Origin of the sequence: Acinetobacter sp. YH12140, assembly GCF_013418475.1 — a bacterium.
In the GTDB taxonomy this organism is placed as follows: domain Bacteria; phylum Pseudomonadota; class Gammaproteobacteria; order Pseudomonadales; family Moraxellaceae; genus Acinetobacter; species Acinetobacter amyesii.
In genome coordinates this window covers 57672-115342 of the sequence record NZ_VPBZ01000011.1, presented here as the reverse complement: position 1 = coordinate 115342, position 57671 = coordinate 57672, and the positions used below count along the sequence as shown (strand labels likewise).

General features: G+C 40.2%; 48 protein-coding genes and 1 tRNA gene (1 of these 49 only partly in view). 29 read left to right on the top strand and 20 right to left on the bottom strand.

The features are described from left to right. Nucleotides 1-280: 280 nt before the first annotated feature. From FTU75_RS16040 to FTU75_RS16030, 3 genes are all read left to right on the top strand, one after another. Nucleotides 281-1696 carry a methylenetetrahydrofolate reductase C-terminal domain-containing protein gene (locus tag FTU75_RS16040; protein WP_180116421.1) on the top strand — a complete coding sequence of 472 codons (1416 nt, stop codon included), beginning with the start codon at nucleotides 281-283 and terminating at the stop codon, nucleotides 1694-1696. 187 nt (nucleotides 1697-1883) lie between these two features. Continuing rightward, complete coding sequence (locus FTU75_RS16035; RefSeq protein ID WP_180009025.1) at nucleotides 1884-2294, top strand: hypothetical protein; 411 nt, start codon at nucleotides 1884-1886, stop codon at nucleotides 2292-2294. A 97-nt stretch (nucleotides 2295-2391) separates the two neighbouring features. Further along, nucleotides 2392-3036, top strand: a complete 645-nt coding sequence (locus FTU75_RS16030; RefSeq protein ID WP_180024572.1) for a HEPN domain-containing protein — start codon at nucleotides 2392-2394, stop codon at nucleotides 3034-3036. A 55-nt stretch (nucleotides 3037-3091) separates the two neighbouring features. Here the strand turns inward: FTU75_RS16030 and FTU75_RS16025 are convergent, their stop codons facing one another. Both FTU75_RS16025 and FTU75_RS16020 read right to left on the bottom strand, forming a co-directional pair. Continuing rightward, nucleotides 3092-4288 carry an MFS transporter gene (locus FTU75_RS16025; protein WP_180116420.1) on the bottom strand — a complete coding sequence of 399 codons (1197 nt, stop codon included), beginning with the start codon at nucleotides 4286-4288 and terminating at the stop codon, nucleotides 3092-3094. A 123-nt stretch (nucleotides 4289-4411) separates the two neighbouring features. Continuing rightward, the gene (locus FTU75_RS16020; protein WP_180116419.1) at nucleotides 4412-5329 is read right to left on the bottom strand and encodes a DMT family transporter; all 918 of its coding nucleotides are present in this window, start codon (nucleotides 5327-5329) and stop codon (nucleotides 4412-4414) included. A 940-nt stretch (nucleotides 5330-6269) separates the two neighbouring features. On the opposite strand from FTU75_RS16020, the gene FTU75_RS16015 reads away from it, so the two are divergent. From FTU75_RS16015 to FTU75_RS15995, 5 genes are all read left to right on the top strand, one after another. Next, nucleotides 6270-7397: a Re/Si-specific NAD(P)(+) transhydrogenase subunit alpha gene (locus FTU75_RS16015; RefSeq protein ID WP_078191288.1), complete on the top strand. Its 1128-nt coding sequence runs from the start codon at nucleotides 6270-6272 to the stop codon at nucleotides 7395-7397. 11 nt (nucleotides 7398-7408) lie between these two features. Further along, the gene (locus FTU75_RS16010; RefSeq protein ID WP_078191287.1) at nucleotides 7409-7729 is read left to right on the top strand and encodes a proton-translocating transhydrogenase family protein; all 321 of its coding nucleotides are present in this window, start codon (nucleotides 7409-7411) and stop codon (nucleotides 7727-7729) included. A gap of 3 nt (nucleotides 7730-7732) precedes the next feature. Next, nucleotides 7733-9187, top strand: coding sequence for an NAD(P)(+) transhydrogenase (Re/Si-specific) subunit beta (locus FTU75_RS16005; protein ID WP_078191286.1), 1455 nt, complete (start codon nucleotides 7733-7735; stop codon nucleotides 9185-9187). 346 nt (nucleotides 9188-9533) lie between these two features. Next, nucleotides 9534-10865, top strand: a complete 1332-nt coding sequence (locus FTU75_RS16000) for an ammonium transporter (RefSeq protein WP_180116418.1) — start codon at nucleotides 9534-9536, stop codon at nucleotides 10863-10865. A 13-nt stretch (nucleotides 10866-10878) separates the two neighbouring features. After that, nucleotides 10879-11496, top strand: a complete 618-nt coding sequence (locus FTU75_RS15995; RefSeq protein WP_180116417.1) for a hypothetical protein — start codon at nucleotides 10879-10881, stop codon at nucleotides 11494-11496. A 92-nt stretch (nucleotides 11497-11588) separates the two neighbouring features. Here FTU75_RS15995 and rsfS read toward each other — a convergent pair whose 3' ends face one another. The 5 genes from rsfS to FTU75_RS15970 form a co-directional block, all read right to left on the bottom strand. Then, nucleotides 11589-11981 (bottom strand): ribosome silencing factor, encoded by a 393-nt coding sequence (gene rsfS, locus FTU75_RS15990; RefSeq protein WP_086178424.1) that lies wholly within the window; start codon nucleotides 11979-11981, stop codon nucleotides 11589-11591. A gap of 73 nt (nucleotides 11982-12054) precedes the next feature. Then, nucleotides 12055-12852, bottom strand: a complete 798-nt coding sequence (locus tag FTU75_RS15985) for a hydroxypyruvate isomerase family protein (RefSeq protein ID WP_180116416.1) — start codon at nucleotides 12850-12852, stop codon at nucleotides 12055-12057. A 42-nt stretch (nucleotides 12853-12894) separates the two neighbouring features. Then, complete coding sequence (locus FTU75_RS15980) at nucleotides 12895-13764, bottom strand: NAD(P)-dependent oxidoreductase (RefSeq protein WP_180116415.1); 870 nt, start codon at nucleotides 13762-13764, stop codon at nucleotides 12895-12897. Nucleotides 13765-13796: 32 nt separating this feature from the next. Then, nucleotides 13797-14585 (bottom strand): crotonase/enoyl-CoA hydratase family protein, encoded by a 789-nt coding sequence (locus tag FTU75_RS15975; RefSeq protein ID WP_180116414.1) that lies wholly within the window; start codon nucleotides 14583-14585, stop codon nucleotides 13797-13799. A 111-nt stretch (nucleotides 14586-14696) separates the two neighbouring features. Continuing rightward, entirely contained in the window at nucleotides 14697-17504 is a 2808-nt protein-coding gene (locus FTU75_RS15970) for an ATP-binding protein (RefSeq protein ID WP_180116413.1), read from the bottom strand. 153 nt (nucleotides 17505-17657) lie between these two features. On the opposite strand from FTU75_RS15970, the gene cysM reads away from it, so the two are divergent. The 5 genes from cysM to FTU75_RS15945 all read left to right on the top strand — a co-directional run bounded on the left by cysM (nucleotide 17658) and on the right by FTU75_RS15945 (nucleotide 23894). Beyond that, nucleotides 17658-18578 (top strand): cysteine synthase CysM, encoded by a 921-nt coding sequence (gene cysM, locus FTU75_RS15965; protein WP_180055878.1) that lies wholly within the window; start codon nucleotides 17658-17660, stop codon nucleotides 18576-18578. Between the two features lie 32 nt (nucleotides 18579-18610). Next, on the top strand, nucleotides 18611-19429 hold the full coding sequence (locus FTU75_RS15960) for a 3'-5' exonuclease (RefSeq protein WP_180009011.1): 819 nt from the start codon (nucleotides 18611-18613) through the stop codon (nucleotides 19427-19429). Nucleotides 19430-19435: 6 nt separating this feature from the next. Continuing rightward, nucleotides 19436-20824, top strand: a complete 1389-nt coding sequence (rlmD, locus tag FTU75_RS15955; RefSeq protein WP_180116412.1) for a 23S rRNA (uracil(1939)-C(5))-methyltransferase RlmD — start codon at nucleotides 19436-19438, stop codon at nucleotides 20822-20824. 33 nt (nucleotides 20825-20857) lie between these two features. Continuing rightward, nucleotides 20858-23164 carry a bifunctional (p)ppGpp synthetase/guanosine-3',5'-bis(diphosphate) 3'-pyrophosphohydrolase gene (locus tag FTU75_RS15950; protein ID WP_078191275.1) on the top strand — a complete coding sequence of 769 codons (2307 nt, stop codon included), beginning with the start codon at nucleotides 20858-20860 and terminating at the stop codon, nucleotides 23162-23164. Between the two features lie 79 nt (nucleotides 23165-23243). Continuing rightward, entirely contained in the window at nucleotides 23244-23894 is a 651-nt protein-coding gene (locus FTU75_RS15945; RefSeq protein WP_180116411.1) for a hypothetical protein, read from the top strand. A 62-nt stretch (nucleotides 23895-23956) separates the two neighbouring features. Here FTU75_RS15945 and secF read toward each other — a convergent pair whose 3' ends face one another. The 8 genes from secF to queA all read right to left on the bottom strand — a co-directional run bounded on the left by secF (nucleotide 23957) and on the right by queA (nucleotide 32218). Continuing rightward, a complete protein-coding gene (gene secF, locus FTU75_RS15940) occupies nucleotides 23957-24919 on the bottom strand; it encodes a protein translocase subunit SecF (RefSeq protein ID WP_180065629.1) in 963 nt (320 codons plus the stop codon). A 10-nt stretch (nucleotides 24920-24929) separates the two neighbouring features. Further along, nucleotides 24930-26828: a protein translocase subunit SecD gene (gene secD / locus FTU75_RS15935; RefSeq protein WP_111885819.1), complete on the bottom strand. Its 1899-nt coding sequence runs from the start codon at nucleotides 26826-26828 to the stop codon at nucleotides 24930-24932. Between the two features lie 54 nt (nucleotides 26829-26882). Next, entirely contained in the window at nucleotides 26883-27212 is a 330-nt protein-coding gene (yajC, locus tag FTU75_RS15930) for a preprotein translocase subunit YajC (protein ID WP_078191271.1), read from the bottom strand. A gap of 106 nt (nucleotides 27213-27318) precedes the next feature. Next, nucleotides 27319-28449 carry a tRNA guanosine(34) transglycosylase Tgt gene (gene tgt / locus FTU75_RS15925; RefSeq protein ID WP_180116410.1) on the bottom strand — a complete coding sequence of 377 codons (1131 nt, stop codon included), beginning with the start codon at nucleotides 28447-28449 and terminating at the stop codon, nucleotides 27319-27321. An 80-nt stretch (nucleotides 28450-28529) separates the two neighbouring features. Next, nucleotides 28530-29426 carry a DUF4303 domain-containing protein gene (locus FTU75_RS15920; protein WP_180116409.1) on the bottom strand — a complete coding sequence of 299 codons (897 nt, stop codon included), beginning with the start codon at nucleotides 29424-29426 and terminating at the stop codon, nucleotides 28530-28532. 80 nt (nucleotides 29427-29506) lie between these two features. Beyond that, nucleotides 29507-30073 (bottom strand): LemA family protein, encoded by a 567-nt coding sequence (locus FTU75_RS15915; RefSeq protein ID WP_078191268.1) that lies wholly within the window; start codon nucleotides 30071-30073, stop codon nucleotides 29507-29509. A gap of 54 nt (nucleotides 30074-30127) precedes the next feature. Next, entirely contained in the window at nucleotides 30128-31156 is a 1029-nt protein-coding gene (locus tag FTU75_RS15910) for a hypothetical protein (protein WP_180116408.1), read from the bottom strand. A gap of 21 nt (nucleotides 31157-31177) precedes the next feature. Further along, complete coding sequence (gene queA / locus FTU75_RS15905; RefSeq protein ID WP_180108091.1) at nucleotides 31178-32218, bottom strand: tRNA preQ1(34) S-adenosylmethionine ribosyltransferase-isomerase QueA; 1041 nt, start codon at nucleotides 32216-32218, stop codon at nucleotides 31178-31180. 178 nt (nucleotides 32219-32396) lie between these two features. Between queA and FTU75_RS15900 the strand changes: the two genes are divergently transcribed. Continuing rightward, nucleotides 32397-32483 (top strand) — tRNA-Leu (locus tag FTU75_RS15900). Nucleotides 32484-32629: 146 nt separating this feature from the next. Beyond that, nucleotides 32630-33313 (top strand): hypothetical protein, encoded by a 684-nt coding sequence (locus tag FTU75_RS15895; protein ID WP_180116407.1) that lies wholly within the window; start codon nucleotides 32630-32632, stop codon nucleotides 33311-33313. Nucleotides 33314-33394: 81 nt separating this feature from the next. Here the strand turns inward: FTU75_RS15895 and FTU75_RS15890 are convergent, their stop codons facing one another. Next, complete coding sequence (locus FTU75_RS15890; protein ID WP_180116406.1) at nucleotides 33395-35629, bottom strand: NADP-dependent isocitrate dehydrogenase; 2235 nt, start codon at nucleotides 35627-35629, stop codon at nucleotides 33395-33397. A 1122-nt stretch (nucleotides 35630-36751) separates the two neighbouring features. Here FTU75_RS15890 and FTU75_RS15885 point away from each other — a divergent pair. The 14 genes from FTU75_RS15885 to FTU75_RS15820 all read left to right on the top strand — a co-directional run bounded on the left by FTU75_RS15885 (nucleotide 36752) and on the right by FTU75_RS15820 (nucleotide 53255). Continuing rightward, nucleotides 36752-38029 (top strand): sensor histidine kinase KdpD, encoded by a 1278-nt coding sequence (locus tag FTU75_RS15885; protein WP_180066678.1) that lies wholly within the window; start codon nucleotides 36752-36754, stop codon nucleotides 38027-38029. A 117-nt stretch (nucleotides 38030-38146) separates the two neighbouring features. Continuing rightward, on the top strand, nucleotides 38147-40906 hold the full coding sequence (glnE, locus tag FTU75_RS15880; RefSeq protein WP_180116405.1) for a bifunctional [glutamate--ammonia ligase]-adenylyl-L-tyrosine phosphorylase/[glutamate--ammonia-ligase] adenylyltransferase: 2760 nt from the start codon (nucleotides 38147-38149) through the stop codon (nucleotides 40904-40906). Nucleotides 40907-40924: 18 nt separating this feature from the next. Next, nucleotides 40925-41851 (top strand): branched-chain amino acid transaminase, encoded by a 927-nt coding sequence (locus FTU75_RS15875; RefSeq protein WP_078191262.1) that lies wholly within the window; start codon nucleotides 40925-40927, stop codon nucleotides 41849-41851. Between the two features lie 83 nt (nucleotides 41852-41934). Further along, entirely contained in the window at nucleotides 41935-42822 is an 888-nt protein-coding gene (locus tag FTU75_RS15870) for a mitochondrial fission ELM1 family protein (RefSeq protein ID WP_180116404.1), read from the top strand. Between the two features lie 199 nt (nucleotides 42823-43021). Continuing rightward, entirely contained in the window at nucleotides 43022-44641 is a 1620-nt protein-coding gene (locus FTU75_RS15865) for a sulfatase-like hydrolase/transferase (protein ID WP_180116403.1), read from the top strand. A gap of 172 nt (nucleotides 44642-44813) precedes the next feature. Further along, complete coding sequence (locus FTU75_RS15860) at nucleotides 44814-45620, top strand: polysaccharide deacetylase family protein (RefSeq protein ID WP_180116436.1); 807 nt, start codon at nucleotides 44814-44816, stop codon at nucleotides 45618-45620. Nucleotide 45621: 1 nt separating this feature from the next. After that, nucleotides 45622-46617: a glycosyltransferase gene (locus FTU75_RS15855; protein WP_180010953.1), complete on the top strand. Its 996-nt coding sequence runs from the start codon at nucleotides 45622-45624 to the stop codon at nucleotides 46615-46617. A 3-nt stretch (nucleotides 46618-46620) separates the two neighbouring features. Then, a complete protein-coding gene (locus FTU75_RS15850) occupies nucleotides 46621-47637 on the top strand; it encodes an ELM1/GtrOC1 family putative glycosyltransferase (RefSeq protein WP_180116402.1) in 1017 nt (338 codons plus the stop codon). Continuing rightward, nucleotides 47634-48698, top strand: a complete 1065-nt coding sequence (locus tag FTU75_RS15845; RefSeq protein WP_180116401.1) for a glycosyltransferase family 4 protein — start codon at nucleotides 47634-47636, stop codon at nucleotides 48696-48698. The genes FTU75_RS15850 and FTU75_RS15845 overlap by 4 nt, the downstream gene beginning before the upstream one ends. Before the next feature lie 30 nt (nucleotides 48699-48728). Then, nucleotides 48729-49787, top strand: a complete 1059-nt coding sequence (gene rfbB / locus FTU75_RS15840) for a dTDP-glucose 4,6-dehydratase (RefSeq protein WP_180116400.1) — start codon at nucleotides 48729-48731, stop codon at nucleotides 49785-49787. After that, nucleotides 49787-50668 carry a glucose-1-phosphate thymidylyltransferase RfbA gene (gene rfbA, locus FTU75_RS15835; protein WP_180116399.1) on the top strand — a complete coding sequence of 294 codons (882 nt, stop codon included), beginning with the start codon at nucleotides 49787-49789 and terminating at the stop codon, nucleotides 50666-50668. Before rfbB ends, rfbA begins: the two co-directional genes overlap by 1 nt. Next, nucleotides 50665-51765: a DegT/DnrJ/EryC1/StrS aminotransferase family protein gene (locus tag FTU75_RS15830; RefSeq protein WP_180116398.1), complete on the top strand. Its 1101-nt coding sequence runs from the start codon at nucleotides 50665-50667 to the stop codon at nucleotides 51763-51765. Before rfbA ends, FTU75_RS15830 begins: the two co-directional genes overlap by 4 nt. 1 nt (nucleotide 51766) lies before the next feature. Next, complete coding sequence (locus tag FTU75_RS15825; RefSeq protein WP_180116397.1) at nucleotides 51767-52336, top strand: acyltransferase; 570 nt, start codon at nucleotides 51767-51769, stop codon at nucleotides 52334-52336. 1 nt (nucleotide 52337) lies between these two features. Next, nucleotides 52338-53255, top strand: a complete 918-nt coding sequence (locus tag FTU75_RS15820; RefSeq protein ID WP_131261831.1) for a glycosyltransferase — start codon at nucleotides 52338-52340, stop codon at nucleotides 53253-53255. Nucleotides 53256-53260: 5 nt separating this feature from the next. Here the strand turns inward: FTU75_RS15820 and FTU75_RS15815 are convergent, their stop codons facing one another. The 4 genes from FTU75_RS15815 to aspS form a co-directional block, all read right to left on the bottom strand. Next, on the bottom strand, nucleotides 53261-54349 hold the full coding sequence (locus FTU75_RS15815; RefSeq protein ID WP_180116396.1) for a glycosyltransferase: 1089 nt from the start codon (nucleotides 54347-54349) through the stop codon (nucleotides 53261-53263). Nucleotides 54350-54426: 77 nt separating this feature from the next. Then, on the bottom strand, nucleotides 54427-54645 hold the full coding sequence (locus FTU75_RS15810) for a hypothetical protein (protein WP_111885360.1): 219 nt from the start codon (nucleotides 54643-54645) through the stop codon (nucleotides 54427-54429). A 125-nt stretch (nucleotides 54646-54770) separates the two neighbouring features. Continuing rightward, entirely contained in the window at nucleotides 54771-55637 is an 867-nt protein-coding gene (locus FTU75_RS15805) for a lysophospholipid acyltransferase family protein (protein WP_180116395.1), read from the bottom strand. Nucleotides 55638-55937: 300 nt separating this feature from the next. Further along, a protein-coding gene (gene aspS, locus FTU75_RS15800; protein WP_180116394.1) for an aspartate--tRNA ligase crosses the window boundary here: on the bottom strand, nucleotides 55938-57671 show its 3' portion. The gene runs 51 nt beyond the window's last position; only the last 1734 of its 1785 coding nucleotides appear in the window; the start codon falls outside the window, past its right edge — the gene reads right to left on this strand; its stop codon occupies nucleotides 55938-55940.

Genomic DNA, 57671 nt, shown 5'->3' with positions numbered 1-57671 from the left:
AAAACACGCCTTAAAAGAACAAGATGGAAGAACGAAATGGAAAATGGTGAAAAAATTACAAAAGCAGTCCGAAATACGATGAAAAAAACCGCATTTCAAGACGCGCGCAATATTAGCATAAATTGTGGTTTGGGGCATGGTCTTGCTAGCGTGTCATATTCAAGGTCAGGCCAGAAAGAGTCGGAAGTATGGCTTAAGTAATTTAAATTTTTATGTGATTAATCTATAATTTTATAAACTTTATTGTATGGTTTCTCAGCAGATTTAACTGCCTGCCTTTATGTCTTTATTTTCCCAATATCTATTGCAACGCCAGTTTTGTATCTCGTTTGAATATCTAACGACGCAAAAACCGCATTGTGTCCCAACGACATTTGCAGGCTTTCCTGTGTGCATGACATTGGCTGACCGAGTACAAAGTGACACGGATATTGCTCCTTTAGAAGCAATGCAAGACTACCCTCAAAGCATTGAAAAAATTCTGCATTATTCGGGGAAAGGCCGAGATATCTCAGATTTTCAAGCTTTTCTGAAAGATGTTCAGCAGCACGGGGTAGAGAATTTACTCTTGCTCAGTGGCGATAAACTCAAGCAGCATCAGGATGGGGCAAATGATCCTAGCTTACGGAGCCGCTATTTAGAGTCGGTCAATCAAGTCATGGCAGCCAAAGACTTTGGCGGGTTTTATTTAGGGGTAGCATTTAATCCTTTTAAATATGCAGAAGCAGAAAAGGATGCGCAGTATTTTAAACTGAATAAAAAAATTCAAGCTGGCGCTGACTATGTGATTACACAGTTGGGCTTTGACATGGATGTGTTGAGCAGTTACCAACACTATATGCAGCAATACTATCCACATGTACCTGTATTGGCTTGTGTCATGCCGCTGACCTTTACCCGTGCCCGCTTTATGGCCAAGCAAAAAGTCGCAGGCATCGTGCTTTCAGCAGATGTATTAAATTTTTTGCAACAAGAACAGCAAACTGATGCCATACAAGCTGAACAAAATGTCTATGCTCGCTGTGCCTTACAAATTTTAATGTGTCAGCAATTGGGCTATGCAGGGGTTCATTTATCGGCCTGTCATAAAGCGGAAGAACAAGAGAAGTTGCAAAAAGCAATTTTGCAATTTGCCACATTAACGTTTGAACAGTGTTTAGCAAAATGGAAAATGCTTTGGCGCTCTAGTGTTGAGGTGAACTTCCAACCAACGGGCGCAAATAACCATAAGGCTCCAGTTGAACAAGTTTTGAAATATAAAAGTATGCATATCATGCATGAGTTATTTTTTAGTTCAAAACTGGCCAAAGGAGCGGGATCTTATATTTTTGCGGCCAAATTATGGCAAAAACCGAAAGCTGATGCAGCCTTGCTGAAAACAGAATTTATCAGTAAACATGGCATCGTGGGCTGTGAAAGTTGCGGACAATGTCGTTTAGGTGAAACCTTATATATTTGTCCTGAAACATGCCCAAAAGGATTAGCCAATGGACCCTGTGGTGGCTCAAGCCTTGACCGCTGTGAGTTTGAAGACCGTGAGTGTATACACTCGGTCAAAGCGCGGTTGGCGAAAGCCGTCGGTCAAGAAAAAATGCTGAAGCAAGAGCTCATCCCTACAGTTGCAATTGAAACTCGCCACAGTAGCTCTTGGAAAAACTGGTTTGTTCCACCGAATTCGTCACCAACAGAACAATAATTAACTTAAAGCATTATTCAGTCTAAAACCTTCATAAAGGTGATTCTTTCAAGCGCTAATCATTCTAAAAATCAGACGAATAGTCGTATAAAAAAATGAAAAAGATGAAAGAAACAATTAAGATCAACAGCAGATGAAAATCAAAAATTAAAAATAGAAATGTGAAGAATTTGGGGAATACCACATGATGAAAAAGACCTGCTTAGGAATAGCGTTGGTTTTCACATTGTCAGGCACAACAGGCTGTTCAGTTGTCATGGCAAGCAAGCAGCCAAACAAGAAAAATACCGAAATGATTCAACAAGGGCTATCTCGTAACTTGGTGATTGCTGAATTTGGCGCACCGATCACCTCTGAATATAAAAATGGCAAACGCTATGAAATTTATACTTTTACCCAAGGTTATTCGACTGCCAGTAAAGTCGGACGTGCGTTTTGGCATGGTGCTGCAGATGTGGCGACCGTGGGGTTATGGGAACTTTTAGGAACACCTGCCGAATCCGTTTTTAATGGAAAGAAAATGTCTTATGAATTGATTTTTGATGAAAATGATCTGTTAGAACGTTATACCTATCTCACACAAGATGAAACCAAATAATTGAATACAGAGATATTTTGATTGCATGCTGGTAAACAATTGCGCTAAGTTCAAATGGTAGAAAAATAAACGAATTATCCATTGGAATTTAGCAGGCATGATGCTACTTGAAGAAATATTCAAAAGTAAAAAGTCGGAACATACCGACCAATTTAATTTACGCATTCATCGAGGGTTAAGTTGGCTGAAAAAGTCGATTGATCTTCAAGATGATCTCGATTTGCAATTTATCAGTTTGTGGGTGTCCTTCAACGCAATATATGCGCAAGACTTACAGATTGCGCAGGACAAGCAAAGCTTAAGACAGTTTTTATATGTGATTTGCCAAAAGGATGCAGAGCATAAAATCTATAATATTTTATGGGAGCGTTTTAGCCAGCCGATACGGTTATTTTTAGATAATCCCTATGTTTATCAAGGTTTTTGGGATTATCAAAATCAAAAAATTAGCCATGACGCATGCAAAGAGGGCTTGGCGCATGAAAAACAAAAAGTACTGCACGCGCTTAAAGAAAAAGATTCCGTTGATATTTTAATGGTGCTGTTCAATCGCATGTATACGCTACGCAATCAAATGGTTCATGGCGGCGCGACCTATAAAAGTTCAGTCAATCGGAAACAGCTTCAAGACGGCTGCACAATACTGTCGGCACTTTTACCGGTATTTATAGTGGTTCTTTTGGAAAATGCAGAAACCTTGGATTTAGGCAAACCCTTTTATCCCGTAGTGCAGGTTAGTTAATTTTAAAAAAACTAAAGCCACAGTAATGTGGCTTTAGAGTAATGATCCATACATTTCATTGTGGATATTTTAGTTGACGCGCAGTATAGAGTTGATCGATCAATACAAAAAATCCAGCAGCAATGACTAAAGCAATCCCTGTCATGCAGGTGGTGGTCCAGCCGCCATGATGCCATGCAAATACGCCCAAAGCTGAACCACATGCACCACCGACAAAATAAAAAGTCATGTAAATTGAATTGATTCGAGAGCGTGCAATCGGGTTGAGTTGGAAAATAATATTTTGATTACAGCTATGCACCATTGCCAAACCTAGATTGATTAAACCATAGCCCAAAATATAAAAAGCAAGAGATGATCCACCCAAGTACAGCAGTCCCCAACTGAGGGCTAAGATGCTGCAACCGAGCCAAGTTAATTTTCGGTTAAAGCCAAAATCTGCCCAACGCCCAATCCATTGTGTCGATAGCGCACCAAACACACCAACTAAAGTCACAACACCAACCCAAACATCGGCTAATTGAAAAGGTGGCTCAGTCAGTAACATGGCAATGGTGGAAAACAGCATACTCATCGCGGCAAAGACACAGCCCCCAATCAGAGAACGGAAAATTAACCGTGGCTCATGTTTGAGTAATGCGCCCATGGACTGGAAAACTTGGCTATAGGGCATCCGTGTGATGCTGACCACGGGCAAACGTTTTTTGAGTAAGAGTGCTAACACCAACATCAAGAGAGCACTGAGGATGTAAATCGATTTCCAATGAAACAGATAGGACAATAAGCCAGAGAGACTGGTCGATAACAGAATACCGACCAATAACCCACTCATTAAAAAGCCAACAACAGCCCCAATTTTTTCAGGTCGTATTGCAACCGTGACCAAAGGGATGAGGACCTGAGCAGCCACTGAAAATAGCCCCGTGATAATGGTTCCTGCCCAAAGCATGTATAGATTGGTCGAAAAAGCACAGAGGGCTAAACCCACAGTCGCACCAAGCATGAGTAATGGAATAAATTTGGCTTTATTCACAATATCGCCAATCGGCACAATAAACAGTAGACCCAAAGCATAAGAAATTTGCGCAAAGGTGACGGTTAGCGCCACCTCTGATTGTGGAATTTGAAAGCTTTGTTGGATAGAGGCCACTAAAGGTTGGCAATAATAATTGGCACCCGCACATAAACCACATGCAGCAGCCATAAGCCACAACAGGGTTTTATCATGGCTAATGTCGATCGAGGCTTTCATAAATTGTCCAGATATTGGGCGGAAGCGTATGCAAAGAATTTGCTGCCACGCTGTTGTGGTCACTATAAGGAAAATCAAACAGGTCTTAAAGTGTTTCTCTGTGAATAGTATCCAAGTACGGGTTTAGGATTTCTTACTGAGACTGATCATCAAGACATCCAGCATATTCAGACCGCAACCGACCCATTGCCATAGGTTTAAATGTTCATTCAACAACGCGACGGCCAGTAAAATCGTTAAAATGGGCCCGATAGAGGCAATCATGGCCGATTGTGCTGCCCCGAGTCGGACGATACTTTGCATCATTAAAATGGTTGGAAGTACGGTAACCAATAGTCCGAGCGCTAAACCATACAGCCAGACTTGACTCGGGAGTTGTTGAAGCAAGGCAATGGGCTGCGGTGTTGCAAATAGAAAATGAATAATCGTCCCAACGCAGGCTATGCTCAGGGCTAGACCAGTAAAGTGTAAAGAACCAAACTTTTGCATGAGGCCTGGCGTGAGTAATAAATAAATCGCAAATAACACGGCACTGGCAAAAACCAAACTACATCCGAGCCAAAAGTACTGATCATGTGGTGTGGCACTTTGTTCTTGTAGCATCACTAAAACTGTCCCGCCATAACTTAAAATCAGGGCAAGGATGGTTTTAAAACTCAGTGGCTTTTTGAATAAAACAGCGGAAGCCAGCACGGTTAATGTGGGGTACAGAAAAAGAATAATTCGTTCAAGCGAAGCACTGATATACATCAAGCCACGGAAGTCGAGCCAACTCGAAAAGTAATAGCCGATTAAACCGGAAATGAGCAAGAGCACCCAATCTTTTCGTTGAATCGTTTGATAGGAACATCGACTCAGCCATGCAATGACCAAGAAAAACGGCAATGCACTCATCATGCGTAAAGCCATGAGGACTGTAGCATCGACAAGAGGAGAAAGTGCATAGGCTTGCTTAATAAAAATCGCTTTGGTACTAAACAAGAAGGCAGCAATCAGCGCAAAAATTGCACCGATGAAGTGCGGACTAAGGTTTCTTGACATAAGTTAAGATGTGCCTCATGACGACTGAACGAATTCGACAGCATTGTTCCGATAAATTTGAACTGTCATTTTGATTATAAAAAATGCATCGTGTGAGTAAAAATGCAAAAAAAGAATAGTACTTATTCCTTTATGCATAAGGGATTGCTAGATCAAACATGAAAAACAGCGGAAGAAATGACCAATTTGGTTTTGACTTTTTTAATATCAACATGACTCGGGAGGTCAAATATATCAGGCTGAAACATTTAAGGTGAAAATTGCACATAAATGGTGCAATAGTGTTTTTTTGGGATAGAAAGTCAGTAGCGATATCATGATGCTAAATATTCAAAAAATTATTTTTTTAGCTAAAAACGTCAATTCTAAGTTAAGGCGAAGCATCAGGTGGGGGAGAGCAAGATCTCAATAAACCCGAAACGTGCGCAAAAATCCATCGGATATTCAAGCTGACCGATTTGACGAGACTGTGGCAGAAAAAAGTCAGTTTTCAATGCAGGTCAGCACGTCAAAACTGTCAAATGAGTCAACGAGCTGATGCAGTCTGCATGAAAGAGTGGCTTTACCTGACTTAAGTCGATTTTTCACGACACGTTCAGGTCATTAGTTGTCGAATGAAAATGTCACAATGATCAACGCACTGAAACAATCTGCACTAAAACCAGCGAAATTATTTATGTTTTTAGTCTTAAGTAATATTAAAAAGTTATAAATAGGATAAAAATGAGTAATAAATCGACAAATAAAACTGAATAAATGAAATATCGCACCATTCTTTTCATGAATCATGAGTTCAAAATATGGGTATTTATTAAATAAATATTGGGTAGTATTTTAAAAAAGTTCAATTAGAATCCAAAAATTGTACAAAAACACATCCTGAGGGGAGACATCGCGGATTGCGATGTTTACTTAAGAAAAATTAGCTTGAGGAACGCTCATGCAGATCGGAATTCCAGCCGAAACTGTTGTCGGTGAAAATCGCGTCGCTGCGACGCCTGAAACAGTAAAGAAGTTGATCAGCGCTGGTCATAGCGTCGTTATTGAACGTGGAGCAGGGGTAAACGCTGCTTACATCGATAGTGCCTATGAACAAGTTGGTGCCAAAATTACGGATGATGCCTATACCGGTAGTCAAATGATTTTGAAAGTTCGTGCGCCTAAAGGTGACGAAATTCAAAAACTCACAGCGGGTACCACCGTTGTGGGGATGTTTGACCCTTACCGCAACACCGAACTTGACCAATTTGCGTCACAAAACGTGTCTGCATTTGCATTGGAACTTTTGCCACGAACCCTATCTCGTGCGCAAAACATGGACGTACTTTCATCTCAAGCCAACCTTTCAGGTTATAAATCTGTGCTTTTGGCTGCGGCAGAATATCAACGTATGTTCCCAATGTTGATGACAGCAGCAGGTACAGTGAAACCTGCACGTGTTGTGATCATGGGCGTAGGTGTTGCAGGCTTACAAGCTATTGCAACAGCAAAACGTTTAGGTGCCGTAGTTGAAGCAACTGACTTACGTCCTACAGCACGTGACCAAGTTGAATCTTTGGGTGGTAAATGGTTAGACGTACCAATGTCACCAGAAGAGCAACAAAAAGCAGCTGATGCTGCAAAAAATGGTTATGGCTGGATGCCAGGTGAAGACTACATTCGTGACCAAGCGATTATTGTTGATAAAGCCGTATCGAATGCTGACATCGTGATTACGACTGCATTATTGCCGGGCCGTGACGCACCACGTTTAATCAAAGCAGAAACTGTTGCCAAAATGAAACCGGGCTCAATCATTTTAGATATGGCGGTTGAAACTGGCGGTAACGTTGAAGGTTCTGTCTGCGGCGAAAATGTCGTGACTGCAAATGGTGTGAAAATTCTCGGTATCCCAAATATTCCTTCAACAGTTTCGACTGAAGCGTCGGCACTGTATGCACGTAACGTTTTGAATTTCATTGAAACCATGTTTGATAGCGAAAAGAACTTCGCGATTAACCCTGAAGAAGAAATTCAAAAAGCACTACTTGTCACTCATGGCGGCCAAGTGCTGCTGAAACGTGGTTAAGGAGAATCATCATGGTTGAAACGATTACTATTTTTGTCTTGGCAATCTTTGTTGGTTACTACGTGGTTTGGGGGGTAACACCTGCACTACACACACCATTAATGGCTGTAACCAATGCTTTGTCATCGATCATTATCGTTGGTGCGATGATTCAAACCGTTGGTATCCCAGGTATTGTGGATGCAAGCGTACAGTTCCAAAGCATTAACGTGGTGAGTATTTTAGGTGCGATTGCTGTTTTCCTTGCAAGTATCAATATTTTTGGTGGCTTTGCGGTGACTGCACGTATGCTTGAAATGTTCAAACCTAAGCAAAAGAAAAAAGAGGGTTAATCCATGGAATTCATTAAAGAATATGCGGATTGGTTCTACCTGATTGGTGCCGTTCTTTTTATCTTAACGTTGCGTGGTTTGTCTGGTCCGAAAACTGCGATTCAAGGTAACCGTTACGGCATGATCGCAATGGCGATTGCTGTAATTACTACATTCTTTGTTGCAGATCATCCCGTGATTTGGATGATTGTGGGTGCAATGGTGTTGGGTGCAGTCGTAGGTATTGCACGTGCAAAAACAGTTCCGATGACGCAAATGCCTGAAACTGTGGCACTGATGCACTCATTGGTCGGTTTGGCTGCGGTACTGATTGCGATCGCTGCAATTCTACATAACAACCAATTGACTGCGGCATTCGCGGAGAATGAAGCGGTATTAACAGCTGCGGGTGTAGAACATGCCCACATGAGCAAAGTTCATTTATTTGAATTGTTTGTAGGCTGTTTCGTTGGTGCGATTACTTTCACAGCGTCTGTATTTGCTTATGGTAAATTGGCTGCGAAGAAATGGGCAAAAACCATTTCGGGTGGATGGGTAAAACCTGTTCAAGCTTTAATTTTCCTTGCAATGTTAGCGTGTGGTATCTACTTCTTCACTACAGGCAACATGAATGCTTTCTGGGCAATGACTGTTCTTGCACTTGCATTTGGTTGGGTATGGATTGCACCTGTAGGCGGTGGTGATATGCCAGTGGTGGTATCGCTACTGAACTCATTCTCAGGCTGGGCTGCAGCAGGGATTGGTTTCACGCTTGAAAACAACATGCTGATTGTTGCAGGTTCACTGGTTGGTTCATCGGGTGCAATTCTGTCTTACATCATGTGTAAAGCCATGAACCGTTCAATCATCAACGTTTTGTTTGGTGGTGCAATGGGTGGTACAGCAGTAGCGGCGGCAGATAATGGTGAAAAAGCACAGCGTAATCACCGTTCAGGTTCTGCAGACGATGCTGGCTTCTTGATGTCAAATGCGGACAGCGTGGTGATCGTACCGGGTTATGGTATGGCGCAAGGTCGTGCACAAAATGCCGTGAAGGAATTGTGTGAAATCTTAAAAGAGCAAGGTGTAAAAGTTCGTTTTGCGATTCACCCTGTGGCAGGTCGTATGCCGGGCCATATGAACGTACTTTTAGCTGAAGCTGACGTTGCATATGAAGACATTCTTGAAATGGACGAGATCAACTCAGACTTCCCAGCAACAGATGTAGTACTGGTGATTGGTGCGAATGACGTTGTGAACCCAGCGGCAAAAGACGATCCAAGTTCTCCAATTTACGGCATGCCAATCCTTGAAGCACATAAAGCACGTACCATTATGGTGATCAAACGCTCTATGGCTACAGGTTACGCAGGTCTAGATAATGACTTGTTCTATAACGATAAAACGATGATGATCTTCGGTGATGCGAAGAAAGTTGTGGAAGATATGACAAAAGCCATTAATGGCGGTGGTCATTAATCCATATTGCCAAAGTCCCGCTGTGATAAAGCGGGATTGAGGAAGATTTAAACCACCTTCGGGTGGTTTTTTGTTTTCTTCGCTTTTATTTTCTTGGCTTTTGATTAATGAATGCTTCACACTAAAAGTGCACAAATATTTAGCGCATCAGGTGCTTGAATCAAATTGATGCGTGTTTTGAAACCAAGGTACAGATCGATGAGCTGTTTTGTTCCATTAAATTCGATCTCAGTGATTCAAAATATTGTCGCGAACTGGTTTTGTGACGCAATGCATTGAAAAATAATTAATTGTCTGAAATTTGGTATTCTTTTTGCACAGCATGGTTATTCTTGGGGGAATAATCATGAAAAAAACATACTTGATGGCACTGTTTCTGAGTGTCCTGACATCGACTGCATGGGCAGTTGACCCGCAAATCGCCAGTAATATTCAAGACATTCGTATTTCGCTCGACAGTATTTGGGTGGTACTGGGCGGCATCTTGGTGTTCTTTATGCAAGCTGGATTTGCCATGATCGAAAGTGGTTCAGTTCGCAGTAAAAACACTATGAACGTACTCATGAAAAACTACATGGATGCCTGCTTGGGTGGTCTGGTGTTTTGGTTGGTGGGTTTTGGTCTGATGTTTGGGGTAAATACGACGGGCTGGTTTGGCTTAAGTCATTTTGCACCCGATCAACTGGATGATTGGCACTGGAACCTCCTATTTTTCCAAATGATGTTTGCTGCAACGGCAACCACTATTGCCAGTGGTGCAATGGCAGAGCGGATTCATTTTGTCGCTTATGTGGTGAGTGCGGCCGTTGTATCCGGTTTGATTTATCCTCTCTTTGGTAGTTGGGCATGGGGCAGTTTATTTGGCGGAGACGGTTGGTTAAAAGCACTCGGGTTTATCGATTTTGCAGGTTCGACCGTGGTGCATTCTATGGGCGGCTGGGTGGCTTTAGCGGGCATCATCGTACTAGGTCCACGTTTGGGACGATTTGGACGCAATGGGCAAAGCCATTATTTACCGGGGCATAACTTACCATTAGTGGCATTAGGTGGTTTTATTTTATGGTTAGCATGGTTTGGTTTTAATGCAGGCTCGACCATTAATGCCAATGTCAGCGTAGGACGTATTGCTTTAAATACGCACCTTGCAGCGTGTGCTGCAGCGGTTGCATATATGTTGCTCTGTCTCATCCGATCTAAAGCCATTTTGATCCGCAGCACGATCAATGCCTCACTGGGTGGCTTGGTTGCCATTACGGCAGGCTGTGCAACGATGTCTCCACTCTATGCAGTCATCACCGGTTTATGTGCAGGTGTTATGGTGACCTTCCTGCCAATGCTCATGGAAAAAATGAAACTGGATGATGTGGTGGATGCGGTGACGGTACATGGTTTCTGTGGCGCATGGGGAACATTGGCTGCAGGGATCTTCCTTGAAAATAATATGTTTAATGGCGATGTCATCGCGATACAAGGGCTTGGGGTGATTGCAGCCTTTTTATGGGGTTTTGGCGTTGCGTTCATTGTATTTAAGGTCTTGGACAAATTGTTGGGTGGCTTACGGGTGAGTAAGCAACATGAACAAAGGGGTTTGGACTATACCGAACATGCTGAATTGTCTTATCCCGAGTTTCAAAAAGATGTGACTTTTGAAACGGATGAAATGACTAAACGTCATTAACAGGAGTAAAGCAATGAGCACCGAACTGTTGAATTTGGCACAACGCCGCGAAGCTTTAGAAAAAGGCTTACAACAATTTATTCATGGGACTTTACTCGACAGTGCGCTACGGCACTGGGAGCAGCAGTACAGCATGAAACCGTCATTTGTATTGAATCGCTTCTTAAATGATATCTGTACCACAGAGGAGCTGCGCTTTTATCGTAAAGATATGCTGAAGCAAGTTTTGTATGAGTTATCTACCTTAGAAAAGCAGGAACTGTTAAGGGTTGAAAAACCGCAGGAGCAGGTGCAAGAAGATGAGCTCATTGCAGAGACCATTAGCGAGGCCTTTTTAGGCTTTATCGAGTCAGTCATGCTGACGGTGAAATCTACAGATCAGGCTGATTTCACCCAAGATGTGATTCAGCAATTAGAAGAAATCGGGCTGGCAATTGCAGCAAATGCACAAATTAATTCAGCGAGTTTTGTCGAGTTTTTGCCCTTGACCAGTTATGCCAAAGTTTTGACGAGCATTTATGAAGTGTATTGTGACTTTTATGGCCCGATGCGTGCAGACCAAGTTTATGCACAAACCAAGCTGAAAATTAAAGCCAATTATCCTGAGGTGGATTTACATCAACTGCTTTAGTGTAGGGGGTAAAACACCATGAAGCTGATTGTCCGTGTATAAAGTGAAGGGATAAAAAAAGCGACCTAATTAGGTCGCTTTTTTCTGGAAGCTTAAGCTACAGTTTCTGGAGCTGTACGCCATAAGCTTTCTAAATCATAGAATTTACGTGCTGTAGGTAACATCACATGTACCACTACAAAACCGAGATCAATCAGGATCCATTCTGCATCACGTTCGCCTTCAACACCGATAGGGCGGAATCCAGCTTTACGTGCTTCTTCTGCCACGTTGTCTGCAAGAGACTTAATGTGACGAGTTGAAGTACCGCTCGCAATTACAATCGCATCTGCGACATTGCTGATTGCTTTGATATCAAGTTCAACAATATCTTTGGCTTTTACATCTTCAAGTGCTTCACGTACAACAGCTAAACAAGCTTGTACATCTTTGATATTTGCGAGATCGTGAGAATTAGAAGCGCTGGGCGATGGTTCTAAATTCATAGAGGGTATGATTTCCTGACAATTTTACATGTTCTAATATAGCGGTTTTGTTGATGAATTTCAAATCAACACGTCATTGACCATTGGCTAAATGAGGGAAGTATTTGTCTTTCCACGCAAAAGAATGTGATGAGTTGCTTCGTGGTCGGTATTCAGCCGCGATGTAACCTGTATATTGGCTTTGATCTAACCATTTAAAAATCTCAGCAAATGGAATCTGCGCTGAGTCAGGTTCATGTCGCCCCGGACAGTCAGCAAACTGTATGTGACCGATATCCTGAATATTTTCTGCCAAAGTACTGAGGATGTCTTCACCCATCATCGCCATGTGGTAGCAGTCATATTGCATCTTCAAAGTAGAGTGTTGTACAGCTTCAAGCATTTCCTGAGCTTGGGCAATATTTTGCACCAAAAAGCGCGGCATATCAGTGCTATTAATCATTTCAAATAGCGGTTGAATATGATGTTCAGACAACATGTGGCACGCCAGTTTGAGGTTGCTCGACAAGGTATTTAAACATGGGAGCAAGTCAGCATCTTGTGGCTGTTTGCCGGCTAAAATATTGACACTCGGTACATTTAACGCAGTGGCATAGCGAATGCATTGTTCTAAGGCCTGATGAAATTGATTTTCACGCCCCGGAACTCCCGCAAGACCATCACCGCCTTGCATCAAATCACCCGCAGGGACATTGATTAAACACAGGCTTAAATCATTGATGGTGAGTTGGGTTTGGATTTGCTCAATACTCAGCTCATACGGAAACTGAATTTCTACATGCTTAAAACCGTGTTCACGAGCCAAAGCAAAACGCTCTAACAACGGCACTTCGGTAAAAATCATGGATAAATTAACCGCGAGCTGAGTCATGTATATCGTCCTTGAAGCAATTTACTTCTAAAGTGGGAGTTGTTAGTTTTGTTCGACATGTTGAATGATGGTGGCTAAATCTTTTTCTGCAAAACCATTGTCCTGATGGGCTTTGAGTTGCGATAAAGCAAGGCTGGCAACAGGGATGCTTAATTCAAACTGGGCAGCCAGTTGGACTGCATTATTCAGGTCTTTAGATAAAGTTTGAACTTTCCATTGCACGGGCTCGAACTGATGCGTTGCCATACGTGGAGTTAAAATCTGAAAAGGCTTTGAATCTGCAAAACCACCGGCAAGTGCTGGTGCTAATAACGTGGTGTCTACACCTGATTTCTCGGCCAGTGCGACAGCTTCTGCGATTAACGTGCTATTGGCAGCGACGATCAGCTGATTACAAATTTTGGTGGCTTGACCTGTACCTGAGTCGCCCATGCGGGTAACACGTTGAGATAAAACATTGTAAATCAGACTCAAATCTTGAATCGTTTCAGCATCACCACCGGCAAAGATGACCAAGGTGCCTTGCTCAGCGCCTGCTGTGCCCCCCGAAACAGGAGAGTCAATCCAAGTGACTTGTTGTAACTTTGCAGCATGAGCCAATTGATGAGTTTGATTCACAGAAAGACTCGAAAAATCGACAATAATTTGTCCTGCCGCTAAATGATTTTCGATGCTTGCATATACCGCGGCAACAGCAGCATCGTCTGCGAGACAAGATAAAACCACAGGATAATGGGCAATCTTCTCCAATTGAAGCGCTGTCGCGCCAATCGCAATCAACTCATCACACGCAGCAGCAGTTCTGTTCCACACCGCTACTTCAAATCCTGCCTGAATGAGACGCGTGGCCATACGGCTACCCATCAGCCCCATACCTAGAAATGCAATTTTTGTATTACGATCAAACGCCATGTGCTGTACTCAATCTATCCTGTGTGACTATTTTACTTATATTGGCGTGGTAAAAACTGAACCTCTGGGTTCTTGTCTTTTTTACGTGCCAATTGGCTGTTTTTGCCGAGCAGTAATTTTAATTGCCAGATTTTTTCTAAGCGTAAAGATCGTTTTGGACTATGTTCCATGGCATCTAGCACTTGTTTTGCCGCTGCCAAGGCATCTGGAGAACGTTGTGATAATTCTTCGGCTAACTGCTGCGCCTGAAGCAAAGGTTGTTCATTTAAATGTGTCACCAATCCAATTTCCTTGGCATATTCTGCGTCAAAAATACGTGCTGTTAAGGTTAATTCTTTGGCTAAATCCAGTCCTATCACACCTTTGAGTGAGCGAGTTAAGCCCATATCAGGGACTAAGCCCCAACGACTTTCCATAATTGACATTTGCGTTTTCGGGTGGGCAATACGGATATCGGCAGCCAAGGCAAGTTGCATGCCTGCACCAAAACAAAAGCCTTCAAGTGCTGCAATTACGGGAACAGGAAGTTGCTGCCAAATCAGAAAGGCTTTTTGAAATAAACTTTGACCGGGCTTTAACAGTTCCCACGCAGCATAGGCACGATTTTTCGGATCATTCAGGTCAGCCAAATCAATGCCAGCACTAAATACATTGGCTTCACCCGTTAAAATGACACAGCGTAAGCTACGATCTTTTTTTAATTTTTCAGCGGTGCTGACCAATTCTTTGAGCAATGCAAAGCTCATTGCATTACGTTTTTCTGGACGGTTTAAGTAAACCGTTGCAATGCCATTATTTTTTTCTACACGTAATAAAGTCATGGTAATTACTCTTGTTGTTACTGCGCCCGAGCATAGCATGCACCCTGACAGGATACATGACAGTGCAGTCACAACAGAAGCTGGACGGCACTGACTTTAGTCGGACTGCGCTTAATTATTTTGTTTGGCTAAGATTTGTTGAGCTGCGTGTTCAACTTGCCCCATGACATTTTTTAACTCATCAAAACGGTTCAGGGTTTCTTGAACAAAAGCATCATCCGCTTTACGGCGTTCCTTACGTAAGGTCGATACAAATTGCTCAAATTGACCTGAAACCTCTTGGAGGGTCGGAGCGCCCACATAGCGGGTTGCGCCATAAAGCCGATGTAGCACATGCTCTAATTGTGGAAAATCTTCATCTTCGATGAGCTGTGCCATTTCATGGATTTCTTGTTCAAAGCTATCGACGAGCATTTTCAGTAAATCGACCGCAAGGTCTTCTTTATTCGCGGCCAACTGCAAGCTTTGCTGCCAATCTAAAATACTTGGCTCTAGGGCTTCAATCACCGAACTTCGCTCTAAAACGGGCACTTTCTTAAAGTTATCGGTAGTCCATTGGGTCAAGATTTGAATAATTTGATCCATTTGAATAGGCTTGGTGACATAGTCATCCATACCGCTTTGTAGGAGCTTTTGTTTTTCATCAGAGAGCGCATGTGCCGTCAAAGCGATAATTGGAAGGCGCTTATGATTTTCAAAAGTCGACTCAAGAGAACGAATGGCACGCGTGGTATCGACACCTGACATCACAGGCATTTGAATATCCATAAAGATGAGGTCAAAAGCTGCCAAACCTTGCTCTTGGCGAGCCTGAATGATTTCAATGGCTTCTTGTCCACTCAAAGCCTTAGTGGTTTTAACATTTAACTCAGAGAGCAGGGCTTCAAGCACAATCAGGTTTGGTAAATGGTCGTCGACTGCCAAAATATGCAGACCTTGACCATTAAATTCTTCATGTTGCTCTTGATCAAACCACGGCTCATTACTCAACAACTGAATCAGCGCTGTACGGCTGAGTGGTTGATGCAATGGACGGGCACGGTACTCGTTCAACATGTTTGGATCGAGCATCATTTGGTAGCCATAAACCGCTAAGTTACCGCTATAACGATGACGAATTTCTTTCAGTAAAGCTTCAGAGTCGCCGCTATGATCGACGATCAACCAAGTATTTTCATTGGTTTGCAACTGATTGAGGCGACTAAATAAATCTAGGATTGACTGCGTTTCAATATGTTCAACATCATAATTTTCTAAATAATGACGTAGGACATTGGCAGTTGCTGGATGTGCCAAGTAGGAAACGACTTGGAGATTGCTAAATTGTGGATGCACAATTTCAATTTCATCATCGACCATAAAGCGCGCAGTAAACCAGAAGGTTGAGCCTTTTTCTGTTGGGGCACGTTCTTGGTTATCTTCAAAACCAATTTGTCCATGCATCAGGCTGACCAATTGTTTGGAGATGGCAAGACCTAAACCTGTACCACCAAATTGACGGGTCACAGATGCATCACCTTGCGAGAAGGATTCAAACAGTTTCTTACGGTCGGTACCGCTTAGGCCGATACCACTGTCTTGCACACTAAAGTGCAGCAGACATTGACCGATGTCATCATGCTCCATACGGACACGGACAATAATTTCACCATCTGGAGTGAATTTAATTGCATTTGAAATTAAGTTGGTCAAAATTTGCTTGAAGCGTAGGACATCACCAACCACAAATTTCGGCACATTGTCCGCATAGTAGAAGGTCATATCGATGTGTTTTTGTGCTGCCAATGGCGACAACATATCCATCACATCAAAGACGGCTTCTTCTAAGTCGAATTGCGCAGTTTCGAGTTCTAGTTTGCCTGCATCGATTTTCGAGAAATCAAGCACGTCATTAATTAAAGCCAATAAATGCGCAGAAGATTTACGAATCGTTTGTAGATATAAATTTTGTTCATTACTGAGGTTGCCTTGGCGCAGTAAAAGATGAATAAAGCCATCAATACTGTTCAGCGGTGTGCGCAGTTCATGAGAAATATTGGCCAAAAACACCGATTTTGATTGGTTGGCTTGAATTGCTTGGTCACGTGCTTGACGGTAGGTAATATTTTGCACTTCTAAAGTATCAAGCGTGCGTCTTAAGTCATCTTCCGTTTGTTCGGTATGTTCACGTAGCTCTAAGAAACTGAAATGTAAGCGTTTAACCACATTGGCTATATCACGCTGTAATAACCGGAGTTCTCCAGTACTGTTAATGATCATGTGCTGATCTAGAGTGTCGGCATTTAAACGTTGTAACTGCATGCGAATTTCGTACATTGGTGCGATCCAACGACGTGAATAAAAATTCAAACACAGCAAAAGTAATAAGAGCGTCAATAAACCCGTTGCAATCAACACGATTAACACGCGATAGCGGGCAATTTGCAGCGGTTGATTGTCCAGTTCAATGCTTAACCATGCTGGGGTCTGGGTTGAGTCTGAAATTTTCAGGGCGTAAATATGGTTGCCCTGATGTGCAATCGGTCCGATAAAAGACGCTTTACTGTTTAAAGCAGGCCAAATATCTTGATCTTGAAAGCCAATGCTCAGGCGGTTATTGCCTTTGAAATCTATAATCGCAGCACGAATCAAATGTTTTTCGTTCAACATGCTTTGCATGGCATTACGAGCTTGATCAAACTGCCACGGATAATGGTTGAGTAACTCTATGGCAGATTCTGACGTGGGTTGATAGCGCGTCAGGATCGCGACAGCCATTTGTTTTTGTTGTGCTTTGGCTGCATTGGAGGTTTCTGTTATTACCAACATTGCACCGACACAGGCCAAAATGGTGATCGGCACAAAAATAAGTGCAATCAACTGACCATAGGCATGATTTAAGTGTAGGCGTTTAAAAAGCTTTTTGTTGATATTTGACATGGTTTAAGCAGTTTATTCCTTATGCCCCGAATATTAGCATGGATTATTTAAAACTGATTGCGCTTTAATCACTTTCGCGAAAAAGCGAGGCAAATGGGTGCAGGCAAAGGCATTTTTTCATACAATAGGCGCACCTCGATATAGGTGTGAATAATGAGTAATACAACCCCTGATTTTCAAGCAGACGATTTTTTATTAGACCATTACGTCGGCAACACGCCGTTAGTGCGTTTACAGCGTCTGGCAAGTCATACTCAAGCAACAGTATTAGCCAAGTTAGAAGGCAATAACCCAGCGGGTTCGGTCAAAGATCGCCCTGCATATAACATGATTATGCAAGCGGAAAAGCGTGGTCAGATTAAACTGGGTGATACGTTGATTGAAGCGACGAGCGGAAATACGGGGATTGCTTTAGCCATGGTTGCAGCAATGCGTGGCTATAAAATGACTTTGATCATGCCCGCAAGTTCTAGCCAAGAGCGTAAAGATGCCATGCGTGCCTACGGTGCTGAACTGATCGAATCAGAAAACATGGAAGAAGCACGTGATCTTGCCCTTCAAATGGAAAAAGACGGCAAAGGTTTAGTCCTAAACCAGTTTGGTAACCCAGACAATGTGGAAGCACATTACCTTACTACTGGGCCTGAAATTTGGAAACAAACAGGTGGTAAAATTACACATTTCGTCAGCTCAATGGGAACCACCGGGACCATTATGGGGATTTCGAAATATTTAAAAGAACAAAATCCGGATATTCAAATTGTTGGTTTACAACCGTCTGAAGGTTCAAACATTGCCGGTATTCGCCGTTGGCCACAAGAATATCTTCCTACGATTTTTGACCCTTCACGTGTTGATCGCATTATGGATATTCCGCAAATTGAAGCGGAAAAAACAGCTCGTCGTTTAGCACGTACAGAAGGTATCAGTGCAGGTACCTCATCGGGTGGTGCGGTATGGGCTTCAGTTAAATTGGCTGAAGAAAATCCGGATGCCGTGATTGTTTGCATCGTATGTGACCGTGGTGACCGATACTTGTCTACTGGTCTATTCTCTGTTGTTGATCCTGAATAATTACAGTGGCCGATCGGCACTGGTGAGTACTTATGCGTTTACCTGTTTTAATTTTTGATATCGAAACACTGACAGATTTGAAGTCAGGTGCGCATTTGTATGGACTGGATCTGCCTGAGGTGGATCTAGATGCTGCGCTGACTAAACTGCGTCGCCAAGAGGCGGGCACGGATTTTCAGCGTTTGGCCTTGCATGAAATTGTCTGTATCTCTGGACTATGGATTGATGAAAAGGGCATGAAGTTGTTTTCATTTAGCCGTGAAGACAATAGCGAAGCTGAAATTTTAAAAAAATTCGTTTCTATTTTTGAAAAGCGTCATCCGACCTTGGTCAGTTGGAACGGTTCACAGTTTGATTTGCCTGTGATTTTGTTCCGTGCCATGTATCACGGACTATCTGCACCAAGTTTGTTCGATCAGGGCGAGATTGATACGCAAAAGCGCTATAATAACTACCAGAATCGTTATCATCATCGTCATGTAGATTTGATGGATGTCATGGCCATGTTCCATGGTCGTCATTTTCAAAAGCTCGACGATGCAGCACATTTACTTGGTTTCCCCGGTAAACGTGGTGATGGTGGCTACCATGTGCCTGAATATGTGCGTGAACAACAGTGGATGGAACTGACCAGCTACTGTGAAGGTGATGTGCTCAATACATGGTTGATTTATTTACGCTGGCTGTTGCTGAAAGGACAGTTATTGTTAAATGATCATCAGCACTTGATTCAAAGTACGATTCAATATTTACAAACTCAGCCGCAACACGCTGACTTTTTATTGGTATGGCAGCAAACCTCGCAACGTACCGAATTCACCCAATCTGATTTCCCATCTTCCACACATTAGGTACGCATGAAACACAAAGCCAAACCCCAAAAAGCCCAACAACCCATTTATACATTTCAGGTTGAATCGCTTTCACATGAGGGGCGAGGCATAGCGCACTTTGGGACGCATCCAGATCATCCTGCAGAAAAACACGGTAAGAAAGTCTTTATCCGTTATGCCTTGCCGGGTGAAACGGTGCGTGCGCGTATTACTAATGTCGTTAAGCGTCTCGAAGAAGCAGACAGTCTGGAATTACTGAGTGAAGAGTCTGCTCTACGGGTTAAACCGGCCTGCCCACATTATGGGGTTTGTGGTGGGTGTAGCATGCAGCATATTCATCCCGACGAGCAAATTCGTTTAAAACAAGATGTTTTACAATCACATTTGCAACATTTTGCTGGGATACAACCTGATCAATGGTTAGCTCCTTTACGTTCATTGCGTGAAGACTACCGTCGCAAAGCACGTATTGGTGTGCGTTACCTACCTGCAAAAGATAAGCTTGTGGTTGGCTTTCGTGAAAGCCAGTCAAATAAACTGACTTCGATTGACCGTTGTATGGTGTTGGATCGTGAGTTTGGCTCCATCACCACACTCAAACAATTGTTACAAAGTCTGCAAGGTAAAGCAGATATTGGGCATATGGAACTGGCCATGGGAGATCAAGAAATTGCCCTCCTAATTCGTCATACGGCGGAACTTTGCGCGGAAGATGTCAACCAATTAGTAAAATTTGCGTTACATAAAGAGTGGCAACTGTACTTGCAACCTGAAGGGCCAGACAGCTTACATCGCGTGGATCATCCCGATGCACCGATGCGTCTGCACTATGGTCTAAGTGACTTTGCTGTGGAATTTGGCTTTAATCCTCAAGACTTCACGCAAGTGAATTCCACGATTAATCCGCAAATGGTGAAACTGGCATGTGAATTGCTTCAGTTACAACAAGGTGAGCGAGTTCTAGATCTGTTTTGTGGCTTAGGAAACTTTTCTTTACCACTTGCTCAATGTGTGGGTTCAACGGGTCAAGTCATTGCAGTTGAAGGGAGTGAAGAAATGGTTCAGCGTGGTGCAGAAAATGCACAAAACAATGGCCTTTCGCAACTGAAATTTTATTCACAAGATTTAACAAAAGATTTTTCGCATCATTCTTGGGCAAAACAAGGATTTGATGCATTATTGATAGACCCACCACGTTCTGGTGCAGAAGAAATAATGCGTTATGTGCCCAAATTTGGTGCAAAAAGAATCGTTTATGTGTCATGTAATCCTGCAACACTAGCACGCGATGCTGGAATGCTGGTACAACAAGGCTACCGTTTGAAAAAAGCGGGTGTCATGGACATGTTTACCCATACAGGGCATGTCGAATCGATTGCTTTGTTCGAAAAAGAAAATCAGATAAACGATTAAAAGTTATGAAGCGTAGAAAACTAGGAGTAGGGTATGGTCACAGTACGTGAACAATTACCTGGACGTCTCAATGAGTTGTCACAGGAAACGACTGTAGAACATGCCGAGCAAGCACAGCATGATTTGGCTGAATGGCTAGAGCGTGTGAGTGGCATGTTTGACGGGGCTCCTCTAAAGCAACTCGAAGAAGTTGCACATCTGACCTTACAGAATGAACTTGAAACAACGGTCAACCATCGCTCGAATACCTTCTATACGGGTATTGAAATGGCGGATATTCTTGCTCATCTGTATGCGGATGAAGATACGTTATCAGCAGCCATGCTGTATCGAAGTGTTCGTGAAGGCGTAACCAGTTTAGAAGAAGTCCAAAGCAAATTTGGCGATCAAGTGCATGCTTTGGTGAAAGGCACGCTTGCCATGGGTAAGTTGTCTGACCTGATTGAGCAAAATAAACGTCTAGAAGATCATTTTAATAATAACCAGCGTGAACATTTGACCGGCATTTATAAAATGCTGATTTCGGTGACCGAAGATGTTCGCGTTGTATTAATCAAACTTTCTGAACGTACCTATGCATTACGTGAGTTAGCGCATTCAACCAAAGAGCGTCAAGAGCGTGTCGCACGAGAAATTTTAACCATTTACTCGCCGCTCGCGCACCGTTTAGGGATTGCACAGCTTAAGTGGGAGCTTGAAGATCTCGCTTTCCGTTATCTAGCACCTGAACGCTATAAAGAAATTGCCTCTTTACTGAATGAAAAACGTTTAGAGCGTGAACAATATATTCAGTTCGTTACAGAAAAGTTGCGTAAAGAACTATTAGATCATGGCATTGAGGCCGAGATTAATGGTCGGGTGAAACACATTTATTCGATTTATCGAAAAATGAAGAGTAAGAACCTGAGCTTTGATCAGCTTTATGACATTCGAGCGGTTCGTGTTTTGGTGGATAATGTACCTGAGTGTTATCACACACTGGGGATCGTCCATCAGATTTGGCGTCATATTCCGCATCAGTTCGATGATTATATTACCAACCCGAAAGCCAATGGTTATCGCTCACTGCATACGGCCGTGATTGCAGAGAACAAATCTTTAGAAGTGCAAATTCGTACGCATAATATGCACGAAGAAGCTGAACTCGGGGTGTGTTCGCACTTTAACTATAAAGAAGGCTCTAAAACCACAGATTATTCATTTAATCATCGCTTACATTCTTTGCGTGCAGTGCTTGAACATTATCAAGAACGAAATGATGCCAGCGCACATAAAGAAGATGAAGATTCTGAAAACTTCGAACAAATCCAAGAGTTTGAAGATTTTGAGAAAATCTATGTGTTTAGTCGTGATGGTGATATCAAAGAATTACCACGCGGTTCGACCGTGCTTGACTTTGCCTATCATGTGCATACTGAAGTGGGCAACAAGTGCTATGCAGCACGGGTGAACCAACGTTATGTACCTTTAACCTATACCCTAAAAACTGGGGAGCAGGTCGAGATTTTAACCAAGAAAGATCGTGAACCGAACCGAGATTGGTTGGTGAACTCGCTGGGTTATATCAAGACGGCTCGTGCACGTGACAAGTTGCGTCATTGGTTCCGTCAGCAAGACCGTAGTAAAAACTTGGAAGTGGGACGTGAGATTCTGAATAAAGAATTGTCACGTTTGGCGATTCACCCGAAAAGTATCGATTTGAATGATTACTGCAATCATTTTAATGTGAAATTGGGTGAAGATATATTGATTGGCTTGGTGAGTGGTGACATTAGCTTGCATGCTTTAATCAATCAGGTTAACCGTCATATGCACCTCGATCAGGATGAGCCTGAACTGGTGTTAAAACCAACCTTGAACCCACGTGCAAGTCATACGCTTTCGGCGCATGGTATTTTGATTGATGGTTTGGACAATGTAGAACTACACATTGCTCAGTGTTGTCAGCCTGTGCATGGTGAATCGATTGCTGGTTATATCACCCTGAATCGTGGCGTAAGTATCCATAAGGTCGCATGTCCGGATTATATCCGTATGATTGGGCAAGAGCCTGAACGTGCGGTTGAAGCGGATTGGGAAATGCAGCCAACTCGTGGTCAAAGTGTGCAAATCGTGGTGGAAGCTTATGACCGTCGTGGTTTGCTTAAAGATCTGACTCAAGTGATTTTCTCAGACCAAATCAATATTCGTCAGGTGAATACCATTTCCGAGAGTGATGGTATTGCCAATATGAAGCTGTTGATTGAAGTGAAAGGCTTGGCGCAGTTGTCGAAACTGTTGGCACGTCTAGAGCAACAACCAGGCATTATCAGCGCACGTCGCTTGGTACAAGGTAGCTAAAAATAAAGCTGTATAAAAAACCCGCTGCGTGCGGGTTTTTTATTATATTGGGGGAGAGAAATTATAAAATTGAATGCTTATGCTGCCTTCAGAGCTTTTTGAAAAGCGTCGACAGAATCTAACACAAGCCATTGACCACTGGGTGGCAACAGGCTCTTTTAAAAATGGCAAAGCCGTGTGTGAACATTTTGGCTTAGCAGTTCCTTTAATTTCCCAATTATTAAATAGTCATCGGCAGATTGGAGAGAAATTTGCACGTGAGTTAGAGTCACAATTGGGACTCATAAAGGGAAGTTTGGATTATGAAGTTCAGTTTATAGAGCAAGATAAGCGCACTAAGAAACAAGCAAGCTTGGTCCTTTTTGAAATGCAGGTGGTTGAGACACAGGCATTTTCGTTAAAATTGATTTCAAATGATTCATCTCAATATTCAGCATTATTTAAAAACACTCAAGACCTGTATTTGATTCGCATCACAGCATCGTATTATGCCCCTGTATTACAAGAGGGTTGGCTTGTGGTCTGTGATGAACGGCGAGGGGTAGAGAGAGCGGATCTAGCCTGTGTATATTTGCGAAATGGCTTAAATTTAATTTTAAACGTGATACAGCAAACAGATGATACATGGCAATTTGTAAGTCTAGACCAAAAACGACAGGTGGAATTCCAGCAATCCGATATTGAAAAATTACATCCTATTATTGCGATCTTACCTAGCTCATTTATTTAAATTGGTAGCATAAAAAAACCCATCCGAAGATGGGTTTTGATCTGAAATCAAAGTTGAAAATTTTAAGGAATCTCTTCTTCTTCAAATTCAGGCTTCACTTGTACAATGAAGTCTTGACGGTTTAGACCACGCCATAGCGCGAAGGCTGTACCAATGTAGATTGATGAATATGTACCCACAAATACACCAACAAACATTGCAACAGAGAACCATTTCAGACCATCACCGCCCAGTACCATCATCGCTACAACAACCAATAACAGTGTCATAGAGGTGTGAATGGTACGGCGAAGTGTTTCAGTCAAAGCACTGTTCACAACTTCAAGAGGTTCAGCACCGCGAATCTTACGGAAGTTTTCACGAATACGGTCAGATACAACGATGTTATCGTTGAGCGAGAAGCCGATAATCGCGAGTAGCGCAGCCAAAACTGTTAAGTCAAACGGCCACTGCATCATAGCAAAGATACCAATGGTCACCACGATATCGTGGAATAAAGACAGTACAGCGCCCATCGCAAGTTTGAACTCAAAGCGAATAGTGACATAAACCAGCATGAGCAGTAGGGCAAGACCAACAGCGCCCGCAGAACGCACGTAGAGTTCATTACCGACTTGACCACCCACCACATCGACTTTATGCACTTCTGCTTTATTGCCCGGCAATTGAGCGGCAGTCGTAATGGCTTTGGTTAAGTCTTCAGCTTCAATGTCTTTTTGAACTGGCATACGAACCATCAGGTCGCGGTCAGATCCTAAAGTTTGTACTACAGGATCTTTAAAACCAGCTTTTGTCAGCGCTGAGCTCACATCGGTAGATTTTACTGGTTGACTATAGTTCAACTCTGCTGCTACACCGCCAGTAAAGTCCAAACCGAGGTTTAGACCTTTGGTGCAAATAAAAAAGATACTTGCGAGCGTTAAGATAATCGATATCAAGGCTGCCGGTTTGGCAATCTTCATAAAGGGAATAATGTGCTCGTTATCCGGACGGCCGTATTGTTTCGGTTGAGTATTTTCAGTCATCTTCGATCTCCTAAATGCTCAACTTCTTCAGGTTACGTTTTTTACCATAAATGATTTGTACGATTGCACGTGTCACGGTAATCGCTGTGAACATTGAGCAGACAATACCAATCATTAGGGTAACCGCGAAGCCTTTAATTGGGCCTGTGCCAATTGCGAACAGAATGAAAGCAACCAAGAATGTGGTTAAGTTGGAGTCAAAGATGGTGTTATACGCACGATCATAACCCGCAACAATCGCCTGTTTCGGCGAGGCACCCCATTTAATTTCCTCTCGTATCCGCTCACAGATCAGTACGTTGGCATCGACCGCCATACCAATGGTAATTACGATACCTGCAATACCCGGAAGGGTGAGGGACGCGCCAATCCAAGACATGATGGTTAAAATCATGGCAAGGTTAACCACGAGTGCAAAGTTGGCAATCAAGCCGAACACACGGAAGAAGACCACCATCCAAATCGCAACCAATAAGAAACCGATTTGAGTTGATAATACGCCTTTGTCGATGTTTTCTTGACCGAGACTCGGACCAATCACACGTTCTTCAACGAAGTACATTGGCGCTGCTAATGCACCTGCACGTAACATCAATGCAAGTTCAGACGCTTCTTGAGGTGAATCTAGACCAGTAATACGGAACTGGGAACCCAATACGGCTTGAATCGTTGCCGCATTGATGACCACAGATTCGGTATAAGGTGTACGAACTTCAGTTTGTGTACCTGTTGCAGGATCAGCAACATAACTAATTTTTTGTTTGTTCTCGATGAACAGAACAGCCATTCGTTTGCCTACAGCATTACGAGTGGCTTCAGACATCAACTTACCGCCTGCAGTGTCCAACGTAATGTTTACTTCAGCACCACCTGTATCTTGGCTAAAACCTGATGACGCGTTTTGTACACGTTCACCCGTTAAGATACGGTTACGGTTAAGCAATAATTGACGACCACTGTCCAAAGATTCATAAGCAAAAGCTTCTGTACCCGGCGGTAATGAGCCTTTGGCTTGACCTGTGTATGGATCGATGTATTGATCATTTAAGTCAGAAACTAAGCGGAACTCAAGGTTTGCAGTACGACCAAGTACACGTTTTGCTTCAGCAGTATCTTGCACACCCGGTAATTCAACCACAATACGATTGCTACCTTGAGTTTGTACTAATGCTTCCGCTACACCTAACTCGTTAATACGGTTACGTAAAGTTGTTAAGTTTTGGTTGACAGCATAAGACTGAATTTCTTGTTTACGTGTATCTGTGTAGCTTAAACGTAGTGTTGAACCTTCAGTTGTTGCAACCGCTTGTTGAGTATATTCATTGCCGTTACGACGAAGGAAATCCATAGCTGCAGAACGATCATCATTATTTGCAAATTGCATCGTAATGGTGTTGTTGTTCAAAGATAAGCTATTGAATTTTAATTTATTGTCGCGAAGTTGGCGACGTAAGTCAGCCGCAGACGTTTCCATACGTTGTGAAATGGCTTTATCCATATCCACTTCAAGTAGGAAATGTACACCACCACGTAAATCCAGACCTAGCTTCATTGGTTTAGCACCAATTTTTTGTAGCCATTCTGGCGTAGTAGGCGCAAGGTTCAGTGCGACGACATAATTTTCACCGAGCCCACGACGCAGTGCTTCTTTTGCTTTTAATTGTTGTTCGCTCGAATCAACACGTAATAAAGCGGCATTATTGGTGAAGCTATTGTCATGGCTGGCAATATTTTCAGATTTTAAAATCTGCTCTGCTTTTTGTACGATGCTTTGATCAATCTGGGTACCGGCTTTGGCACCTGAAATTTGAACAGCAGGTTCATCAGGATACAAACTTGGCAGGGCATATAATGTACTGATGACTAGTACCACTAGAATCAGTAGATATTTCCATGCTGGGTAACGCATTCGTTTTCTTCTTAAAATGAAAAAAGCCGTGCGGGTGCACGACTTATTTTTTGATTAAAGGTTATTTAGAGTGCCTTCAGGCAGAACTGAAATCACACTTGCGCGTTGTACTTTTACTTCTACGCCACGGTTCAGTTCAACAACTGCAAAATCACCTTCGATTTTCGTGATTTTACCCATTAAACCGCCCGCAAAAACAACTTCACTACCAACACCTAGGCTTTCAATTAGTGCACGATGTTCTTTTGCACGTTTTGATTGAGGGCGCCAGATCAAGAAGTAGAAGATTGCGACAAATACCGCAATCATCAACAGGTTTGCCATCATGCTTGGTTGCTGTGCAGCTTCACCTGCTGCGTGAGCAGTAGAAATAAAAAGGCTCATTTCATTTTCCTAAACTAAAAAAACTGGTTATCAATACTTTGATAAATAAATTGGACTTGTTCAGCAATTTACCTTGTCTTTTTCTTCAGCGCAAATGCTGAAAGAATTAATCTTGAGGACAAGGTGGCACTTCCATGCCGCGACGACGATAAAAGTCTTCAACAAACTCATCAAAAGTGCCATGATCGAGAGCATCACGCATCGCTTCAGTCAGACGTAGGTAATAACGTAAGTTATGAATAGTACCGAGCATCGAACCGAGCATTTCGCCGCACTTCTCAAGATGGAAGAGATAAGATTTGGTGAAGTTTGTACATGTATAACAGTCGCAATGTGGGTCAAGCGGACTTTGATCATGACGATATTTGGCATTGCGAATACGCACTAAACCGTTGGTCACAAAATAATGACCATTACGTGCATTTCGTGTTGGCATCACACAGTCAAACATGTCGACACCGCGACGAACTGCTTCTACGATATCTTCTGGTTTACCGACACCCATCAAGTAACGTGGTTTATCCGCAGGCATTTTCTCTGGAAGATAATCCAATACTTTGATCATTTCTTCTTTAGGTTCGCCAACAGACAAGCCACCAATGGCATAACCATCAAAATCAATTTCTTTCAGACCATTTAAAGATTCATCACGTAAATCTTCATACATGCCGCCTTGGATAATACCAAATAGTGCATTACGGTTTTTCAGCACGTCATGATGTTGAGTCTTACAACGTTTCGCCCAACGTAATGAAAGCTGCAATGATTTTTGCGCTTCTTCATGTGTCGCAGGATAAGGCGTACATTCATCAAAAATCATCACGATGTCTGAATTCAGCGTGTGCTGAATATCCATCGAAATTTCAGGAGATAAAAAGACTTTAGAGCCATCAATCGGAGAGCGGAAAGTCACGCCCTCTTCTTTAATTTTGCGCATAGCGCCAAGGCTGAAGACTTGGAAACCGCCTGAATCTGTCAAAATCGGGTTATTCCATTTCATGAATTGGTGTAAGCCACCATGTTCACGAATAACATCTAGGCCTGGACGTAGATATAAATGGAAGGTATTGCCCAAAATAACTTGGGATTTAATTTCTTTAATGTCACGTGGGAGCATGCCTTTTACAGTACCGTAAGTACCGACAGGCATGAACATAGGTGTTTCAACAACACCATGTTCAAGGGTTAAACGGCCGCGACGAGCACGGCCCGATTGCGCCAATTTTTCAAACTTCATACAAGGTCCAGATCAAGGCGAAAAAACAGTTCGCTGATGGTAAGAGTGCTAAAAGTGCTCTATTTTCCTTGATTCTGCGGTTAAACGCTAGCTTTGTCGGGTGTTAAGTCTGTAAATTTATAGATCGCTTCTTGTGACAAGGCTTCATCTGAACTCTTGGCATTAAAATAAAACTGGTTAATTCGCTGCAAAATTTCTTCTTTTTCCATCGCAAATGTGCCTTTCGGGTCCGATGTCATGGCTACGATACTGTCAATGAGCTTTTGAATATAGGGGTTCGTGGTTGCATAACTTTTTTCTAAGCTTAAAAGATAGACTTCATTGGCAACATGTAAATAGCTATAAGGTTGTATTTCAACGATTTGTGCTAAATCAATCAGCAGGTCTTTATCATACTGAGACAGCTTCATACGTTTAGGTAAGCTGTCGAGTTTGAGCGGTTGTTTGGATTTAAGAAAATCGTCAAGTTGTGTACTTGGAGGATTTAAAACCTGAGCTGAATAAATCTCTATTTCGGGCTGTGTCGGCACCGTGATAAAAAACAGAATATTGTCCAATTCAATGCCATAGGACTGAGCCAAGTCGACTTTTGTTTGTTGTATGGCATTGAGCAAGATTGAAAGATGGTTAGCCGATTCAGACTTTATTATGCTTTCGATCGAAGATGGATCAAGGTCTAAAAGACCCACTTCATTTACAGATGTTAGTTTAAACTGCGCCAAGTCTTGACTTAAAGACGGTAGGCTACGATAGCGCCATTTCGACACATTCCATCGATCATGCGCTGCAAGATATTGAGCAGAATCTTCATCTTCGGCAAAAATACTACGCTGCGTAGAGACAGCGATATAATCCATGGATAAATAGGAATTGAAGACCAACGTACATGCGTAAATATGGTCGTCCTGGTGCTGTTCATAGAGTTTGAAAAACGCCTGAATCAGCACATTTTTTAGTGCATTAATTTGATTGTGCATATTTTATTTTTCTTTCTAGTTTTGGAGGTGCTTGATCACCTCATCATTATTTTTTTACTTTGGTACGTTAAAGCCCGAACTTAAAAGTTCGGACGATAATCAAAATTTTGGCTGGCAGCTTGATCGCGGAAAGGGCGAACCGCTTTTTTACTCAGCAATAGCGTATTAATAATATTGTTAGGAAACACTTGAATGTGGTTGTTGAACAACTCAACGTTGCGGTTAAAAATAGTAATCGCCGCACCGACATTTTCGTTTTGTTCTTCAATTTCATTCATCATTTTCAGATAAATATCATTGGCTTTAAGCTCTGGATAGTTTTCAACCACAACATTCAGGCTGCGCATTAGATCTTGATTTAAGGCTTCAATACGCTGTAATTGGCTGACATCGGTACTGTTTACGTTCAAATTCATAATGTTTTGACGGAGTTCAGTGACTTTTGCCAAAGTCCCTTGTTCAAAATTGGAATATTGCTCAACCAAAGGCTGTAATCCATCTAAAATTTTGATTTTTTGACGTTCATAGCTGGCTACATCTGACCATGCACGAATGGTTGCATTGTGATGTCGGACAATATTGTTGCGAATCATGATTGCACCAATCACCAATGCAATGATGATTAAAACAAAGATCAAAAGCCCCATAAAATTTTATCCTCAAGATAAAAGGTCGTAATTTAAAACATTATTATATGAAATCTATTTTAAAAACTGCGTTAAGTCGTTTTTCAAATTTTCTAAAGCATTTAATTTAAAGGTTCTGAGATGTCCACGCAATGCCGAAACATCCTTAATTCGTTTTGCTTTACTACTGACTTTAAATAAATCTGTAGAGCCAAGATAGCACATTATGCGGTGGCTCGGATGAAATAGCAGATCACCTTCACGGTTTTGAAAAAAATCCGCTAGTCGGAGGACAAAGCCCGGGCTGAGCAATTTAGCGATTTCCATTTGGTTCTCGCCATAAAACTTTAATTTTTGATTGGTTTGAATGTCGCTGCTGTGCCAAGGAAAACTATAAGGATAGCCAAAGTTTTTGCCTGTTGCAGATACGGCAAGTCCATGGATGCCAATATCAAAAACAAATATGCCCCACAGGTCTTTATGAATTTCTTTAACCGTGACTTCATCACCGTCTTTGTCACGTACCTTCAGTTCATTTACATAGTGATAATGAAAGACCATGACCTGATGCTGTTGCTGATTTTCATCTTCCCAAACGGTGCTTGCAAAGGTCTGAATATCATTCAAAAGGCTGCCTTGCTTAAACACGGGGAACATGCGTTTAAGATTGCCAATAAATTGCAGATTATTCAGTGGCATTGAAATGTATTGAGGCTGTCGGTTAAAAGCTAATTGGTATTTTCTGGCAATGCATTCGGTTTCTAAAAACGCAATAACTTCTTCGAGCGGATCATCTTTTTCATAGCTGATATAAGCCCAGAACACCATGGCCACCCCCGCAGCAAAGCAGAGCTGTGCCCAGCCATGATCGGGCTGAATCACAATAAACAGCATGAAGCCGATACCCAGCGCAGCTAAAGCTAAGGGGAGTAAATTTTCAAATTTGAGCGTAATGGGTGCATTCCATGGATGCAGCCCATCGAGGAGTTCTTGGTGAGTTTTTGCGTTTCGGCCTATATCCCAAAGCCGAGCGATATTCTGAAAAACTACAGCATTCTTCTTACGACGAATATGGATGGAGTGCTTTACAGAATCGATCGGCATGGGGACTAAGTCATCGCATGGTTATTGATGGTTAATATTATCAATTAACATCGCATCACCATAACTAAAGAATCGATATTGGCTTTCGACGGCATGGTGATAGGCATTCAAAATATTATCTCGACTGGACAACGCTGACACTAACATGAGCAATGTAGATTCAGGTAAATGGAAGTTGGTAATTAAACGATCGACTACTTTGAACTCATAACCTGGGTAGATAAAGATTTGTGTATCACCAGTCCAACCCTTGAGTTCGCCGCCATTGGCTTGAGCTGCACTTTCAGTCGCACGAGTCGCTGTAGTACCGACAGCAATAACTTTATTGCCACGTGCTTTTGTCTCACGGATTAAAGCCATAGATTCTTCTGATACGTCACACCATTCGCTGTGCATGATGTGATTTTCAATGTCATTGGTACGTACGGGTAAGAATGTACCTGCACCCACATGCAAGGTAACAAAGGTTTTATTTACGCCTTTGTCCGCCAATTTTTTGAGTAGCGCTTCATCAAAATGTAAGCTTGCTGTTGGTGCTGCAACTGAAGCCAATTTGGTCGGATCGTTAAAAACAGTTTGGTAACGTTCGGTATCAATCGCTTCTGCTTCACGGTTAAAGTAAGGTGGAATCGGTAAAGCACCGTATAAATCTAAAACTTGTAAAATAGGCTGTGAAAATTCCACAACAAATAAGTTTTCATGACGGCCTTGAACGGTCACTTTAACTTCGTCTGGACCAATAAATAACTCCGCACCTTCTTTAGGTGTATTGCTGGCTTTAATGTGGCAATGTGCGGTTTTCGGGTCAAGAATACGTTCAACCAAGACTTCAACTGCACCACCAGTTGCTCGTTTGCCTTTCAAGCGGGCTTTCATCACTTTGGTATCGTTTAGTACCAATAAGTCACCTTCATTGAGCAAGTCTAGAATGTCAGTGAAATGATGGTCGTGATATTCGCCATTCAGGTCGAGATGGAGTAGGCGTGATGCACTACGTGTTTCAAGCGGATAGCGGGCAATGAGTTCGTCGGGGAGATTGAAGTTAAAGTCAGAAAGTTGCATGTTAAGAAATCTGAAAAGGGGATAATGAAATTTGGCTTAGTATAAGCTTTTTTGGGTTTTAACGCTGAAATTGATGGATTATCCATCTAAAAATTCTTATACGGTTTATTTTTAATCAAATGAGAACATCATGCGTTGACAAGTTTTTGAAACAGTTTATTATACGTTTCAACACCTTCCCGAGGTGGTGAAATTGGTAGACGCGGTGGATTCAAAATCCACTATCAGAGATGATGTGTCGGTTCGAGTCCGACCCTCGGGACCAAAATTCTAAAAGACCCCAAGCTTATTAAGACTTGGGGTTTTTTATTGCCTGTTAATTAAAAAATTATAAATGAGAAAGGCTTTTCATCGTTTAAAACTAATGTTAAATCATGTATCTATCTAAATTTATTATGTTGAGATGCATAAATGGAAATTGATTGGAAGCTTATAGCTCCTATCGCAGGTATTTTTATAACTATTATTACGTTATTTTTAAAAAGACATGAAATTACAAGTTTAAAACATAAGAAAATTTCAGATAGGCTTGCTTCTAGTGTCCAATATTTTGAAAAGTATTATGAGCGTGGACAAACAAATCAGCTTGTTTTGGATAGGGCGGCGCAGGATCTTGCTAAAAGTCCAAATGTGGATCATAACTTAGTCAATAGGCTAATAGAGCTTCATCAGAATTATTTAATTAATTTTGATCGTATGATTTTGTTATTTGACGATGGCGTTCAATACATTATTTATAAGAAAAGACAAACCTTGGATTTGTCGAAAGATTTATTAATAAAACCTTTCCTGAATCTTGGTTCAACTCCTAGGCGCTATTTGTTTATAGCTGGATATTTTATTTTTGCCTTTATAGGAGGGATGCTTTTATGGGGGGTAATTAATTCTATAGGTGTTCAATTTATTATTAATATCGTATTTATTTTTGCTTCTTTTATTTTGATTGCATTGGCGCTTTTATGCTTGGTATTGGAGGATAAACTGCAAAGTGCATTTGATTTTGTTAAAGAATTAAAAGAAGCTGATGAAAAATATAAAGCAATGGAAAAACCTAGAACTATAATTCTATTGAGTCGGAATGATAAGCAATTTTGAAATTATTAGTTTGTCACAAAAAAACCAGCGCTTTCGCGCTGGTTTTTTTACATCACTAACTTGCGTTAGTTTTGCATCAACTTATTGAGCAGCTTCAAGAGCAGCATTTAAAGTTGCGCTTGGACGCATTACAGCATTTACTTTTGCTGTATCTACAGCGTAGTAACCACCGATGTCCGCGGCTTTACCTTGAACTTCAGCAAGTTCTGCAACGATTTTTTCTTCGTTTTCAGCAAGTGCTTGAGCAAGAGGAGCAAACTTCGCTTTCAATTCAGCATCTTCGTCTTGCGCAGCAAGTTCTTCAGCCCAGTATTTAGCCAGGTAGAAGTGGCTGCCACGGTTGTCAAGTTCGCCAGTACGACGTGATGGAGACTTGTCATTGTCAAGCAATTTACCAGTCGCAGCATCAAGCGTATTTGCAAGAAGTTTCGCTTTCGCGTTGTTTTCTTTGATGCCCATTTCTTCTAGAGAAACAGCAAGCGCCAAGAACTCACCTAAAGAATCCCAACGTAAGTGGTTTTCTTCTACAAGTTGTTGTACGTGTTTAGGCGCAGAACCACCCGCACCAGTTTCGTACATGCCGCCACCAGCCATTAGAGGCACGATAGAAAGCATTTTCGCAGAAGTACCCAATTCCATAATCGGGAATAAGTCTGTTAGGTAGTCACGTAGGATGTTACCAGTTACAGAAATTGTATCTAGGCCGCGAGCAACACGTTCAAGTGTATAACGCATAGCACGTACTTGAGACATGATTTGAATATCTAAACCAGTAGTGTCGTGCTCTTTCAAGTAAGTTTGAACTTTCTTGATGAGTTCGTTTTCGTGTGGACGGTACGGGTCAAGCCAGAAGATCGCAGGCATGCCTGAGTTACGTGCACGAGTCACAGCAAGTTTCACCCAGTCACGGATTGGAGCGTCTTTCACTTGGCACATACGCCAGATATCGCCTTCTTCCACGTTTTGTGACATCAACACTTCACCTGTTTCAAGGTCAGTGATGTTTGCAACACCCGCTTCAGCGATTTCGAAAGTTTTGTCGTGTGAGCCGTATTCTTCCGCTTTTTGCGCCATCAGACCAACGTTAGGAACTGTACCCATAGTGCGTGGGTCAAAGTTACCATTCCATTTACAGAAATTGATCATTTCTTGGTAGATACGCGCGAAAGTAGATTCAGGCATTACAGCTTTACAGTCGTACTGTTTGCCGTCAGCACCCCACATTTTACCGCCACCACGGATCATTGCAGGCATAGATGCATCTACAATTACGTCATTAGGTGAGTGGAAGTTAGTGATGCCTTTTGCAGAATCAACCATTGCAAGTGCAGGACGGTGTTCTTGGCAAGCATGTAAGTCAGCAATGATTTCTTCACGAAGAGAAGTCGGAAGAGTTTCAATTTTTTCGTAAAGACCAGACATACCATTGTTGATGTTAATACCTAACTCATCAAACAATTTGCCGTGTTTTTCGAATGCATCTTTGTAGTATATCTTCACACAGTGACCGAAAACGATTGGGTGAGACACCTTCATCATGGTCGCTTTTACGTGTAGAGAGAACAAAATGCCTGCTTCTTTACAATCATCTAATTCTTTTTCATAGAAGTCGCAAAGTGCTTTTTTGCTCATGAACATTGAGTCGATGATTTCGCCGTCTTGAAGCGCAACTTTAGGCTTAAGAACAATAGTTTCACCAGACTTAGTGATCAATTCCATTTTTACATTGCGAGCGCGGTCTAAAGTCATAGACTTTTCGCCGTGGTAGAAGTCACCTTCGTCCATGTGAGAAACGTGAGTTTGTGACCACTGTTTCCATTCGCTCATAGAGTGCGGATGTTTCTTCGCGTAATTTTTTACTGCAGTAGGCGCACGACGGTCAGAGTTACCTTCACGAAGTACAGGATTTACAGCAGAACCTAGGCATTTGCTATAACGTGCCTTGATTTCTTTTTCTTCCTCAGTCGCTGGGTTTTCTGGGTAGTTCGGAATTGCAAAACCTTTAGACTGTAATTCTTTAATGCAAGCAGTTAATTGGCCAACTGAAGCACTGATGTTTGGAAGTTTGATAATGTTTGTGCTTGGATCTTGGGTTAATTGTCCAAGCTCTGCCAAGTTATTTGGCACCTTTTGTTCTTCGCTTAGGTAGTCTGAAAATTCAGCGAGTACACGTGCTGCAACTGAGATATCGCGTTTAACGATTTCAACGCCAGCAGGTTTAGTAAAGGTTTCAATGATCGGCAGCAGAGAGTAAGTCGCCAATAATGGCGCCTCGTCGGTCAGTGTGTAGATGATAGTTGACTTTCCACCAGCCATATATAGCCCCTTGCTTTAGATTGTGTCTTTGAGGTTCGAGCTTGTGGCTCGCCTCTATGAACCGATTTGCTTAAATAAAACTATGAAAGTATCGGGGTTCATTGCTTTTCAGTCAACGCAAGATCCTGTGATGTGGTCATTTCGTAGAAAAATGATACAAAAGAAGTGCAGTTTGACGCCCAATTTTAGCGCAAAACCGAGAAGGGAAATATTGAAAGCTTGTTATTCATAGCTTAAAGCTATTGAACAATTAAATTTATATCATTTTTTGGGGGCTGATCTGTTCTTTATGGCTCGTTCAAGTTTTAGTTGTAAAGCAAAGCGTTTGATAGGTCAAACCGAATGCCTTAACTTTTAGATGTAGATTTGGTGCGGAAGTTCAAAAATTAGTCAGGGTTGGGGACTTTATTAAAGAATGACGTGAGTTTGATGCTCCGTTTGACTTTGAACGGTCGCGGAATGTTTATGCGATAACTTATATATCTGATGAATAAGGCATGGCATTTTTTCAGCTTCAGTCATTTGGGTGAATGAGTTCATGTGCAGTAGAAGCATGAAACGAATGTTTAGCTCAGTTTAATAAAGTAAAAGCGAGCAAGTATGGTTTAATGCTCAAATGACACACACAACTGATAAAAACTAATAAATTAGTCTAATAGAAAGGATTAATAATAGATTCATTTAGTGTAGCTGACTGAAACGAGCATCCTGATGAGTAATCTGGTCATAGAATAGTCATAAAACTCACTATTTTTTGTGATGTATTTAAAGAAAATTAAACCCAGTTTTTTAGGTCTTATGTAAATGAATATTTCTTTTGGTCATGTTTTTAGTTTGAATAAAACGCGAAAAGTGCGATTTAAAATAAACAGTCAATAAAATTTAAATTAATTTAAGTTTCTAATTTTATTGTTTTAATTTTTGTTTTACCTTTAATGTAATATTCTTTATAGATATTTTTATTTTCTAATTGGATGAAAGTTCGATTAAATAGCGCATTCGTAAATGATGTTTGTCTTTTTGTTGGGTTTTGTTATTGAGTGTTTGGGGTATTTTTGCTATTAATCTTGAACATAACAGTTGGTTTTTATCTTTAAGATAAACCCTGAGGAGAGCAACGGGATGGCTTTACGTTTACTGGATATTGGTACACAAACCGAATTATTAACTGCCTGTCGTTTGTCTTTATTGATGGGGGTTTATACGGACGACAACCGCATTGCAGAATTTTTAAAGTTCGCGCGTGGTATTGTGCAAGTCGATAATGCTGTCCTCGCATTTAAAAATGAACCTTATATATGGTATGCGTCAGAGCACATATTTAAGGCCTTTATGGCCGAAGCTGATGATGATCGTCTAGATCAGTTTTTTGCTGAACATTCTCGTATAGACCGAGACGCTGAAAATTACCAAGCTTATTCCGACTATATGCAAGAACTTGGATTAGGGCATCAGCGTTTAGTCGCTTTCGATTTAAAATATGATCAAGAATCTATCGGTAAAGTTATTTTATTCGATGATCAAGTCACTGCATTTGAAGCCAAACAATTAAAGATCGTTGAAGAATTTGTACAAAGTCTAGTCAATATTATTCAACTTCGTGTTGAAAATGCCGAATTAAAAGAAGCCTATGAACAGCAGTCGGCACTGAATTTTAGTAAGACTAAATTTTTCCAAATTATTGCGCATGATTTAAGAGCACCTTTTCATGGTCTACTTGGATTTTCTGAAGTTTTGGCACAGGAGCGTCATACCTTAGATGATTCGAGTGTGCAAAATATTGCAGACTATTTATATGACACCACACAATCGACGTATAACCTCTTAGAAAGCCTGTTGAACTGGGCCATGGCAGAAGGTGGTCGCTTTGTTTATCACCCGATTAATTTTGATTTACATCAGTCTGCAAAAATCGTCAGTGATGTCTTAAATAGCTTGGCTGTGAAGAAAAATATTCGACTGATCAATGCCGTGCCTGAAGGTATTAAAGTCAATGCAGATATCAATATGATCACATCAGTGATGCAAAACTTGGTGTCAAACGCATTGAAATTTACCCATACCGATGGTAGAGGTGTGGTGACGATTTCAGCCGATCGAGATGGAGAACGGGTTGTATTCACTATTCAAGATACTGGATTGGGGATGACCCAAGCTCAGATCGATGATTTATTTCAGCAAAAACTGACGGTTAGTATTAAAGGTACGGCAGGAGAACGTGGTACGGGGTTGGGTTTAGTCCTTTGTAAACGTTTTGTGGACTTAAATCAGGGTGAAATTGTGGTGAATTCGAAAGAAGGTGAAGGCACACAATTTAAAGTCTGGTTGCCACAGGCGACGAGCCTGCATCAAACCCTAAATACCGAGAGTAGCAGTGCACAGAAAGATGCGACCTTATAAAGATGGGACCTTAAGTGAACTTTAATACGCATCTATTGGTATAAAAGCCTAAAAATACTTTTCCCTAAGCGTTATCAACTGTTATAACTAGAAAAAAATCACGCTAGGGTTTGTGAAATGAATGCGGAGCAATTGCAGAAAACATTACGTGCCAGTCAATATGCTGAACAGGTGCTCGGAATCCATCAGGCCAGTTTAGAACAAGACTATGCAATTGATCAGTTTCAAACCTCGCTCAGTACAGCACAAATTCAACATTTTGTCGCAAGCAGCCTTGCCGATATCCAAGATGAAAATAGTTGGATGCGTGCAATTCGTGTGCTGCGCGCACGTCTGATGTTTCGTTGGATTTGGCAAGATGCCAATCAACTCACCGATGTCGTCACCTTAACTCGAGAGCTTTCAGACTTTGCCGATGCGTCCATCTGTGCGGCAAAAGATTTTGCGCTGAATCCGTTGATTGCGAAATATGGCGAACCGCTAGGCTATAAGGGGAAAGTTCAAGACCTAATTGTGGTTGCCATGGGAAAACTTGGTGCACAGGAACTTAATCTTTCAAGTGATATTGATCTTATTTTTGCCTTTGATGAACAGGGCGAAACCAATGGTCGAAAATGTATCGATGTACAGCAGTTCTGTATTTTGTGGGGACAAAAATTAATTTACCTGCTTGACCATATTACCGCAGATGGTTTTGTCTTCCGTGTAGATATGCGCCTTCGCCCATGGGGTGATGGTTCTGCCTTGGCAATCAGTCATGCGGCATTAGAAAAATATTTAAGCCAGCATGGACGCGAATGGGAACGCTATGCCTGGATTAAGGCACGTATCGTCACGGGCGGTAAAGAAGGCGCCGAGTTATTGGAAATGACCCGACCTTTCGTCTTCCGCAAATATGTCGATTACACCGCTTTCGAAGCTATGCGTGACATGAAAGCCATGATCGAACGTGAAGTGCTACGTCGTAATATCGAAGATGATATTAAACTCGGTGCAGGCGGAATTCGTGAAGTTGAGTTTATTGTTCAAGTCTTTCAGCTCATCTATGGCGGTTCAAAACTCGAGTTGCAAGACCGTCAATGTTTAGTGAGTCTGCATCATTTAGGTGAAGTTGGATTATTAGAAAAAACCGCAGTTGCTGATCTAGAAGATGCATATTTATTTTTACGTCGCATTGAACATGCGATTCAAGCGCTCAATGATCAGCAAACCCAATCGTTGCCACATGAGCCTGAACCCCGCCAACGTATTTTAGATACTTTAGGTTTTGCATCTTGGGATGACTTTTTGCATGTGCTCAATCAGAAACGTGCCAAAGTCATTTACCAATTTGAACATCTTATCAAAGAAAAAGAACCCGATCCGTTATTGGAAAGCTTTAGTCATTTAGAAGCACAGTTAAATGATGTTTTAGATGATGATGCCAAAAATTTAATTCACGAATTTTGGTATGGGCATGCGCTGAAAAAATTACCTGCCAAAGCAGTACAGCGTTTAAAAACTTTTTGGCCACATCTCATTGAAGCGATATTACAGTCAGATAAACCTCAGGTGGCTTTACTACGTCTCATGCCTCTGGTGGAGTCGGTGCTGCGCCGTACGGTCTATTTGGTGATGCTGATTGAGAGCAAAGGGGCATTACAACGATTAGTGAAAATGGCAACAGTGAGTCCGTGGATCTGCGAAGAATTGACGCATTATCCCGTGCTGTTGGATGAGTTTTTATCGATGGATTTTGAGCTGCCAAAGCGTAAAGATTTAGAAGACTCTCTACGTCAACAACTGCTTCGAATTGAAATTGATCAAGTTGAAGATCAGATGCGTGTTCTTCGATTATTTAAAAAATCCAATGTCTTAGCAGTAGCTGCTAGTGATGTTTTGGCTGAAAGCCCATTGATGAAAGTATCGGATGCATTGACCGATATTGCTGAAGTGTCGGTGAATGCAACCTTGCATTTGGCATATCAAATTGTTGCCAAAAAACATGGCTATCCAATTGATGCAGAAGGGCAGCGTTGTTCGATTGATCACACGGCTTTCGCGGTAATTGGCTATGGCAAGGTGGGTGGCATTGAGCTGGGTTATGGTTCGGACTTGGATTTGGTGTTTATTCACTATATGGACGAACAAGCCGATACCGATGGACAGAAACCAATTAGTGGCTTTGAATTTGCCATGCGGGTGGCACAAAAATTTATGTCCTTAATGACCACGCAAACCCTAGATGGTCGAGTGTATGAGGTGGATACACGTTTACGACCTTCGGGAGAGGCGGGTTTATTGGTGACCAGCTTAAAAGCCTTTGAGCAATATCAACATAAAAATGCTTGGGTCTGGGAGCATCAAGCTTTAGTACGTGCCAGAACGATTGCAGGTGAACACAGTTTACGGATTGAAATTGAAAACTTGCGCTGCAATATTTTGACTCAGCCACGCGATGAGAACAATGTTCGTGCAGAAGTGCTAAAAATGCGCCAAAAAATGAAAGACCATCTAGGTTCTTCTAAAGAGCAGCAAAAAGATGGAATTTTTCATTTAAAACAAGATGCAGGTGGTATCGTTGACATCGAATTTATGGCACAGTATGCAGTATTAGCATGGAGTGGGTCGAATCCCGATCTCGCCCATTACTCTGACAACGTACGAATCCTTGAGGATGCCGCAAGAACGGATTGCTTATCCAGCGCCGATGCGACAGCATTGATTCAAGCTTATCTCCGTGAACGAGCCGAGAGCCACCGTTTAGCGCTTGCGAATCAATCCATGCAAGTTTCAGCTGACGATTGGCACGATACCCGAGTGGTCGTTTGCAAGCTATGGCAAAGATTAATTGATCCAACTGCAACGTTTGCATTGGATAAAAATGACTGTGTATAAAAATTTGGAGTGTGTGCCATGAACTTGGCTGATCGTGATGGTTTTATTTGGCAAGATGGACAATTAGTTGACTGGCGTGAGGCGAAAACTCACGTATTAACACATACATTGCATTACAGCATGGGTGTGTTTGAAGGCGTCCGTGCTTATGAAACTCCGAATGGAACGGCTATTTTCCGTTTAAAAGAACACACTAAGCGTTTATTAAATTCTGCAAAAATTTATCAAATGAAAGTCCCATTTGATCATGCAGCATTAGAACAAGCTCAAATTGATGTGGTTCGTGAAAACAAATTGGCTTCTTGCTACCTACGTCCAATTATTTTTATTGGTTCAGAAAAGTTAGGTATCGCAGCAACTGACAATACCATTCATGCCGTTGTTGCTGCATGGAGTTGGGGTGCTTACCTTGGTGATGAAGCGATGGCGAAGGGTATTCGTGTTAAAACGTCTTCATTTACGCACCATCATCCAAACGTGACCATGTGTAAAGCAAAAGCATCTGGTAACTATACTTTGTCAATTCTTGCACACCAAGAAGTGGCACATGCTGGCTATGACGAAGCAATGTTACTCGACCCACAAGGTTATGTATGTCAAGGTTCAGGCGAAAACGTATTCTTAGTTCGTGATGGCGTGATTCATACTCCTGACATCGCGGGTGGTGCACTTGATGGTATTACCCGTCAAACCATTATTACGATTGCGAAAGACCTTGGTTTTGAAGTGGTTGAACGTCGTATTACACGTGACGAATTCTATATCGCTGATGAAGCATTCTTTACAGGTACTGCTGCTGAAGTGACGCCAATCCGTGAATATGATGACCGTCAAATTGGTGAAGGTTGTCGTGGTCCAATCACTGAGCAAATCCAAACTGCATTCTTTAATGCGGTTCAGGGTAAAGACCCTAAATATGCGCACTGGTTAACTTACGTAAAATAAGCTGATCGGTTAAGATGAAAAGGCGAAACTAAGTTTCGCCTTTTTTATTGGCTTGAAGATATTGAATTTTTGGGAACGTGACTATGCATATTGTTTATATCAGTGATGGTAAAGCAGGACATCGCTCACAAGCTTTGGGTTTATTTAAAGCCATGCAGCGCCAATCTCAGGAAATAGTCACATTTCAAGAAATTTCAATTGATGATTTGCCTATAGTGACACTTATTTCTGCGCTGTTTAGCCATCAGCTTCATACTGTTGAACACGAGCCAACCTATATTTTTGGCGTCGGTAGCCACACACATTTTCGAGTATGGCTGTTAGGCAAAGTGTATAACAAAGCCAAAACCATTATTTTAATGAAGCCAAGCTTGCCGTTTGCATGGTTTGATTATGCTGTGATTCCACAGCACGATGGTATTCAAGCATCAAATAAAGTACTAACGACACAAGGTGCGTTAAATCCTATTGTAAATGAAGAGCGGCATCAGCATGGTCGAATCCTGATCGCTTTGGGTGGCTCTTCAAAACGCCATCAGTGGAATGCAGCTAAAGTACTTCATGCAATTGGACAGATAGTCGAGCAGAATCCAAATTCAGAAATCATTTTGACCACTTCACGGCGCACACCAAAAGCGTTTTTAGCAGAATTAAAACAGTTAAAGAATATTGAAAAAGTACAGATTTTCCCAGTTGAAGTCACTCCGCAAGGTTGGATTTTCGAAGAAATGCAAAAAGCTGAAGCGGTTTGGGTAACTGAAGATAGTGTTTCAATGATTTACGAGGCACTCACCGCGGGTTGTAAAGTCGGGGTGATTGAAGTGGATCGACTCAGACATGATCGAATTACAACATCTGTCGATCACCTTTTTCATCAACAGTATATTACTTATTTTACTGCCTTGTCTAAGTTAGCTCAACCACAATATTTTGCTGAAGCAACTCGAGTTGCAGTTGAAATATTCAAATAAAGAACAGATTCTTTAATATAAACATCTTGATAAATTAAGATACTAAAATGCAGTGACTAAGGCTTACGCTTTTTTTTGAACAATATCAATAAAATAAATGATGGAAAAAAAGCCGTAACTTAAGTACAGTGGCGTTCAAAATTTGTATCTAAGGAAAATAGCAGCAAGTCCTGATACAAGAACATTATTGGAGATAGGAATGACATTGCTTCTACATAAAAAGAGTGTAATTCACTTTTTTTATACATTTTTTTTAGTGCTTTTTTTGGGGGGGGCAGAATACTTTTTAACAAAGAATGGAGTAGTAAGTATTGAGTTATCAAAATATGTTGAAAGTTACTTATTAGTTTTCATTTTATTTTATCTCTGTTTATTATCTGGGTATAAAACTTTTTCCTTAATTGTAACTAACTTTATTATTTACATTATTGGTTCCAATATTGTTTTTTTGACCTATTTTGGCCGTTTATTAATGCCTTATGATATTAGTCAATTTTTTTATGAATTTGCCGATATTATGGGAGGATTGTCTGGTGGAATAAAAATTTTCCTTATTCCGCTGTGTCTATATTTACTGCTGATTGTTTTAAATACTATTTATATTTTGAAATATGTAAACAATAAAGAAGCAGGATATAAAAAATACCTCTTTTTTATGGTTGCCGTATTAGGTTTAATGGGACTTATGATTCCAGCCTTAAAGGGAAAAGTCTTTGAAAATAATCTACATTACCCAGTTGTGAGAAATACCATTAATTGTATTTCCAGCTTTTTAATTGGAAGCAGTAAATCTTTATTTACAGAACCTGAAGCTAAAAAAGTATATTCAAAATACAGTGTTGAAAATATTGATACAGTGCAAGACTTTAATGTGATTGTGGTCGTTGGTGAAAGTACTGCATTTAAACATTTGGGCTTATATGGTTATGAAAGGCAAACCACCCCATTTTTGAGCTCACTTAATGGGCAATCAGGTTTTAAATATTTTTATGGCATCAGTCGAGGTTTTTCTACACGTATAGGTGTTCCACTTTTGCTTAATGTTATTTATGAACCAGATAATGCTGAGCAGTTATTATCCATGCAAACAAATTTATTTACGCTTGCTAAAGAGACTGGCCGCAATACCTTATACCTATCTAATCAAAAATCTGGCGTTCTCGCATCTTTAGTAAACATGAAAGATATTAATCAATTTCATGATGTTTTCTCTAAAGAAATGCCAGAGAATACAACTGATATGCGATTAATAGAGTTGATGGAAAAGAAGAAAGAGGCTTTAGTGAAAACGCCATATTTTATGGTTCTGCACCAGCGTAATAGTCATTTTGCATATGAAGAAAACTACCCGCAGGCTTATAATTTTTATACAGGCAATAAAGATGAGTTTTCAAAATTAGTTGATACTTATGATAACTCAATGCATTTTCAAGATGATTTTTTTAAAGCCTTGAGAGCCTCAGCTCAAAGAGTGAGTTCTAAGCCAACGCTTATTTTCTATACATCAGATCATGGTGAGTTATTTGGTGAGAATAGTTTATGGGGACATGGAACTCCAATTTTGCAGTCCGCTGCTGTGCCAATTCTGATGTTTGGGGTCAACGGTGCTGAAAAATGGGTAGATGATCTTCAATATTCAAATTGTTATATGACAAATTATGAATTGGGTAAAATTGTTGCTGCTTCATTTGGACGTAAAATTATTAATCCAAATGAAAATAACGATCAAATTTTTATTAATATTAATTTACCGCTGGATAGCTCTAGTAAATTTACAGAAGTAAACGCTAAAGAAGCCAAAGCGTTATGTTCACAATAAGGCAGCGCTCAATTTAAAAGGGACTTAAAAACTGAATTCTATTCAATATAGAATTCAGTTTTTTAATGGAATTTTAAATACACAATACGGCTCGCTCAATTTGAGAACTTTTCTTTTCTTATGAAGAGGACTGTGGCACTATTTGGAAAGGAACTTTGGTTTGGTCCATATTGTGATTTATATTTGTATTTTTACACTCATGATTTTACTCGCGTGGAGTTATAAATATGCTTGGTGGAAGCCAGCAGTAGATTGGGATAGACCACGAATTTTAATGTATCACATGGTACGTGAGCATATAGATGGTGCAAAGTTTAATAAATTACGAGTTAAGCCTACTGAGTTTGAAAAGCAAATAGCATGGTTAAAAGCAGAAGGTTTTAACTTTGTAACTATGCAGGAATTACAAGATCATTGGGGGGAGCATCCTGCAAAAACTGTTGCAATCACTTTTGATGATGGTTATTTAGATAACTTGGAAAATGCTTTTGCAATTTTAGAAAAATATCAAGCCAAAGCGACGATTTATGTAGTGGTAGACCGACATGATCGAGATTGGTCAACCTACAAAAAAGCGCATCATAATAGTGGTGAACTTGCCCGTGAACCTAAATTAAATGATGAACAAGTCAAATTTTTATCAAATTCTGGTTTGATTGAAATTGGTTCACATACAATGACCCATGCGAATCTTGCAAAGTTGGATGATACTGAATGCTTAGCTGAGTTAACACAATCCAAGCAATCACTTGAAAGTTTGATTCATCGCTCTGTAAATAGCTTTGCATATCCATTTGGTATTTATGCAGCGCGTGATGTAAGTTTGGCGCAGCAGGCAGGATATACCAATGCAGTAACAACACAAGAAGGCATAGATGGGAAAATGCCTGATTTTATGCAATTGCAACGTATTAAAATCAGCGGAAAAGATTCATTATTTGCTTTTAAATTGCGAATGAAATTGGGGAAGCGGAATTAAGATGCATATCTGTTTAGTGATGGCTGGCGATGAAGATGGTGGTTTGGAAAAGCATGTTGTTGAGTTGGCGAATGGCCTAGTTAAGTATGGTCATAAAGTTACTTTAATTGCTCATGAAAAATACCAATCCCGAGTTGATGGAGTTGATTTTAAAGCATTAGATTTAAGCAAGGGGCGTAGGAATCTTATTTTATTATGGCAACTTTATCATCTTGTTAAATCAATCAGAGCAGATGTTTTACACGTACATGCAAATAAAGCTGTAACTATGATTGCTCCATTTTTAACGTGGTTAAAAATTCCAAGTGTAGCAACTTTGCATAATTTTAAGAGGAATATAACAGCATTTGAAAAATTTGATCGAGTAATAGCGGTAAGTCAGAGTGTAGCGAATCAATTTTCAAATCAACAGAAAGTTAGAGTCGTTTTAAATGGAGTAAGTGTACCTAAAAATGAAGTTTCTGAAAAAAAAATTAATAGCAATATACAGGCTTTAGCAATTGGGCGATTAGTGCCAGCAAAAGGTTTCGATCTTTTAATAGAAGCATGGCAAGGTATTTCTGCAAACTTAATTATAATAGGTGATGGACCAGATAGAGAAAGCCTGCAACAACAAATTGATTTGTTAGGTTTACAGCAAAACATTCAATTATTAGGATATAGAAGTGATGTCAATGAGCTGCTATATAATTCAGATATTTTAGTAATTTCTTCTAGAAATGAAGGTGGGCCATACACATTATCAGAAGCATTGCTTTCGAATCGTCCAGTCATTTCTACGAATGTTGGCATGGTTTCTGATATTTTGCCTTTTGAATTTATATGCCCAATACAAGATGTTTTAGCATTACATAATTTAATTGAAAAGCATTTTTCCAACTTTAAAGATCTACAGCAGTCTTTTAAACCAATTTATGAATTGGCAAAGCAGAATCTTACTATTGATGCCATGCTTGAGCATACTGTTCAAGTATACCAGGAACTAATACGTGGTTAAAAAATGAAACAAAAGAAAATAGTATGGGTGGTTAGTGATGGCATACCTGGACATTTTAATCAGTCCAAAGGGGTGCTTTTTGCATTAGAAATACTATTTGATTTGGATGTTTATTGGATCGATTTAAAACTGAGAAATAGTTATTTACGTCGACTATTAGCATTTATATTAAATTTGAATATTCCAAAGCTATCAAAAATTAAATATTTTTATAGACTTTCTTTACTACCTAATAATCAGCCAGATATCGTGATTGGAGCTGGTGGGAATGTATCTTATGCTGTGGCTTGGTTGGCTAGAGCAAAATGTGCTAAAAATATTTTCTGTGGATCTTTGAGGCATTTAAAAAAAGATTTATTCGATGTCGTATTGGTTTTAGAGCCAAATATGCTTCCCCCTTTTATAAGTTTAACAGTATCTGCAATGCCTTTAAGTCAAAGAATTTTATCGCTTGCATCAAAAAACTGGGTAAAAGAGCATTCAGATATACAATGTGTCGTTTGGACTATGTTAGTTGGAGGAGATGGGGCTGGAGCTAAATATACGATATCAGATTGGGAAAATTTAGCTAAGCGAATGAATTTGCTGGCCGAGCAAAATAATATTTCTTGGTTTGTTAGTACTTCTAGGCGTACAGGTGTAGAGGCAGAAAGAGCTTTAAAAGGAATATTAAAACCTGAATATATCATAGATACTGTATGGTGGAGTGAGCAACCTCGTCAAGTTTTACATGCCTTTTTAGGTTTAAGTGAGAGGGTATATTGTGGAGCGGATTCTATGTCTATGATGATGGAGAGTCTAGCTGCTCAAAGAAAGTTGGTAGTTTATCATCCAGAATGCTTTAAACCAGATACTAAATTTCAAGGAGTTTTAACACATTTGCAGAAGAAAAGTTTTATCCAACTAATTCCAATTTCTGAAGTTGATAGAGCTAGTGGTGTTTTAGAAAAGTTGAAAGTATTAGATTATGAGCCAAGTGAAAAGTTGGCAGAGTTGCTTAACGAAAGGTTATTTTCTTGAAAAAATTAAAAATAGTTCACACAGTTTATGGAGATGCTTCAGGTGGGCGTTGGCAAGCAATGCTGAACACTTTTGATGCATTAGAAAGTAAGGGGTATGAAGATATTTTGGTATATGGTGATGAAAATAAAAAGTTAAAATCTGAAAATTATCCAAAGTTTCTTCTTAATAGCTCAGGATTTTATGACCTAATTGCTGCAGTAAAACTCGCTTTATGGCTACGTTCTTATCGTCCTGATGTTGTGATTGCTCATAGTGGACGTGCTGTTTACTTATTTAAAAATGCGATGTTTTTTTCACAAATCAAATGCCCTGTTATTGCGATGAATCATAGTCATAATGTGAAAAGGACATTACGCGCAGATGGATTTATTCATATTACTCCTTATGTAGCCCAGTGTGTTGCTGATGCTGCAAAAAAGAAGGGTGTGGATTTGAGAAAAAAACCACAAGCGGTTATTCCAAATTTAATACATTTGCCAGATGATGAACCTTCTTTTGCTAAAAAACTTGGGGAACCTGTGGGCTTAGGGATTATGACGCGCTTGGTTGAATATAAGGGTACACACATAGCAATTTCTGCGGTGGAGCAATTAAAGCAAAAAGGATACATGGTCAAGTTGTTGATTGCAGGGGATGGTGAACAGAAAGAGTTTTTATTTCAGCAAGTTAAAGATTTGAATTTGGAGAGTGAAGTAGAGTTTTTAGGCTGGATTAGCGGAGAACAAAAAAGAAAATTTTATAAAGATATTGATATTGCACTTGTTCCTACAATGAATGATACCCAACCATTGGCTATATTAGATGCTTTTGCTTGGGGGAAACCTGTTGTTGCGAGTGATCATATTAGTGTCCAGCAAATTATTCGACAAGGTGAAAATGGTTTGATGACAAAATGCGGAGATATTCAAGATCTAGTTGATAATTTAATTATTTTGATTGAATCCCCAGAGCAAATTAGTAGAATTGCACAGGTTGGACATCAAGATGCTGAAAATGAATATCAATTTTGCAAAGTTGCGGATAAGCTGATCGATTTTCTTGATTCTGTATATATTTAATAATGGCATTATGGTTTATTTGGGTTGGTTATGAAAATTTTAGTTACTGGCGGTGCAGGATTTATTGGTTCAGCTGTTATCCGTCATATTATTCAAAATACCAATAACCAAGTTCTGAATATAGATAAACTGACTTATGCGGGTAATTTAGAATCGTTAAAAGAAATTGATCAACACTCGAACTATGAGTTCAAACAAATTGATATTTGTGATACCGAGCAAATTACAGCTGCAATAGATGCATTTCAGCCTAATGCAATTATGCATTTAGCCGCAGAGTCGCATGTAGACCGCTCAATTGATGGCCCAGCAGCATTTATTCAAACCAACATTGTGGGAACTTATACTTTATTAGAAGTTGCTCGAAAGTATTGGATGGGGCTTGACGTTGAAGCTCAACAAAACTTTCGCTTTCATCATATTTCAACAGATGAAGTCTATGGTGATTTAGAAGACACAACCGATTTGTTTATTGAAACAACTTCATACGCGCCAAGCTCTCCATATTCTGCCTCTAAAGCCAGTTCGGATCATTTAGTACGTGCTTGGCACAGAACTTATGGTTTACCTGTCATTGTGACCAATTGCTCAAATAATTATGGGCCTTACCATTTTCCAGAAAAATTAATTCCATTGGTGATCTTAAATGCACTGGATGCTAAACCTTTGCCTGTATATGGTAATGGTCAACAAATTCGGGATTGGTTGTTTGTAGAAGATCATGCACGCGCTTTATATAAAGTGGTGACTGAGGGTGTAGTGGGTGAAACCTACAATATTGGTGGGCATAATGAAAAGCAGAATATTGAAGTAGTCAAAACTATTTGTAAAATTTTGAATGAGCTAAAACCACAGGTAAATGGTCAAACCTATGAATCACTGATTACATTTGTAAAAGACCGCCCTGGGCATGATTTACGCTATGCGATTGATGCTACAAAAATTCAAAATGAATTAGGTTGGACACCTACAGAAACTTTTGAAACTGGAATTCGTAAAACGGTGCAATGGTATTTAAATAATTTAGATTGGTGTCATCGAGTGCAAGATGGCAGTTACCAACGCGAAAGATTAGGTGTAAATTCATAATGTCAAATACAACAAAAGGTATTATTTTAGCGGGCGGTTCAGGTACACGTTTATATCCGATTACCAAAGGTGTATCTAAGCAATTATTGCCTATTTATGACAAGCCAATGGTGTATTACCCACTTTCAGTGCTTATGCTTGCAGGTATTTGTGAAGTACTCATTATTAGTACTCCTGAAGATATTGATGGTTTTAAGCGTTTGTTGGGTGATGGTGCTCAATTTGGTATTCAGCTTGAATATGCAGTCCAACCTAGTCCAGACGGTTTAGCGCAAGCATTTATAATTGGTGAAAGCTTTATTAGGGATAGTAATGTTTGCTTAGTGCTTGGCGACAATATTTTTTATGGTCAAGGTTTTACTCCAATGCTACGTCAAGCCGTTGCACGTCAAAAAGGTGCAACGGTATTTGGCTATCAGGTGAAAGACCCTGAGCGTTTTGGTGTGGTTGAATTTGATGAGCAGAAACGAGCAATTTCTTTAGAAGAAAAACCTAAACAACCTAAATCCCACTTTGCGGTCACAGGTCTATATTTTTATGACAATGATGTGATTCAAATTGCGAAACAAGTGAAGCCTTCTGAACGTGGAGAATTAGAAATTACCACAGTTAATCAGATGTATTTAGAGCGCGGTGATCTAAATGTGGAATTGCTCGGACGTGGTTTTGCATGGTTAGATACAGGTACACATTCAAGTTTACTGGAGGCAGCACAGTTTGTAGAAACCATTGAAAAACGTCAGGGTTATAAAGTGGCGTGTTTGGAAGAAATTGCCTTGAATAATGGTTGGCTGAGCAAAGAACAAGTTTTAGAAATTGGTCAAAGCATGAGTAAAAATGATTATGGGCAATATCTAATTTCTTTGGTGAATGAGATATGAGTCAAGAGTCAATTTATGTCACTCAACCTGTTTTACCTGAGCTTGCAGAATTTATTCCTTATTTAGAACAAATTTGGAAAAATAAAATTTTAACCAACTGTGGACCATTACATCAGCAGTTGGAAAAAGAGCTTTGTGAGTATTTGGGCGTTGATTATATTTCATTATTTAATAATGGAACAATTGCGTTAGTAACAGCACTACAGGCGCTAGGGCTTGAGCAAGGTGAAGTGATTACGACGCCATATACTTTTGTTGCTACGGCTCACTCGATAGTTTGGAATAAACTCACTCCAGTCTTTGTTGATATTGATCCGCAAACATCTAATATTGATCCAGTAAAAGTTGAGCAAGCCATAACTGATAAGACAGTCGCGATTTTACCTGTACATTGTTATGGCATCCCTTGTGATGTGGAAGTACTACAAAATATTGCTACTAAGCATAATTTAAAATTAATCTATGATGCAGCACATGCTTTTGGAGTGAGATATCAAGGACAGAGCCTATTAAATTATGGAGATTTAAGTGTAATGAGCTTTCATGCTACAAAAGTATTTAATACTTTTGAGGGGGGGGCTATTGTTTGTCACAGTGTTGAAATGAAACAACGCATTGACCGTTTAAAGAATTTTGGTATTGTGAATGAAAGTATAATAGATGATATTTCTTTAAATGGTAAATTGAGTGAAGTACATGCTGCACTAGGTTTACTACAATTAAAATCTATTGATAGCACATTATTAGCACGAAAAAAAATAGATGAAATGTATCGTAATGGACTTGCAGGTATATCAGGGATTTACTGTATTAAACGTCCAAGTTTAGAAAAAGATAATTACTCTTATTTTCCAATCGTTATTTCTAAGCCGTATCCGCTTAGACGTGATGAATTGTTTGAAAAACTAAAGCTTAATGGGATTTTTGCAAGAAAATATTTTTATCCGATAATGACTGATTTGGCTATTTATAAGGAATATCAATCAGACACTCCTGAAGCGAAACGCTTATCAGAGGGAGTGCTTTGCTTGCCGCTATATCCAAATCTTAGCCTAGATTCAGTACAGAAAATTATTGATTTAATTAAGGACAATTAAGATGGCTTTTTTAACAGAAGAGCAAATTAAAGCCATGGGCTTTCATCACGTAGGTGAAAATTGCTTACTTTCAGATAAGGCCTCTTATTATAATTGTAAAAATATTAGTATTGGTAGCAATACTCGTATAGATGATTTTTCAGTACTATCTGCCGGGAATGGTGGTATAGAAATTGGTGAGTATGTCCATCTTGCGATTGGTGTGAGTCTCATTGGGGCTGGGAAAATTTCAGTTCAAGATTTTGCAGGACTTTCATCTCGGGTTTCGGTCTATAGTAGTAATGATGATTATAGTGGTCAGTTTATGACGAATCCTATGGTGCCTAGTCAATACACAAATGTGACGAGTTCAGATGTAATAATTGGAAAGCATGTAATTGTTGGGTCTGGAAGTGTGATTTTGCCTGGTGTGACTTTAGAAACAGGTGTTGCTGTTGGTGCATTAAGTTTAGTAAATAAAAATTGTTCAGAGTTTGGTATTTATATCGGGACTCCTGTAAAACGAATTAAAGAGAGAAAAAGAGATTTACTTGAGTTAGAAATAAAACTAAAAAATGAGGGATCTATTTAGTATGAATATATTGGTTTCAGTCTGTATTGTTACCTATAATCAAGAAAGATTTGTAGAGCAGACTTTACAAAGTATTCTGAATCAAAATACAAATTTTCAGTATGAAGTTATTATTGGAGATGATTGCTCTACTGATTCAACTAGAAAAATAATAGAAGATTTTTTACTAAAATATCCCGATATTATAGTTCCAGTTTTTCATGAGAAAAATATTGGTCCTTTAGAAAATCTTAAGGCGGTGTATAGAAAAGCGAAAGGTAAATACATTTATCATCTCGATGGGGATGACTTGGCTCTTCCGGTTAAATTGCAACGGCAATTTGATGTCATGGAATCCAATCCAGATTGCGTCATCTGTACTCATGATATGCGATATATTGATGCTGAAGGAAATAAGGTACGAGAATGGACCCATCAAAAGGGTAAATTCGATTTAAATTATTTATATCTAAATTTACCTTTTTTTGCACATTCATCAAAAATGTTCCGAAATGATTTTATGTTTGATTATTTTGATGAATTGCACCCTCAAGCATTAGATATTGAAATACATATTGAGCAGGCCAAAAAAGGATTAATTTATCATTTAGATGAAGAGTTGGGGGCATACCGTGTAGATGTTGGAATTAGTACTATTGGAAAAAAGATTAACCCAATTTTACCTATGGGTATAATGAGAGTATATGATAAGAAATTAGTGGAAGAAAATGATTTATATAAACTTGAACAATTAAGAAAAACTTATTCTAAGTATACGCTGCAATATGCCCGCCAATTTCATCAAACTGGAAGTGATTATGACTTATATTGTGAGTTGGTTAAAAAATCTCTATCTATAAGATATTACACCATCAGACAATTAAAATATTTTATTCTAACCCTTTTGCCAAAGTCAGTATACTTGATGAAAAGCAAATAAAATTTTTAATCACATAATTGAAGAATTTTTTTCTGCATATTGTCCATACACACTTTATCTATACATTCTTGGTTATATTTATAAGGATTTTGCACACATTTTTCTAATGCAGAACTAAGAGCTCTAATATTTTGTTTAGGAACTAATCCAAATTTTGCAGTATCTGTAGTAAATAAATCGGTAATACCTGCTGAAGAGTCATAACTAACAATTGGAACGCCAAGAGCAATTGCCTCTGCTAGAGTAACAGGGCTGCCTTCGTATAAAGATGACATTACTAGGCATTTACTTTGAAGCATAAGTTCTTGTGGATCATCAACCCATCCTAAGAAGTTAACTCTATCAGCAATACCTAACTCTTTACTTAACTTTTCAAGTTTTTTACGTTCTGAACCATCACCAACGATTGCCATTCTACCGTCTGTGTCAGACATAGCGAAAGCTTTGATTGCATGATCAACTTGTTTAATTGGTACTAATCTTCCAACAAAAATGACGTCCCATTTTTTATCTGTAGATGAATATTGATTTAGATATTGAGATGGAACCGTTACACCATTGGCAATAGTTTTGACTGAGCTTGGGTTAGCATATCTTTTAGCTTTATTTTCTAGATCACGGTTAACAGTGATTAAATTTCGATTGTGAAATAATTTAGAAAATTTTCTTTTATTTTTGAAAAAACGTAGGTGTTCTTTCATTTGCTTCAAGGGGTTATTAAATTTTCGAACTTCTAAAAGATCACCATGAATCCAGTGCCATACATTCCCTTTTAAATAAGGTGCCAACCAATGTCCGTTATTATATCCAGTAATAATGAGATCAAAACTGTATTTTAGTAATTCATTTATTTGGTGTACTTCAGATTCAGTTAGTTTTTTATTTTTCCATATTTTTCCATGAGCAAAAGAAATTTGGATTTTAAGGTCTACATATTTAATAATTTTTGAACAAGAGTAATAATTTGATTTGCCATTTAAAACTGCGAGATGAATATCATGCCCATTACTAGCTAAATACTCTGCTAATTTGAGTGTAATTTTCTCTGCACCGCCACAGCCAAGATGGTCAACAATAAATAAAATTTTATGCATGATAAAGCAATAAGCAATCTAACTATTTTTTAGTATACCAGCCATACATAAAATACTGAATCTTAGTGTTTATTAAATTATTCTTTATCCGCATTACCTTTCAACACCATATAAATCAAACCGACAAAGATTAATAATGCACCTGCAAGGCTGCTGACACAGAATAAAACAATACGGTTATAGGTGGTTAAGTTAAATAATTCGTTGGCTAAAATGTAGCGCATGAACAACCATTGTACGACAGAAAAAACAATCAACACGATTGCACGACGACGGACTTCAGGACGCATAGCCATAGGAGAATCACTTAAAGTGGAAATTGAGGCTATTATGCCACTGTCGATAATCGATCTCAATTGAATAAGATTAATTCAAGCCTGTGGAACACAACTCTAAAGGTTGAGATGTTCTTAGATCACCTTTATTTGCGGTATATATTGATATTGCCAAAGCAGACCCGAAAGCGTTTATAAGACCAGATATACTGTTCTGGTGCTTGGTTAATGATGTCTTGCATGGCAATGTTGAGCGTGTCGACAGAACATTGTAAGTCTTTAGATAAAATCTCGTCTGATAAGGTTTGGCAATGTACATCAAAGTGCCTTAAGTTGGGTTGTCGGATACAACTTAAGCCGATGACATTACATTGGGTTTTTGCAGCAAGCTTTGAAACTAGCGTGATCGATAAGGTATTTTGCCCAAAAAAATTGGAATAAATGCCGCCTGAAGGCTTTGGTAAATGGTCTGGTAAAATCACCGTTAGGCCGCCTTTTTTTAAATGTTTAAAAATGGCACGGATCCCTGTTTCATCTGTCGGGACTAAGGTTGCATTGAACTTCTCTCGTGCTTCTAACAGATAACGATTGATCCCTTTATTTTTATTCGGTTTATACATAATCATCGGTTCTGTATACAAGTTCAGCCATGCATTGAGTAGTTCCCAACAGCCAAAATGCGGAACCACAACAATAACACCTTTTTTATTCGCAAGTGCTTCCGTGAGGATATTTTCACCATAAATATTTTTCAGTAAGCTCAGGCTATAACTTGGTGGCATACCCCAACATTTAATAAATTCAATATAGGTCAAGCATTGGCTGCGGATACTTTGACTGACGAGCTGTCTCTTCGCTGTCGCTGACATATCTGGGTAGGCCAGTTGAATATTGATGCTAGTGATACGTTTGATTGATGAGTTAAACAGGTTAAGAATAAACGCGATCATCAAGGCCAAGTTTTGTAACAGCCAAAGTGGCAATAGCGCGATGATTTTGAATATAAAGTACATGGATCACAAGGTCTCAAAATTTACAGCATGGAATAAAATACATTTTGCCAAGAGACCGGACTTATTCAGTGAAAAGTACAAAAAGATCTGAATCTAAAAACAAAATAATTGGAAGTGGAAAATTGAGCTGTCCATTGCTCAAAGGATATGGTGCAACATCATAACGTAGTTGAAGCGTTTTGATATTAGCAAAGTAAATCAAATCTTTAATTTATGTTTTGTAGGTTTTCCACGATCTTTTGTTGGTCGAAATAAAAAACCCTGCATAGCGCAGGGTTTTTTAACAGGTGAGACTAAATATTATTTAGCTTCTTCTGCTTTTGGTTTTTCACGTAAACGGATACCAAGGTCACGTAATTGGTTCGCTTCAACTGGCGCAGGCGCTTGAGTTAAAGGACATTCCGCAGTCTTAGTTTTCGGGAATGCAATCACGTCACGGATAGAAGATGCACCAGTCATCAACATCACTAAACGGTCAAGACCGAATGCCAAACCACCGTGAGGAGGCGCACCGAATTTCAACGCATTAAGCAAGAAGCTGAATTTCTCTTCTGCTTCTTCTTCACCAATGCCAAGCGCTTCAAAGATCGCTTTTTGCATTTCTAGGTTGAAGATACGAAGTGAACCACCACCGATTTCAGTACCGTTCAATACCATATCGTAAGCAACAGAAAGTGCAGCACCTGGGTTGTTCTTCACTTCTTCAACGCTTGATTTTGGCAGCGTGAATGGGTGGTGAACAGACGTCCATTTACCGTCATCAGTTTCTTCGAACATTGGGAAGTCAACAACCCAAAGTGGCGCCCACTCGCAAGTTGCAAGTTTCATGTCGTGACCGATTTTAATACGTAAAGCACCCATCGCATCATTTACGATTTTCGCTTTGTCCGCACCAAAGAATACGATGTCGCCATTTTCAGCACCAACGCGTTTCAATAGATCAAGTACGATAGGCTCGATAAATTTAACGATTGGAGATTGAAGACCTTCAATACCTTTTTCAAGCTCGTTGACTTTGATGTAAGCCAAACCTTTCGCGCCATAGATACCCACGAATTTAGTGTATTCGTCAATTTGGCTGCGTGGAAGCGCGCCAGCACCTGGTACGCGAAGCGCAACAATACGGCCTTTAGGATCTTTAGCAGGACCTGCGAATACTTTGAACTCAACGTCTTGCATCATGTCTGCAACGTCAACCAATTTCAAAGGAATACGTAAGTCAGGTTTATCAGATGCATAGTCACGCATTGCATCTGCATACGTCATACGTGGGAACTTGTCGAACTGAACGTTTAGAAGTTCTTTGAACATCTTAACCGTTAAACGTTCCATCAAATCCATAATGTCATCGTCACTCATGAACGATGTTTCAACGTCGATTTGTGTGAATTCAGGCTGACGGTCAGCACGTAAGTCTTCATCACGGAAACATTTCGCGATTTGGTAGTAACGATCAATACCACCCACCATCAACAACTGTTTGAATAGCTGTGGAGATTGTGGAAGCGCATAGAAGCTACCGTTAGAAACACGGCTTGGTACTAAGTAGTCACGTGCACCTTCAGGAGTCGCACGCGTTAAAATCGGTGTTTCAACGTCTAAGAAACCATTTTCTTCGAAGTAGTTACGAATTAGGTTAGTCAATTTAGAACGGAAACGAAGACGATCTAACATTTCTGGACGACGGATATCCAAGAAACGATATTTCAAACGTACTTCTTCAGAAATATTTGTGTTGTCGTCATTCAATGGGAATGGCGGAGTTTCTGAACCAGCAAGCACTTCGATTTCTTTACCAAGAACTTCGATTTGACCGCTAGTCATATTCGCGTTTTCAGTACCTGCGTAACGACGACGTACACGGCCTGTAATTTTTAATACGAATTCTGAACGTGCTTTGTCCGCAGTCACGAAAGCTTCAGGAGTATCAGGGTCAATCACTACTTGAACAAGGCCATCACGGTCGCGCATGTCAAGGAAGATTACACCACCGTGGTCACGGCGACGGTGAACCCAACCGCATAATGTAACGGT

Bases quoted from the DNA above. Each gene is read 5' to 3' on its own strand.
- FTU75_RS16015 (WP_078191288.1), top strand. From the start codon at position 6,270: ATGCAGATCGGAATTCCAGCCGAAACTGTTGTCGGTGAAAATCGCGTC.
- FTU75_RS15995 (WP_180116417.1), top strand. From the start codon at position 10,879: ATGAGCACCGAACTGTTGAATTTGGCACAACGCCGCGAAGCTTTAGAA.
- FTU75_RS15825 (WP_180116397.1), top strand. From the start codon at position 51,767: ATGGCTTTTTTAACAGAAGAGCAAATTAAAGCCATGGGCTTTCATCAC.
- FTU75_RS16010 (WP_078191287.1), top strand. From the start codon at position 7,409: ATGGTTGAAACGATTACTATTTTTGTCTTGGCAATCTTTGTTGGTTAC.
- FTU75_RS15865 (WP_180116403.1), top strand. From the start codon at position 43,022: ATGACATTGCTTCTACATAAAAAGAGTGTAATTCACTTTTTTTATACA.
- FTU75_RS15810 (WP_111885360.1), bottom strand. From the start codon at position 54,645: ATGGCTATGCGTCCTGAAGTCCGTCGTCGTGCAATCGTGTTGATTGTT.
- FTU75_RS15890 (WP_180116406.1), bottom strand. From the start codon at position 35,629: ATGGCTGGTGGAAAGTCAACTATCATCTACACACTGACCGACGAGGCG.
- FTU75_RS15950 (WP_078191275.1), top strand. From the start codon at position 20,858: ATGGTCACAGTACGTGAACAATTACCTGGACGTCTCAATGAGTTGTCA.
- FTU75_RS16020 (WP_180116419.1), bottom strand. From the start codon at position 5,329: ATGTCAAGAAACCTTAGTCCGCACTTCATCGGTGCAATTTTTGCGCTG.
- FTU75_RS16005 (WP_078191286.1), top strand. From the start codon at position 7,733: ATGGAATTCATTAAAGAATATGCGGATTGGTTCTACCTGATTGGTGCC.
- FTU75_RS16030 (WP_180024572.1), top strand. From the start codon at position 2,392: ATGATGCTACTTGAAGAAATATTCAAAAGTAAAAAGTCGGAACATACC.
- FTU75_RS16025 (WP_180116420.1), bottom strand. From the start codon at position 4,288: ATGAAAGCCTCGATCGACATTAGCCATGATAAAACCCTGTTGTGGCTT.
- FTU75_RS15945 (WP_180116411.1), top strand. From the start codon at position 23,244: ATGCTGCCTTCAGAGCTTTTTGAAAAGCGTCGACAGAATCTAACACAA.
- cysM (WP_180055878.1), top strand. From the start codon at position 17,658: ATGAGTAATACAACCCCTGATTTTCAAGCAGACGATTTTTTATTAGAC.
- FTU75_RS15960 (WP_180009011.1), top strand. From the start codon at position 18,611: ATGCGTTTACCTGTTTTAATTTTTGATATCGAAACACTGACAGATTTG.
- FTU75_RS15980 (WP_180116415.1), bottom strand. From the start codon at position 13,764: ATGGCGTTTGATCGTAATACAAAAATTGCATTTCTAGGTATGGGGCTG.
- FTU75_RS15875 (WP_078191262.1), top strand. From the start codon at position 40,925: ATGAACTTGGCTGATCGTGATGGTTTTATTTGGCAAGATGGACAATTA.
- rfbB (WP_180116400.1), top strand. From the start codon at position 48,729: ATGAAAATTTTAGTTACTGGCGGTGCAGGATTTATTGGTTCAGCTGTT.
- FTU75_RS15805 (WP_180116395.1), bottom strand. From the start codon at position 55,637: ATGTACTTTATATTCAAAATCATCGCGCTATTGCCACTTTGGCTGTTA.
- FTU75_RS15855 (WP_180010953.1), top strand. From the start codon at position 45,622: ATGCATATCTGTTTAGTGATGGCTGGCGATGAAGATGGTGGTTTGGAA.
- FTU75_RS15885 (WP_180066678.1), top strand. From the start codon at position 36,752: ATGGCTTTACGTTTACTGGATATTGGTACACAAACCGAATTATTAACT.
- FTU75_RS15920 (WP_180116409.1), bottom strand. From the start codon at position 29,426: ATGCACAATCAAATTAATGCACTAAAAAATGTGCTGATTCAGGCGTTT.
- FTU75_RS16000 (WP_180116418.1), top strand. From the start codon at position 9,534: ATGAAAAAAACATACTTGATGGCACTGTTTCTGAGTGTCCTGACATCG.
- glnE (WP_180116405.1), top strand. From the start codon at position 38,147: ATGAATGCGGAGCAATTGCAGAAAACATTACGTGCCAGTCAATATGCT.
- FTU75_RS15895 (WP_180116407.1), top strand. From the start codon at position 32,630: ATGGAAATTGATTGGAAGCTTATAGCTCCTATCGCAGGTATTTTTATA.
- FTU75_RS16040 (WP_180116421.1), top strand. From the start codon at position 281: ATGTCTTTATTTTCCCAATATCTATTGCAACGCCAGTTTTGTATCTCG.
- FTU75_RS15915 (WP_078191268.1), bottom strand. From the start codon at position 30,073: ATGGGGCTTTTGATCTTTGTTTTAATCATCATTGCATTGGTGATTGGT.
- rfbA (WP_180116399.1), top strand. From the start codon at position 49,787: ATGTCAAATACAACAAAAGGTATTATTTTAGCGGGCGGTTCAGGTACA.
- FTU75_RS15910 (WP_180116408.1), bottom strand. From the start codon at position 31,156: ATGCCGATCGATTCTGTAAAGCACTCCATCCATATTCGTCGTAAGAAG.
- secD (WP_111885819.1), bottom strand. From the start codon at position 26,828: ATGCGTTACCCAGCATGGAAATATCTACTGATTCTAGTGGTACTAGTC.
- secF (WP_180065629.1), bottom strand. From the start codon at position 24,919: ATGACTGAAAATACTCAACCGAAACAATACGGCCGTCCGGATAACGAG.
- rlmD (WP_180116412.1), top strand. From the start codon at position 19,436: ATGAAACACAAAGCCAAACCCCAAAAAGCCCAACAACCCATTTATACA.
- yajC (WP_078191271.1), bottom strand. From the start codon at position 27,212: ATGAGCCTTTTTATTTCTACTGCTCACGCAGCAGGTGAAGCTGCACAG.
- FTU75_RS15820 (WP_131261831.1), top strand. From the start codon at position 52,338: ATGAATATATTGGTTTCAGTCTGTATTGTTACCTATAATCAAGAAAGA.
- FTU75_RS16035 (WP_180009025.1), top strand. From the start codon at position 1,884: ATGAAAAAGACCTGCTTAGGAATAGCGTTGGTTTTCACATTGTCAGGC.
- FTU75_RS15970 (WP_180116413.1), bottom strand. From the start codon at position 17,504: ATGTCAAATATCAACAAAAAGCTTTTTAAACGCCTACACTTAAATCAT.
- rsfS (WP_086178424.1), bottom strand. From the start codon at position 11,981: ATGAATTTAGAACCATCGCCCAGCGCTTCTAATTCTCACGATCTCGCA.
- queA (WP_180108091.1), bottom strand. From the start codon at position 32,218: ATGCAACTTTCTGACTTTAACTTCAATCTCCCCGACGAACTCATTGCC.
- FTU75_RS15850 (WP_180116402.1), top strand. From the start codon at position 46,621: ATGAAACAAAAGAAAATAGTATGGGTGGTTAGTGATGGCATACCTGGA.
- FTU75_RS15830 (WP_180116398.1), top strand. From the start codon at position 50,665: ATGAGTCAAGAGTCAATTTATGTCACTCAACCTGTTTTACCTGAGCTT.
- FTU75_RS15985 (WP_180116416.1), bottom strand. From the start codon at position 12,852: ATGACTCAGCTCGCGGTTAATTTATCCATGATTTTTACCGAAGTGCCG.
- tgt (WP_180116410.1), bottom strand. From the start codon at position 28,449: ATGAAGTTTGAAAAATTGGCGCAATCGGGCCGTGCTCGTCGCGGCCGT.
- FTU75_RS15870 (WP_180116404.1), top strand. From the start codon at position 41,935: ATGCATATTGTTTATATCAGTGATGGTAAAGCAGGACATCGCTCACAA.
- FTU75_RS15975 (WP_180116414.1), bottom strand. From the start codon at position 14,585: ATGACTTTATTACGTGTAGAAAAAAATAATGGCATTGCAACGGTTTAC.
- FTU75_RS15815 (WP_180116396.1), bottom strand. From the start codon at position 54,349: ATGCATAAAATTTTATTTATTGTTGACCATCTTGGCTGTGGCGGTGCA.